At 60.5% G+C, this 43,758-nt stretch carries 39 protein-coding genes and 1 pseudogene; 15 read left to right on the forward strand and 25 right to left on the reverse strand.

Annotated features, from left to right (window positions below; all coding sequences use genetic code 11):
* Positions 1–510 precede the first annotated feature (510 nt).
* Entirely contained in the window at positions 511–2,445 is a 1,935-nt protein-coding gene (ftsH, locus tag NKH60_RS27560; protein ID WP_352874086.1) for an ATP-dependent zinc metalloprotease FtsH, read from the forward strand.
* Positions 2,446–2,536: 91 nt separating this feature from the next.
* Here the strand turns inward: ftsH and NKH60_RS27565 are convergent, their stop codons facing one another.
* The 7 genes from NKH60_RS27565 to NKH60_RS27595 form a co-directional block, all read right to left on the reverse strand.
* Positions 2,537–3,394 (reverse strand): protein-L-isoaspartate O-methyltransferase family protein, encoded by an 858-nt coding sequence (locus NKH60_RS27565; RefSeq protein WP_352503727.1) that lies wholly within the window; start codon positions 3,392–3,394, stop codon positions 2,537–2,539.
* A gap of 187 nt (positions 3,395–3,581) precedes the next feature.
* On the reverse strand, positions 3,582–5,213 hold the full coding sequence (locus NKH60_RS27570) for an ABC transporter ATP-binding protein (protein ID WP_352503726.1): 1,632 nt from the start codon (positions 5,211–5,213) through the stop codon (positions 3,582–3,584).
* The gene (locus NKH60_RS27575) at positions 5,203–6,087 is read right to left on the reverse strand and encodes an ABC transporter permease (RefSeq protein ID WP_352874089.1); all 885 of its coding nucleotides are present in this window, start codon (positions 6,085–6,087) and stop codon (positions 5,203–5,205) included. The genes NKH60_RS27570 and NKH60_RS27575 overlap by 11 nt, the downstream gene beginning before the upstream one ends.
* Positions 6,084–7,130: an ABC transporter permease gene (locus NKH60_RS27580; protein WP_352874091.1), complete on the reverse strand. Its 1,047-nt coding sequence runs from the start codon at positions 7,128–7,130 to the stop codon at positions 6,084–6,086. Before NKH60_RS27580 ends, NKH60_RS27575 begins: the two co-directional genes overlap by 4 nt.
* Positions 7,131–7,224: 94 nt before the next feature.
* On the reverse strand, positions 7,225–8,832 hold the full coding sequence (locus NKH60_RS27585) for an ABC transporter substrate-binding protein (protein ID WP_352874093.1): 1,608 nt from the start codon (positions 8,830–8,832) through the stop codon (positions 7,225–7,227).
* A gap of 112 nt (positions 8,833–8,944) precedes the next feature.
* Positions 8,945–9,298, reverse strand: a complete 354-nt coding sequence (locus NKH60_RS27590; protein WP_352503722.1) for a Rieske (2Fe-2S) protein — start codon at positions 9,296–9,298, stop codon at positions 8,945–8,947.
* Positions 9,299–9,309: 11 nt separating this feature from the next.
* A complete protein-coding gene (locus tag NKH60_RS27595; RefSeq protein ID WP_352874095.1) occupies positions 9,310–10,392 on the reverse strand; it encodes an amidohydrolase family protein in 1,083 nt (360 codons plus the stop codon).
* Between the two features lie 133 nt (positions 10,393–10,525).
* Between NKH60_RS27595 and NKH60_RS27600 the strand changes: the two genes are divergently transcribed.
* Positions 10,526–11,383 (forward strand): LysR family transcriptional regulator, encoded by an 858-nt coding sequence (locus NKH60_RS27600; RefSeq protein ID WP_352874097.1) that lies wholly within the window; start codon positions 10,526–10,528, stop codon positions 11,381–11,383.
* Positions 11,384–11,474: 91 nt separating this feature from the next.
* Positions 11,475–12,551 carry an FAD-binding oxidoreductase gene (locus tag NKH60_RS27605; protein WP_352874099.1) on the forward strand — a complete coding sequence of 359 codons (1,077 nt, stop codon included), beginning with the start codon at positions 11,475–11,477 and terminating at the stop codon, positions 12,549–12,551.
* A 233-nt stretch (positions 12,552–12,784) separates the two neighbouring features.
* Here NKH60_RS27605 and NKH60_RS27610 read toward each other — a convergent pair whose 3' ends face one another.
* The 4 genes from NKH60_RS27610 to NKH60_RS27625 all read right to left on the reverse strand — a co-directional run bounded on the left by NKH60_RS27610 (position 12,785) and on the right by NKH60_RS27625 (position 17,477).
* Positions 12,785–13,930, reverse strand: coding sequence for a LacI family DNA-binding transcriptional regulator (locus NKH60_RS27610; protein ID WP_352874101.1), 1,146 nt, complete (start codon positions 13,928–13,930; stop codon positions 12,785–12,787).
* 88 nt (positions 13,931–14,018) lie between these two features.
* Positions 14,019–15,548 (reverse strand): amino acid ABC transporter permease/ATP-binding protein, encoded by a 1,530-nt coding sequence (locus NKH60_RS27615; protein WP_352874138.1) that lies wholly within the window; start codon positions 15,546–15,548, stop codon positions 14,019–14,021.
* 76 nt (positions 15,549–15,624) lie between these two features.
* Entirely contained in the window at positions 15,625–16,461 is an 837-nt protein-coding gene (locus NKH60_RS27620) for an ABC transporter substrate-binding protein (protein ID WP_352874103.1), read from the reverse strand.
* A gap of 179 nt (positions 16,462–16,640) precedes the next feature.
* Positions 16,641–17,477, reverse strand: coding sequence for a PfkB family carbohydrate kinase (locus NKH60_RS27625; protein ID WP_352874105.1), 837 nt, complete (start codon positions 17,475–17,477; stop codon positions 16,641–16,643).
* Positions 17,478–17,580: 103 nt separating this feature from the next.
* Here NKH60_RS27625 and NKH60_RS27630 point away from each other — a divergent pair, with 103 nt between their 5' ends.
* The 4 genes from NKH60_RS27630 to NKH60_RS27645 all read left to right on the forward strand — a co-directional run bounded on the left by NKH60_RS27630 (position 17,581) and on the right by NKH60_RS27645 (position 20,910).
* Positions 17,581–18,582, forward strand: coding sequence for an SIS domain-containing protein (locus NKH60_RS27630; protein WP_352874107.1), 1,002 nt, complete (start codon positions 17,581–17,583; stop codon positions 18,580–18,582).
* Positions 18,583–18,646: 64 nt separating this feature from the next.
* Positions 18,647–19,774, forward strand: a complete 1,128-nt coding sequence (locus NKH60_RS27635; protein WP_352874109.1) for an NAD(P)/FAD-dependent oxidoreductase — start codon at positions 18,647–18,649, stop codon at positions 19,772–19,774.
* Positions 19,775–20,231: 457 nt separating this feature from the next.
* Positions 20,232–20,474 (forward strand): type II toxin-antitoxin system Phd/YefM family antitoxin, encoded by a 243-nt coding sequence (locus NKH60_RS27640; RefSeq protein ID WP_352467423.1) that lies wholly within the window; start codon positions 20,232–20,234, stop codon positions 20,472–20,474.
* Positions 20,455–20,910, forward strand: coding sequence for a type II toxin-antitoxin system VapC family toxin (locus NKH60_RS27645; protein WP_352874111.1), 456 nt, complete (start codon positions 20,455–20,457; stop codon positions 20,908–20,910). The genes NKH60_RS27640 and NKH60_RS27645 overlap by 20 nt, the downstream gene beginning before the upstream one ends.
* A gap of 141 nt (positions 20,911–21,051) precedes the next feature.
* On the opposite strand, the pseudogene NKH60_RS27650 reads toward NKH60_RS27645, so the two are convergent.
* The 6 genes and pseudogenes from NKH60_RS27650 to NKH60_RS27680 all read right to left on the reverse strand — a co-directional run bounded on the left by NKH60_RS27650 (position 21,052) and on the right by NKH60_RS27680 (position 26,008).
* A pseudogene (locus tag NKH60_RS27650) lies at positions 21,052–21,514 on the reverse strand (TA system VapC family ribonuclease toxin).
* Complete coding sequence (locus NKH60_RS27655; RefSeq protein WP_023679266.1) at positions 21,489–21,716, reverse strand: hypothetical protein; 228 nt, start codon at positions 21,714–21,716, stop codon at positions 21,489–21,491. The pseudogene NKH60_RS27650 and the gene NKH60_RS27655 overlap by 26 nt, the downstream one beginning before the upstream one ends.
* Positions 21,717–22,053: 337 nt before the next feature.
* Positions 22,054–23,079, reverse strand: a complete 1,026-nt coding sequence (locus NKH60_RS27665; RefSeq protein WP_352874140.1) for a zinc-binding alcohol dehydrogenase family protein — start codon at positions 23,077–23,079, stop codon at positions 22,054–22,056.
* A gap of 134 nt (positions 23,080–23,213) precedes the next feature.
* Positions 23,214–24,086, reverse strand: coding sequence for a sugar ABC transporter substrate-binding protein (locus NKH60_RS27670; RefSeq protein ID WP_352874114.1), 873 nt, complete (start codon positions 24,084–24,086; stop codon positions 23,214–23,216).
* Positions 24,087–24,173: 87 nt separating this feature from the next.
* Complete coding sequence (locus NKH60_RS27675; RefSeq protein ID WP_352874116.1) at positions 24,174–24,959, reverse strand: ATP-binding cassette domain-containing protein; 786 nt, start codon at positions 24,957–24,959, stop codon at positions 24,174–24,176.
* The gene (locus tag NKH60_RS27680; RefSeq protein WP_352874118.1) at positions 24,956–26,008 is read right to left on the reverse strand and encodes an ABC transporter permease; all 1,053 of its coding nucleotides are present in this window, start codon (positions 26,006–26,008) and stop codon (positions 24,956–24,958) included. Before NKH60_RS27680 ends, NKH60_RS27675 begins: the two co-directional genes overlap by 4 nt.
* 167 nt (positions 26,009–26,175) lie before the next feature.
* Here NKH60_RS27680 and NKH60_RS27685 point away from each other — a divergent pair, with 167 nt between their 5' ends.
* Positions 26,176–27,072 (forward strand): GntR family transcriptional regulator, encoded by an 897-nt coding sequence (locus NKH60_RS27685; RefSeq protein WP_352874120.1) that lies wholly within the window; start codon positions 26,176–26,178, stop codon positions 27,070–27,072.
* A gap of 62 nt (positions 27,073–27,134) precedes the next feature.
* Here the strand turns inward: NKH60_RS27685 and NKH60_RS27690 are convergent, their stop codons facing one another.
* Positions 27,135–27,728 carry a DJ-1/PfpI family protein gene (locus NKH60_RS27690; protein ID WP_352540695.1) on the reverse strand — a complete coding sequence of 198 codons (594 nt, stop codon included), beginning with the start codon at positions 27,726–27,728 and terminating at the stop codon, positions 27,135–27,137.
* Positions 27,729–27,879: 151 nt separating this feature from the next.
* Positions 27,880–28,572 (reverse strand): GntR family transcriptional regulator, encoded by a 693-nt coding sequence (locus NKH60_RS27695; protein WP_502901261.1) that lies wholly within the window; start codon positions 28,570–28,572, stop codon positions 27,880–27,882.
* Positions 28,573–28,769: 197 nt separating this feature from the next.
* Between NKH60_RS27695 and NKH60_RS27700 the strand changes: the two genes are divergently transcribed.
* Genes NKH60_RS27700 through NKH60_RS27710 form a run of 3 tightly spaced genes read left to right on the forward strand, consistent with a single transcriptional unit; the run spans position 28,770 to position 32,335 of the window.
* Positions 28,770–29,996, forward strand: a complete 1,227-nt coding sequence (locus tag NKH60_RS27700; RefSeq protein ID WP_352874123.1) for an iron-containing alcohol dehydrogenase — start codon at positions 28,770–28,772, stop codon at positions 29,994–29,996.
* Positions 29,997–30,014: 18 nt separating this feature from the next.
* A complete protein-coding gene (locus NKH60_RS27705) occupies positions 30,015–31,502 on the forward strand; it encodes an NAD-dependent succinate-semialdehyde dehydrogenase (protein ID WP_352874125.1) in 1,488 nt (495 codons plus the stop codon).
* Positions 31,503–31,513: 11 nt separating this feature from the next.
* Positions 31,514–32,335 (forward strand): alpha/beta hydrolase, encoded by an 822-nt coding sequence (locus NKH60_RS27710; RefSeq protein WP_502907783.1) that lies wholly within the window; start codon positions 31,514–31,516, stop codon positions 32,333–32,335.
* Here the strand turns inward: NKH60_RS27710 and NKH60_RS27715 are convergent, their stop codons facing one another.
* From NKH60_RS27715 to NKH60_RS27740, 6 genes are all read right to left on the reverse strand, one after another.
* On the reverse strand, positions 32,336–33,085 hold the full coding sequence (locus tag NKH60_RS27715) for a ribonuclease activity regulator RraA (RefSeq protein WP_352823232.1): 750 nt from the start codon (positions 33,083–33,085) through the stop codon (positions 32,336–32,338).
* Between the two features lie 22 nt (positions 33,086–33,107).
* Positions 33,108–34,271 (reverse strand): mandelate racemase/muconate lactonizing enzyme family protein, encoded by a 1,164-nt coding sequence (locus NKH60_RS27720; protein ID WP_352874129.1) that lies wholly within the window; start codon positions 34,269–34,271, stop codon positions 33,108–33,110.
* A 33-nt stretch (positions 34,272–34,304) separates the two neighbouring features.
* The gene (locus NKH60_RS27725; protein WP_352540692.1) at positions 34,305–35,402 is read right to left on the reverse strand and encodes an ABC transporter ATP-binding protein; all 1,098 of its coding nucleotides are present in this window, start codon (positions 35,400–35,402) and stop codon (positions 34,305–34,307) included.
* A 10-nt stretch (positions 35,403–35,412) separates the two neighbouring features.
* Positions 35,413–36,303, reverse strand: a complete 891-nt coding sequence (locus NKH60_RS27730) for a carbohydrate ABC transporter permease (protein WP_023679256.1) — start codon at positions 36,301–36,303, stop codon at positions 35,413–35,415.
* Positions 36,303–37,259, reverse strand: coding sequence for a carbohydrate ABC transporter permease (locus tag NKH60_RS27735; RefSeq protein ID WP_352874131.1), 957 nt, complete (start codon positions 37,257–37,259; stop codon positions 36,303–36,305). Before NKH60_RS27735 ends, NKH60_RS27730 begins: the two co-directional genes overlap by 1 nt.
* 79 nt (positions 37,260–37,338) lie before the next feature.
* Positions 37,339–38,817: an ABC transporter substrate-binding protein gene (locus NKH60_RS27740; RefSeq protein ID WP_352503623.1), complete on the reverse strand. Its 1,479-nt coding sequence runs from the start codon at positions 38,815–38,817 to the stop codon at positions 37,339–37,341.
* A 209-nt stretch (positions 38,818–39,026) separates the two neighbouring features.
* Between NKH60_RS27740 and NKH60_RS27745 the strand changes: the two genes are divergently transcribed.
* From NKH60_RS27745 to NKH60_RS27760, 4 genes are read left to right on the forward strand one after another with little or no spacing between them, the layout of a single operon-like run.
* A complete protein-coding gene (locus NKH60_RS27745; RefSeq protein ID WP_352503622.1) occupies positions 39,027–39,737 on the forward strand; it encodes a GntR family transcriptional regulator in 711 nt (236 codons plus the stop codon).
* A 54-nt stretch (positions 39,738–39,791) separates the two neighbouring features.
* A complete protein-coding gene (locus tag NKH60_RS27750; RefSeq protein ID WP_352874134.1) occupies positions 39,792–40,958 on the forward strand; it encodes a mandelate racemase/muconate lactonizing enzyme family protein in 1,167 nt (388 codons plus the stop codon).
* A gap of 56 nt (positions 40,959–41,014) precedes the next feature.
* Complete coding sequence (locus NKH60_RS27755) at positions 41,015–42,376, forward strand: mandelate racemase/muconate lactonizing enzyme family protein (protein WP_352614805.1); 1,362 nt, start codon at positions 41,015–41,017, stop codon at positions 42,374–42,376.
* A 17-nt stretch (positions 42,377–42,393) separates the two neighbouring features.
* A complete protein-coding gene (locus tag NKH60_RS27760) occupies positions 42,394–43,593 on the forward strand; it encodes a mandelate racemase/muconate lactonizing enzyme family protein (protein ID WP_352874136.1) in 1,200 nt (399 codons plus the stop codon).
* The last annotated feature ends 165 nt before the right edge of the window (positions 43,594–43,758 follow it).

Genomic DNA, 43,758 nt, shown 5'->3' on the forward strand with positions numbered 1-43,758 from the left:
ACAAAGTTCGGCGCGCCCCGTTTTAAACCCCCCCGGCCCTCCCATTTGGTTTACCCCCCCCCCCCGCTTTTTCCCGCCCCCCCCCCCCCCCGGCCTTTAACCGCGCGGGGGGGCGAGGACTGGCGCGTTCTCTCCGCGTCCATTCATGTAGGGTTCCATAGGTCCGGCTCTCGCCTGAGTGTTGAACCCTTGCGATGCGGAAAAGCGGCCGCATGCCGGCGCAGATGTTGTCTGGATGTTGGCATTGCTGCAGAGCAGCGACCGCCGCCGTGTCGCAGGTGCTTGCCTGCGAGTGCAATGCGGCCGTCAGCCATGATTTCAACGACGTTTTGAAGGGGGTCTATCCGGCGGAGGAAAACGGCATGCCGGGCATGCCGCGCAGGAAAGGACAATGCAGACCCAGTATCGTCGCCGGCTGGTCTGGGCTTCCCACTTTTTTGCGCCGTACCTGGCCTGCACCGATGCCGCGCGGGCTTGGCGACCTATATCCGGTTCCCTGTGGAGGCCGCCATGGACATGAGCAACAGAAAGACGCGGTTCAATATCTGGTACTGGGTCGCGGCGTTCGTGGGCGTGATGGTCGTCCAGTATATCTATGCCACGACGCAGCACGTCGCCGAGATACCATACAGCCAGTTCGAGACCTTGCTGAACGCCGGCAAAATCGCCGAGGTGCAGGTTTCGGACCGCTTCATCCAGGGCCGCTTCAAGGAGCCGCAAGATGGCAGGCCGCTATTCATCACCACACGCGTCGAGCCGAACCTCGCCCGTGACCTGCAGGAGCACGGTGTCACTGTGACCGGCCAGGTCGAAAGCACCTTCCTGAGCGACCTGCTTTCCTGGGTTGTGCCGGTGCTCGTCTTCTTTGGCCTGTGGATGCTGCTTCTAAGACGCATGGACGGCGGCGTCGGAGGTTTGATGCAAATTGGCAGGAGCAAGGCCAGGGTCTATGTCGAAGCCAATACCGGCGTGACGTTCGACGATGTGGCGGGGGTCGATGAAGCCAAGGCCGAGCTGCAGGAGATTGTGGATTTTCTCAAGAACCCGGGCGAATACGGCCGCCTCGGAGGCCGCATGCCCAAAGGCGTGCTGCTGGTCGGACCGCCGGGCACGGGCAAGACTCTGCTCGCCAAGGCCGTCGCCGGCGAAGCCAAGGTCCCGTTCTTCTCGATCTCCGGTTCGGAGTTCGTCGAGATGTTCGTGGGGGTCGGGGCCGCGCGCGTGCGCGATCTTTTCGAGCAGGCGCGGTCCAAGGCTCCCGCAATCATATTCATCGACGAGCTCGACGCTCTTGGCCGCGCCCGCGGGACCATGGTCGGCGGCCACGACGAAAAGGAGCAGACGCTCAACCAGCTTCTGGTCGAACTCGACGGTTTCGATCCACAGATCGGCGTCGTGCTGCTGGCCGCGACGAACCGTCCTGAGATCCTTGATCCGGCACTTCTGCGCGCCGGCCGTTTCGACCGCCAGGTATTGGTCGACCGGCCCGACAAGCAGGGTCGCATCAAGATCCTGCAGGTTCACATGAGCAAGGCCAAGCTGGCGACGGATGTCGACGCGGAAAAAGTGGCGGCGCTGACGCCCGGTTTCACCGGTGCTGACCTGGCCAATCTCGTGAACGAGGCGACGTTGCTCGCCACGCGCCGCAAGGCGGATGCGGTAATGATGGGAGATTTCAACAATGCGGTGGAGCGCATCGTCGCGGGACTGGAGAAACGCAACCGGCTCCTGAACCCGAAGGAGCGCGAGATCGTCGCCTACCATGAAATGGGTCATGCGCTGGTAGCCATGGCCCTGCCTGGCGTCGACCCGGTGCACAAGGTGTCGATCATACCACGCGGCGTCGGCGCGCTCGGCTACACTATCCAGCGTCCGACCGAGGATCGCTTCCTGATGACACGCGAGGAGCTGGACAACAAAATGGCAGTGCTGCTCGGCGGCAGGGCGGCCGAATGGATCGTATTCGGCCATCTGTCCACCGGAGCCGCCGATGATCTCGCCAAGGTAACCGACATAGCGCGCGCCATGGTGACGCGTTACGGCATGTCGGCAAAACTCGGGCACGTGGCGTTGGAAAAGGACCCACGCTCCTTCCTGAGCCCCAACCCGCTCGCCGGCGGACCGCGCGAGCACGATTACGGCGAAGCCGCCGCCGATGCCATCGACGCGGAAGTGCGCGACATTGTGGAGGCCGCGTTCGAACGAACCGTCAGCCTGCTCACCGAGCGGCGCGACGTGCTGGAAAGGGCGGCACGCAGGCTGCTCGAGACCGAGACGCTCGATGAGACTGACCTTGCGGCGCTGGTCGGAGACGCCTCGACGGCTGATCATGCTGCGCAGTATAGTTCCAGTCCGTCTTCGCATAAGAAGAAGGCTGCGCTGCAGCCGGCCAGGACCGCGGCTGCAATCCCCACGCGCGGATCGGGGAAATTTCGGACGCAATAATGATGTTTCGGACTGCTCCCGCCGGCATGGATCGCTCGTGGAAAGCCGTGCCGCACGCTACGACGGTGACACGCAAAAGCGACATCGATCTCTAGGCTTTCGAAATCCAGTATGTGTCGGTCACCAACCAAGCGTTCTCGATGCCATTTTTCGGTCGCCCTCGGTGATATTGCGCGAGACGGGTGACCTTGCCTCGCGCAGCCTTGAGGGCGACCATCAAGGCCTTTTCTTCGTCACTGCGCCTGGCTCCGCTGCAGGGGTAAAATCCGCATGGCACAAGTGATCGTACGGGAAACGTATCGCCAGCCCTTTCCAGAAGCATCATGAAACCTCGTCGGTCTTCACCCGTGAACGGCAATGCCATCCGGCCAGCGTCGGACAAATTTGAAAGCCACCGTTCCGGCACGTGCGTCACTCCGGCAAAGGCGATCACGACATCGAGGTCTGGCAGATCAATTGCCTGCGTTGCATCACCGCACGTCACTTCGACGTGCGCATAATGAGCAAGATTGCCTTGCGCGCGACGAGCTAGTTCTTCGTCGATCTCATATGCAATCACGCGTCCTTCAGAACCCGTCAGTTCAGCGAGGATGGCGGTGAAATAGCCGACACCGGCGCCCACCTGAAGGACGGTCTGGCCGGGAGTGATGTTCAGATGGTCGAAAACCAATGCCCAAAGCGACGGCAAGCCGCTGTTCAGTCCGCGTTTTTCGTCAAGCAAGACCAGAACGTCGTGGTAGATCTCATGAAGCGCGGCTGAAGGGCTGGTATGGACCGCCCCGATTTGCAGTCTCGAATGGATACGCCATGGCCCGTCGCCAAGGTAGTGTTCGCGCGGAACCCTTGCAAAGGCCTCGATGACCGCAGGATTGTGCAAGACAGGTGATGCGACACGCAGGTCTTCGGCAAACCACCGGCGCGCTACACTAGCATCGATTTCTGTTGGCATAGAGTATCGGCTCCCGGATTGCGCGTACTCCATCATGCTCTCAGAAAACCGAGTGACGGCAAAGGGCGCCTATCCTCGTATGGACGGGGCGACGCGCGCTGTCCGTTTGCGACCGAGCGCGGTCTCGCCGAGCGCCTTCCGCGAGACCGTAAACCGTGGCGATATGGAAGAACACTCTGCCCGACGATCATATCGTCCGGCTGGCGAGCAGCCTTGTGAGCCAATCCGGATCCATTTCCGGCACGGAGGACAGAAGCCGTTCGGTATAGGGGGCATGCGGCGGCGTGAGAATTTCGCTCTTTAATCCCTGCTCAACGACTTTACCCTGGTGCATGACCACAATTTCGTCGGCGATCGCCCGCACGGTGGCAATGTCATGGGTGATGAAAATGTAGGTCATGCCGAGCTCGCGCTGAAGCCGGATCAAGAGCTTCAGGATTTCCTCTTGCACAATCTGGTCGAGCGCGGACGTGATTTCGTCGCAGATTATCAGCTCCGGATCGGCGGCCAACGCCCGGGCGATGCAAACGCGCTGCTTCTGGCCTCCCGACAGTTCGGCCGGCAGACGATCCAGGTAAGTTTCGCTCATCTCGACCATGTGCATGAGTTCGCCGATCCGCCGATCCCGTTGTGCACCCTTGAGGCCAAGGTAGAATTCAAGCGGACGAGCTATAACTTCTTCGACTGTCTGGCGCGGATTTAGGGCGTTGTCGGGCATTTGATAAATCATCTGTATGCGTCGCAGGATCTCTTTTGGGCGCAACTTCACGGTCTTGGAAAGGGCCTGGCCGGCAAAGGAAATCGACCCCGAAAGCGGGGGCAGCAGGCCGGTAACGACGCGAGCGAGCGTCGATTTCCCGGAACCGGACTCGCCGACCACAGCCACTGTTCTTCCGCGTGGAACTTTGATCGAGACATCCTGGAGCACCTTAACCGCCCGGCCGTAGGCCGCGGTGACGTTGTCTATCGTAAGCAAATATTCATCGGCCGGAACTTCGGGCTTGGCGAGCTTGCGCACGGCCCAGAGCGTCTTGGTATATTCCTGGGTGGGCGAGGCGAGCATCTGGCGCGTTTCTGCCTCCTCCACGGTTAGTCCATGGCGCAAAACCATGATGCGGTCCGCCATTTGCGCCACCACCGCCAGATCATGCGTCACATAGATTGCAGCGGTGTTGAACTCCTCCACGATGTTGCGAATGGAGGCGAGAACTTCGACCTGCGTTGTCACATCGAGCGCCGTCGTTGGCTCGTCGAAGACGATGAGGTCCGGACGGCAAGCCATCGCCATCGCGGTCATCGCCCGTTGCAATTGTCCGCCGGAAACCTGGTGAGGATAGCGAAAGCCAATGGTCTCCGGATCTGGAAGCTGAAGACGCCGATAAAGATCGACCGCACTCCGGTTCGCTTTCTCTCGGCTGGCAATCCCATGCGCCACCACGGTTTCGACAGTCTGATCGAGGAGTCGATGGGCCGGATTGAAAGAGGCCGCCGCGCTTTGCGCGACATAGGCGATACGGGAGCCTCTGAGGCGACGCCGCCCTGTTTCGCTTAGTGCCAGAAGATTGATCCCGTCGAACAGGATCGAGCCCTGTGTAATACGGCAGCCCGGCTTGGCGTAACCCATCGCCGCGAGGCCAATGGTGGATTTGCCGGCGCCTGACTCGCCGATCAGGCCAAGAACGTCCCCCCGCTTCAGCGCCAGATCGACCCCGCGGACAATGGGATACCACCGCTCGTCCGAGAAGCCCTCCACATGCAGATTGCGGATCTGAAGCAGATCCTTGCCTTTTTCGCGCAATCCGGGAGCGCTATTTTTCATCCCGCAACCCGCTTGTTGCATTCAGGAACCAGTCCACGACGAAATTCACAGAGACCGTGAGGAGGGCAATCGCGCCGGCCGGCAGCAGCGGCGTGACGTCGCCGTAGGTGATCAGGGTCGCATTCTCGCGCACCATCGATCCCCAATCGGCGGTCGGTGGCTGAATACCGACCCCCAGGAAGGACAGTGCCGCGATCGTGAGGAATACGAAGCAAAATCGCAAGCCGAACTCCGCGACCAGCGGCGGCATCACGTTGGGAAGGATTTCCTTGGCGATGATCCATTTCGGGCCTTCGCCGCGCAATCGCGCCACTTCGACATAGTCCATTACCGCCACGTTAAGCCCGACGGCGCGTGCGAGCCGAAAGACACGGGTAGAATCGAGCAGCGCAATGATGATTATCAGGCTTGTGATCGACGAGCCGAAGATCGAAAGCAGCACCAGGGCGAAGATAAGGCTTGGGATCGACATCAAGACGTCCACCGCACGCGACAGTATCTGGTCGAGCCATCCTCTATACAACGCGGCAAGAAGGCCTAGCGAGACGCCGACTGCGAAGGACAGCAATGTAGTCGCGACGGCTATACCGATGGTGTTGCGCGCACCGTAAATCAAGCGTGTGAGCATATCGCGGCCGAGCTGGTCGGTTCCCAATTTGAACTGCTTGCTCCACGGTGCGAAGGCCTCGCTGAAGACCTGTGTTTCGCCGTATGGGGCGATCCAGTGCGCGAAGACCGCAACGACGACATAGCCAATGATCACGAGGATGCCGAACCAGGCACTGAAGGGTGCCTTCCTCAGCGCCGTTTTGGCCCGGGTGGCGCGCGAGCGCCTCAGCCTGTGAACCTGCGCGATGGGTTCGTAGCTGGTCATCGTGGATGCAAGAGCCTGGGATTGGTGGCGATGGAAATGATGTCGGCGGTCAGATTAAGGAGGATATAGGTCGCCGCGAAAATCAAGGCGCAAGCCTGGACAACCGGAACATCCCTTGATTTGACCGCGTCGACCATCAGCTGACCGATGCCGGGATAGACGAACACCACTTCGACGACGACCACTCCGACGACGAGATAAGCAAGATTGAAGGCCACCACCGTGACGATCGGAGCCCATGCGTTGGGCAAGGCATGCCTGAGTACGATGGCCATCGGCGAGACTCCCTTGAGACGCGCCATGTCGATATAGGGGCTTGCAAGCATGTTGATGATCGCCGCTCGTGTCATGCGCATCATGTGTGCGACGATGACGAGCGTAAGCGTGGTCGCCGGCAAGGCTACTCTCCAGACCTGATCCCAGAACGGCGTCTGGTCGTTCACGTTCGACAATGTCGGGAACTTGGGAACTGCGTTAAGTATCCAGTTCAGTGACACTGCAAGCCAGTGCGGCAGGGATTGTGCGAACTCGGAGCCGATGAATGTGTCGCGCGAGATGACCAGGTAGGCAAGCATATAGGCGACGAAGAACTCCGGGAACGAAATGGTTGTCAGCGTCACTGCGTTGACCACCCGGTCGAACCAGCCATTGCGGTGGAGCGCAGCGAGGATGCCCAGTCCCAAGGCGAGCGGAACTGCGATCAGCGCGGTCATCGATGCGAGGAACATCGTATTGTAAAGGCGCGGCGCGATGATCTCGGCGACGGTGCGCCGATATCCGGTGCGGCTTGCGAACGAAGAGCCGAAATCCCCGTGGAGCATCTGCCCGACCCAGACGAAATAACGCTCGACAGGCGGACGGTCGATGCCAATTTCTCGCTGGAAGGCGGCGACCGTTTCGGGTGTCGCGGATTGTCCGAGCATCGCCTTGGCGAAGTCGCCCGGCAGCATTGCAATCGCAGAGAAGATAATGATGGAGACGATGAACAGCGTGACCATGCCGAGGCCAAGGCGCTGCAGAACCGTTCTTGCGACCGGGTTCATTTGCTCGCGTTTCCCGTTGCCGTCGCTGCCCTGCCGGCAGGGCACGCGGCTGCAAGCCGAAGCCCAGTAGCCATCGCGGGTCCGGCCCGCTCTCTCACGCAGTGGCGATCCACCAGCGTTCGGCCATCTTCAGTCCGTCGTTCTCCCAGTTCGGCGCCACTTCGCCATGTGCGAGCTTATTGGATTTGGCGCTGACGAAGTTGTTGAAGACCAGCACGATGCTGCCGCCATCATCATGCGTCAGTTGCTGCATCTCGGCATACATTGCCGCCCGCTTGGCCTCATCCGTCTCGGCGCGCGCCTGGACAAGCAACTCGTTGAAGCGGGGATTTTTCCAGAACGACTCGTTCCAGCTGGAATCGGCGGCGAAGGCTTGCGTGAACATCCAGTCGGCCGTCGCGCGACCGCTCCAATAGGAAGCGCACCAAGGTTTCTTGAGCCAGACATTGTCCCAATAGGCGTCCTCGGCCTCGCGCACGACGTTTACGTCGATGCTGCACTGGGCGGCCGTCTCGCGGATGAGCGCAGCCGCGTCCACAGCGCCTGCAAAAGCGGCATCCGCAACCGAGAGGTCCACTTTCAGTTTTTCCATCCCGGCCTTTTTCAGATAATGCTTGGCTTTCGCCGGATCGAAACTGTGCTGCGGCTGCGGATTGGTGGCGAATTTAATCGCCGGCGCGATCGGGTTGTCATTGGCCACGGTGGCGTGACCGAGAAAGATCTTGTCGACGATCTCCTGACGGTTGATCGCCCATTTCAAGGCCATTCGGACGTCCGCATTGTCGAACGGCGCCATCGTGACATTCATCGGCAACGTATAATGGCCATAGCCGGTGACCTCGACGATCTCCACCTTGGGGTTGCGTTTCAACATGCCGAGGGTCTTGAGGTCGGCGCGGCCGATATAGTCTACCTCCCCTGTCGATAACGCGGCCATGCGAGCGGCGAGATCGGTAATGGCGATGAACTCCACCTCGTCGAGATAGGGCTTGCCGTTTTTGAAGTAGTTCGGATTGCGCTTGAGCTTGGCCGAAACGCCGGGCTGGAAATTCTCGAGCACGAAAGCACCGGTGCGAACGCCTGATCCCCAATCCGCCTTGCCGTCCTTGGCCGGCATGATGACCAGATGGTAGTCACTCATGATGTAGGGGAAGTCGGCGTTGCCGCTTTTCAGCGTGAAGACAACCGTTTCAGGGCCATCCGCCTTAATGCTTGCGACGGGCTCAAGCAGCGGCTTCGCCGCCGACTTAGTTTCGTCGCCCATATGATAGCGAAGCGAAGTCACGACATCGTCCGCCGTCACATTCTTGCCGTTGTGGAAGGTTGCGCCCTTGCGAAGCTTGAAGACCCAGGTTTTGGCGCCATCGGACGATTCAAAGCTCTCGGCAAGGTCCGGTTGGACGTTGCCTTTGGCGTCGACCTCGGTGAGGCTGTTGGACATCGAGCCCGAGAACGCTGTCTGTGTGAAGGTGTCCGGGTAGCCGGCCGGATCGATCGAATCCGTCGTCGCGCCATGTGCCATTCCGAGCTTGGCGAAGCCGCCCTGCAGCGGTTCGGCGCGGGCCGTGCTGACGAAGAGCTTATCCGCAGCGGTGACCGTCAGCCCAGCGGCCAGCCCAAGATGAATGAAATCGCGACGGGAAATCTTGCCGCGACCGATCAGGCTTTGAGCGATAGCAAGCTTGTATCCAGATTCTGACATTTGACTCTCCCATTGCGGATTTTCCGCGTTATTGTTCGTCACGCACCCTGTTAAGAAATCTGCCCGTTAGCCGCGATCATCATTTCTGCTACTCTTCGAATCCGTACCTCAATCAGGCCGTCACATAGATGCTGCCCGCCTCGACCGTTACTGGAAATGTGCGCGCGCGAACGGACGGATCGACCAGGGCCGCGCCTGATTTGATGTCAAATTCCCAGCCATGCCAGGCGCAGCGCACGATCTCGTTTTGGCGGTGATAGATGAACTGCGCCTCTTCGACCGGTGCAGTTGTTCCACATTGCGGCCCCTCGCAAAGGGGAGCGCCGCGGTGCGGACAAACATTCAGCAGCGCGTGGAATGAATCTCCGATGCGAAAAACGCCGACCGAAAGGCTGCGGATCTTGGCGATGAAGGGAGATCCGGTTTCGATCTCGTCGACTCTACAGATGTATGTCTTCTCGGGCATCGTCTGCTTCCTCAGGCAGCATTCGCCGCTTGCGCGCGCGGGATGCGCTTGTAAACCTCCAGCGCATTCAGCCCCATGATCTTGCTCTTCCAGGCAGGAGGGATTTGCAGCGTGTTGGCATCGTCATAGTCCCAATGCGGATAGTCGGAGGCAAACATCAGCGTATTTTCGCCGTCCATCGCCTCGAGAGTGGACCAGAGATGCTGAATATTTGCGGGCTGCTCCAGCGGCTGCGTGGAAAAGCGGATATTTCGCCGGCAATATTCGGACGGCAGCATTTTCAGCCATGGCGTCTCTTTGCGTAGGGCTTTGTAGTCGGCGTCCAGGCGCCACAATACCGATGGCACCCAGGCGACGCCGCATTCGATGACCACGAAGTAGAGGTCCGGCCATTTTTCGAAGACGCCATGCGCAATCATGCTTGCGACATGCGAAAGGGCCGACATGTGCAGGATGGCATGGGTCTCCCAGAAAAATGTCGTCGGGGCCGGAGCAATCGCGGTCGAATTCACGCCACCATGGCCGCCCAGATGAATGGCAAAGGGCAGCCCCACCTCGGCGCAAGCCTCATAAATTGGATGGTAAAACGGATCGCCATAGGGCTTGACGGAGCCTTGCGAAGCGAGAACCTGAACCATGCGCGGGTGATTGCCCAGACGGCGTATCTCGGCGGCCGCGAGCTTCGGATCCTGTGGCGCGACGATGATCGAGCCCATGAAGCGATCGTCCTTCGGCAGCCATTGGTCGATCTGATAGTCATTGTAGGCGCTGACGAGGGCGCTGGCATAATAGGGATTGGCGAGGGTGGAAGCCTCGATCGGCTCATCGCCGGTCAGGATCGCTACATCGACCTTGTACTTGTCGAGGTGTTTTTCCTTCATGATGAGATAGTTGTCGGCTTCTGTTTTCGGACGGACGTCCTTGCGTGAGAAGTCCTGCGGATGAAACCAGGGACGATGGCCATGCGGGAAGGCGCCAACGGGACCTGTCTTCTCGCCTTCAACGAACATGTCCTTCCATAGGCCGGAAAGGTAAGGCTCCAATACAGTCGCGCTCGACCAGTAATTGTGACAATCGCAGTCGACTATGAACACGTTGCTCAGCTCCGTAGCTTCAGCCTGGACGATCTGCCGGCCGATTTCACCGCGTGCAGCTTCCGCCTTGAGTATTGTTTGATCAAGCTTATGATCCTGCGCAATATGATCGACTTTTTCGATCGGAGGTCATGTGCAGCTAGATCACATCGAAACCTTTCTCGACATCATCGAGTCGCGAAATTTCAATCGTACCGCCGACCGGCTGGGGTTGACCCAGTCGACGATCAGCACCCGCATCAAGAATCTGGAGAGCGCGATCGGGTCCGAGCTCTTTCTGCGCGGGCGCGCCGGCGCTGAGCCGACAGCCGCCGGGCGGCGGTTCGAAGCCTATGCCAGATCCTTGCTGTCGACGTGGTCGCAAGCTCGACACGATGTGCGAGCGTTCAACCGTTTCGAGGGCACGTTGCGCATCGCCGCACAGGTGGGGATGACCCGTTCGGTCCTGCCGGGATGGGTCGAGACACTGTGCCAGGCGCTTCCAAAATCCTCGATCCATGTCGAGTCGGACTATTCGAACCAGATGGTCAGCGACCTAAGCATGGGAAATCTCGATATTGCCGTGCTTTATGCGCCTCGCTACCTGCCTGAGATCGCCTACGAGCATCTGATGGTCGAGGAATATGTGATGGTTTCGACGGCTGCCAGAACGCTGTCTGATGTCGACCCTGAAACCTACATTCGCCCAGGCTACACCGCGGTGCTGGAAAAGACGCACGCAGAGCTGCTGGCCGAGCTTGCGATCTGTCGGCTTTCGACGGGATCGGAAACTCTGGCGGAGATCATGCTGCGACGAACGGGCGGCACCTGCTACATGCGCAGCGACGATGCGCGCCGGTTCACGGCCGAGCTCCCATCGTTCCTCGTCGAGGGAGCGCCGACGCTGCACCAGACAGTCCACACCGCGATCCTTGCGCGCCGCAAACACGAACCCATTATTCGCAAGGGCATCCGAGCTCTCCAGGTGGCTGTAATGTCCCTGGAAGTTTAATCGAAATTACCGATCATAAAGGTAGGATTGCGCGGCTGTTCAGCGGGTTTTGAAGTGGCATCTTGGCTCGACTTCAAACCCGAGTTGAATAATGAACGCACACGCGGCCTTAGGAGCCCCCGGCTTCGCCCCAACAAAGCTTCACCGGCAGTGGGCACAGCCCACGCCGCAGCTTGTGCTCTGCCGGCGCGTGATCGACGAGACGCACGATGTGAAAACATTCGTTCTCACACCCGCTTCAGATCGGATGTTCTGCTTCAGCGCTGGCCAATATGTTGTGGTGCACCTGAGGATCGAGGGGGCCGCAGTGACGCGCTCCTACTCTGTTTCATCACCGCCGACGCGACCGCTCGACCTGCAGATCACTGTGAAACGGACGCCGGGCGGGCTCGTTTCGAATTGGCTCCATGACAATTTGAAGCCGGGCGATGGGATCGAGATCGAAGGGCCGCTCGGCTCGTTCAATCTCGACGATCTGCCGCATGCAAAGTCCCTCTTCCTTTCAGGTGGCAGCGGGATAACTCCCGTCATGTCAATGCTGCGGGCATTTACCGACCGCGCAGCAAACCAGGATATCCACTTCATTCATAGTGCGAGAACGCCGGACGACATCATTTTTCGGCTCGAACTGGACGCACTTGCCGCTCGCTTTCCCAATGTTCATGTGACTTGCATTTGCAGTCATGGAGACCCGGCCTGGACGGGTCCAACCGGGCGAATTAACAGTGAGATGCTCCTGACCTTGGTTCCCGATCTCCATAGCCGCACGATTTTTGCCTGTGGGCCGGAATCCTACATGAAGGCTGCACGCAGCTGCCTCGATGCAATCGGGCTCGCCCCTTCACAGTATCATGAGGAGAGCTTCGGGGGCGGCAACATTTCGCGTTCGCTATCGGATTCAAAGGTTTCGTCTTCGGTCCGCTTCGCCCGCTCCGGCCTTGCATATCATTGCGCGCCCGGAGAGACCCTGCTGGAAGCGGCGCGCCAATGTGGCGTCTATGTCCCAACCGCTTGCCAGCAGGGAGTTTGCGGTACGTGCCGGATCGCCAAGCTGTCTGGCGAAGTCGTCATGGATGACCTAGGCGGACTGACCTTGGAGGATAAATCGGCAGGCTACATCCTGGCGTGCTGCAGCCGCCCACAAGGCGACATTTTGCTTGATCTATAATTGTACCCATCGCGGAACGAAATCGGGCAGCCTTTGCGTTCAACGACCAAGCCATACTACTGCGACCGCAAGTGATTAGGTTTCGGGACCCGGATGGGCTCGCCCGATTTCTGGCGCAGCTCACGCTGGGCATCGCAAGCGACGAAAGTCCTACCCAGCAATACGCTTGAGCTATCATTCAGCCGTTGCATGGGACGACCTCGACACAAAGAGGCGCGGCAATTCGGCTCCAGCTACACCGTCGCAGCCGGATCAGGGGCGTTGCGGTTGAGATGAACCGCAATCGAATTACGGTTCACCAGGCGAGCCGCGAGGACACGGTGTTCAAACGGTGCGGTGTCGCCAGCCAGCCTCTTCAAGAGAAGCTCGGCTGCCGTCGCCCCGATCAGATGCGCCGGCTGCGCGATGGCTGTGATACCTTGGGCCACGAACTGCATCCAGTCGAGATCGTCGAAGCAAAGCAGCGAAACCTCTCCCGGAATCGCAAGCTTCAGTGCGGATGTCGCCTCCAGAACGCCTGTCGACATCACACCGTCGGCGGTAAACAGGGCGGACGGCGCATTGCGCATTGTCAGCAGATCGAGTGCCTCCTTTCGGGCTGCCTCGCTGGAATAGACCGCCACGCGGCGGATCAACTGTGGATCCGGCGAAATGCCCGCAGCGCGATGGGCTTCGAGATAACCCAACAACCGTTGCCAGCTTGGATGATGGTAGCGAACGTCGGAGCTGGAGAGATCAGCGTTTGTCACAAAGGAACCAACATCATCGCGTTGGTCCGGCCCCAGTTCCGCCAATATTCCGATGCGGCTGTGTCCGGCGGCGATGATCGCCGCTATGCTGCTACGCGTTACAGAAACGTTATCGACCACGACCGAATCGGTTTCCATGCCCGCCACGATGCGGTCGAACTGCACGACGGGACAGCCGGCCGCGACTGCGTCACGAAGATGATCCGGCTTGTCCAAGAAGGTCGATGAGACGACTAAACCATCGACCTGCTTTTCCAACAGCAGCTGCACCGCCTCTCGCTCGAGTTCGGCATTTTCGTCACTATTCGTAACGATAACCCCGAAGCCGCCACGGCGCGCGACGTCCCCTATTCCGCGCAGCACGCTTGCATAAAATGGGCTTTCGATGTCGCCTACGACAACGCCGATAGTCTGGGTCTTACCGGTGATCAGACCTTTGGCCAGGCGATTGGGCCGATAACCCAGCGCAGATGCCGCGGCGCGCACCTTCTCCTGGACCTCAGGGCTGCTGTACCCGTAGTCACCAAGCACACGCCCAGCCGTGGCAGAGCTCACTCCAGCCCGGCGAGCGACTTCGATGATAGTTGCGTTTTTGGCTCTTTGAGTCACCCAGCAAGTCCCGCCGACCATGCAACGTCGTGGCGACGAACTAGCGGCAGTTAGGCACGCCCCGCAAGGCCGAACACCGCAGAACCCGCCGCTGCGCACACCATTTGAATCACAGCACCTCCGACAGAAAGCGTCGAAGACGCGGGCTCTGCGGATTGTCGAATAGGTCTTCTGGCCGGCCTGCCTCGACGATCCGCCCCTCGTCCATGAACACGACCCGGTTCGCGACCTTGCGAGCGAAATTCATCTCGTGTGTAACGACCACCATCGTCATCCCGCCCCGCCCGAGGTCGGCCATCAAGTTCAGGACACCTTTGACCAATTCTGGATCGAGGGCGCTGGTGACTTCGTCGAACAGCATAATTTCGGGTTCGAGGGCGAGCGCACGCGCGATGGCCACCCGCTGCTGTTGCCCGCCCGAGAGATTGGCCGGCCGATGGTCCTTGCGCTCCAGCAGTCCGACTTCATTTAGCCTCGCCAAGGCCGCGTCATTAGCCTCCTCGCGCGACATGCGTTTAACTTTGCGCAGCGCCAAGGTGATGTTGGCGAGCGCGCTACGGTCGGGGAACAGATTGAACTGCTGGAAAACCATGCCCACGCGCCGCCGGAGTTGGTCAGGGGTCTGCTTGTAGATGCTTTCGCCGTCGAGCAGAATGTCACCGGCTCGGCATTCTACGAGACGGTTGAGGCAGCGCAGCAAGGTCGACTTGCCCGATCCGGACGGACCGATGAGGCAGGTGACGGTCCCGGGCTCCACTTTCAGACCGACGTCATGCAGCACCTGGACGGCGCCGTAGGCCATGTCGATATTCTTGACCTCGATGCCGCCACCCTTGAAACGTGTGGGCGCTGCTGCAGGCAACGTCGCTGCTCCCGGCACGACGGCTTCGGCAAGCTCGGCGACCTCTTGGAGGCCACTCTGCACGGCGGTTATTCGTTTGCCGACGCGCATGCGCGCGTCGATGTAGTTGACGAGATGGGTCAGCGGCACCGTGATCACGAGATAGAACACTCCGGCCAGCAATAGCGGCGACAAGTTGCCGGTCAGCACAGCCTGGTCCTGGCCGACGCGGAACAGTTCGCGTTCGGAGGCGAGCAGACCAAGGAAATAGACCAGGCTGGAGTCTTTGACATTGCCGATGAACTGGTTGACCAGTGCAGGCAGGACGCGACGGATGCCTTGCGGGATCACCACCAGGCGCATGCCTTGGCCATACGTCATACCGAGAGTGCGCGTGGCGTCGATCTGACCCCGCTCGACGCTCTGAATGCCGGCGCGGAAAATCTCCCCGATGTAGGCTCCGGCGATCAGGCTGAGCGCCAGAATGCCCAGCGGATAAGGCGATGGACCGAACAGATCTCGGCCCAACCGCGCGAAGCCTTGGCCAATGATCAGGATTGTGACAATGGCAGGAAGCCCACGGAAGATATCGGTGTAGACTCGGGCAAGGAGTTTCAGCGGCCGGTTCTCTGAAATTCCCATGACTGCGAGGACGATACCGATCAGCGTCCCGAAAAACGTCGAGGCAAGGGCCAGGATCAAAGTGTTCTTGAGGCCGACCATCACCATGTTTGGCAGAACTTCTGCCATCGCCTGGAAATCAAGGAAGCTGCGGGCGAAGGTATCGAACCAGCTCATATCAAGTCCATCTATAACTCGGCCGGGCACCGTTGCTGACGGGCCCGGCCGGAAACGAAAATGAATACGCGCGAATTCACTTCTTGGGCAGATATTGATCCGGCATCGGAGTGCCCGGGAACCATTTCTCATGCAGCCGTTTCCAGGTGCCATCGTCCATGGCCTCGCGCAACGCCTTGTTGAGCGCCACGCGGAAGGCATCGTTGCCTTTCTTGACCACGAACCCGGCCGGCGCATCGAAGGACGGCACGTTCATTGTTATCTTCAGGTTCTTGTAGCGCTCCACATACTGCTTGGCGGACTCATAGTCAGTGAAATGGCCATCAATCGTCCCGTTATTCAGCGCCGCCACCGCAGTGTTGTTGTCGGGAAATTTGACAATGTCGCCCTTGAGGTTCTTCTCGGCATAGATTTCCTGCAGCGTTCCCTGGATCACGCCGATGCGCTTTCCGGCGGTGCTCTCATTGCTCGTCAGTGCCGGATCCGCCGAAATGATCGACAGGTAGCCGGCGAGATAGCCGTCGCCAAAATCCACGGTCTTCTTGCGCTGCGCCGTTGTGCCGATGGCCGCGACAGCGACATCGAAGCGGCCGTTGGCAACGGAGGGCAGCAGCGCCGAGAATTCCTGGCCGGTGAAAACGACCTGCGCCTCCTTGAACCCGAGCCGGCGCGCCACATCACGGAAGAGTTCGGCGTCGAAGCCGGTGAAGTTACCGTTGGTATCGGTGAAGACATAGGGTTTCGCATCGCCCATGGTTCCGACGCTGATCACCGTCGGGTCGATGAGGTTATAGGGGTTGTCCGCCGCGTTTGCCTGAGTTGACGAGGCCAACGTGCCAAGTCCTGTCAACAGCGCGATCGTCAGCGCCAGACCGGATTTCAAAAGTAGGCGCCTGCTCGAATTCGTCTGCATGTCTTCTCCTCTTACGATTGGCCGAACTCGGCCTTGCGATCCCACTCGACGTCTCATCTATCAAAACGCTCTTGGACGGCGTTCGGCCAGGAAGGTGAGAACGTTATCATTTTCTCTAGCATTGTCCATTTCTCGCGTCAATTGTTTCGGAGAATTTCGCAGCTAGATGGTTTCCAGTGTTAAGCGTGGGGGATCTTCGGCGTCATCTTTCCTAAGTCGATTGCTGTCGCATGGCCGATTGCCCCGTAGTACCGGCAGGTAGCAGCCGCCGCGTCCGCGGCATGGCCGAGGATGTCTTGAGGCGCCTCCTTCTTAAGCAGGCCGAACAGCGTTCTTGCGATGAAGGTGTCGCCCGCGCCCAGGGTGTCGACGGGTTTGACCAACCGCGCCGGGGTGCGGTAAGAGACGGTGTCGCCGTGAAGCACCGCGCCGGCTCGACCACGAGTCACAAGAACCCACTTTGAACCACATGCAAGCAATTCGGCCGCGATTGCGGCCAATTCCTTGTCGTCGAGACCGTCACCCGAGACACAAGCCAGATAGCAATAGGGTCCAATCTCGCGTCGATGTCCCGGTTCCCGTCGCGTGGAAAAATCATAAGACAACAGTGACTTACTTGATACAGCGGCAACCCACGGGTCCAAATCGCTGGACTGGCCGATGTGGACGGCCTGAAAGCCCGAGAGAAAATCCAGATCTTCTTGCGTCGGCGTAAACACCGAAACTCCGAGATCGAAGTCCAGGAAAATCCGATCGGCGTTGCGGTGACCTATGAGGCAGTAAGCGGTCGGTCCCTCGAGACGCCGCAATCGGGTGATGTCCACGCGCTCCGACGCCAGTGCAGTGCAGATAAGGTCCCCTGCCCGGTCTTTGCCGATCGCTCCGACATAGGCCGATCGCCCGCCGAAGCGGCTGACATAAACCGAGACATTGAGGCAATTTCCACCAGGATACATCTCGCCGCGAGCAAGATAACAATCGACCACGTTATCGCCCATCGCGGCAATCTTGACCATTGCAGGACTTTCAGTTTAAAGGGTGTGATAACGTTCGCACAATGGCTGCCCACCTGTCAATTGTGGGCCGGCCCCTAGCTCTGTCAACGAGACGAGGAAGCTCATGATTTCCGCCCTGCCCTCCGACGTGGAACGCGCCCTGACCGCTACGGCGGGCACGCAGTTTTCGCACCTATTCCTCGTGGCGTGCGGCGGTTCGCTCTCGATCATGATGGCAGGCAAATACTTCGTCGACCGTCACAGCGGCACATTTGCCTGCGACATCTACAACGCGGATGAGTTCGTCTGCCGAGACCCGCGACGGCTGGGACCTGACGCGCTCGTTGTCCTTTGCTCGCAGACCGGCACCACCCGCGAAACTGTGCGAGCGGCCAATCATGCAAAGGATCGAGGCGCAACGACAATCGGCATGACGCTCGACCAGATATCGCCCCTCGCGCTGGCGGTCGACCACGCAGTCGCCTACCAGGCCTCCTACACGACGGGCAAAGCAATCGATTCAGCCTGCAGCAACTACGGCGTGCTCTATATGTTGCTCGCCGGCCTGATCGATGCTCGGGAGGGTGCCGGGCTAACTGCCGATCTGCTGAGGAGCCTGAGCCATCTTCAGCCGGCGATCGAGCGTGCGCACCGGACCTATGCCGACCGGTTTCAGGCCTTCGCCCCCCGTTTCGCGCCGCGCAATGCGATCTACACACTGGCCAGCGGTGCCAGCTATGGTGCGGCCTATTCGTACGCCATCTGCGTGTTGATGGAGATGCAGTGGTACGATTCGCAGGCCATACACGCCAACGAGTTCTTTCACGGCCCATTTGAGGTGGTCGACCGGGATACTTGCTTCGTGGTCTTGCTGGGTTTGGACGAAACGCGGAGCCTTCCCGAACGCGCCCGAGACTTCCTTTTCAAGTACGGCAGCCGGGAAAACGTCCTGGTGCTCGATGGAGCGGAACTCGACCTCAGCGGTATGTCCGAACACATCAAACCCTATCTCGTGCCCTTGGTCTTCTTCGACACGCTTTGGCGTTTTGCCTACGAGCTGGCCGCCCTGCGCGGCCGTCCAATGCTTGAGGGCCGGCGCTACATGAAGAAGCTCACCGACTATTAGTTCCGCCGCGCTCTGCAGCCATCCAACAACTCCCAGCCCGGCTTCTGCGAAGAAGGATTTCTCCATGACTGCATCACCAAAGCCGCGCCATGTCGTTGTTATCGGCGCGGGCATCTTCGGCATCTCTTCCGCATTGCACCTTGCTCGTCTTGGCCTTGATGTAACGGTTGTCAACGACGGCGCGCCAGCCAACGGTGCATCCGGCCGTTCACTTTCCTGGCTGAACTCAGCGCGACGTGCGGACACTGCCTACCACCGCTTGAGGCTTGCAGGCATCGACCGTTATCGGACCCTGGCCGCCACAAGGCCGGAAACGGGATCGTGGCTTCGCTTTGACGGCGGCCTCACCTGGGATGCGAATGACGAGACGAACCAGATCGCGTCCGTCTGCCAGCTGGAGCAGGATATTGGTTATGACGCGCTTCTGCTCGGCCCTGCCGCAGTCGGTGCAGTGGTGCCCGGCGTCAACGCGAGCGCAATTACCCCCCAGGGTGCCATCTTCAATCCCGGCGAAGGATGGGTTGACCTGCCGTCTTTGATCAGTCTGCTGCTCAATGAGTTCCGCTCCAGCGGCGGCAAGTTTGTTCGGGACGCTGGACGCGTCCGGATAGATGCCACAGGTGGTCGCGCGCGTGGCGTCGTCACTGCCGACGGTGTGCCGGTAAAGGCGGATGCAGTGGTCCTTGCGGTCGGGCCAGCGACGCCTATCATGCTCGCAGAGATAGGAGTTCGTGTCCCCGACGCCACGCCAATTTCACTTCTCTTGAAGACCAAGCCGATCAAGACCGAGCTCCGTGCCGCGCTGAATACGCCCCGCGTGGCGGTTCGCCCGACGCCGGACGGCGCACTTGTTTTGGATTCGGCGTGGTCGGAGGAAGAAGTCGTGGTCAACTCTGACGAAACCTACACCGTGCACGACAAGACCGTCAAAGGACTGCTCGAGGAGGCTAGTGCGGTGCTCGAGGGCAATCCGCGGCTCCAACTCGCTGCCTATGCAGTTGGCCCGAAGCCCATCCCCGGCGACGGCGAGCCAGTGCTTGGCTGCGTCGAGACCGTTGCCGAACTTCACGTCGCCTTCAGCCACAGCGGCGCCACGCTTGGATTGATCGTCGGCGAATTGCTTGCCAAAGAAATCGCCTCTGGCAATCCGCATCCCATGCTTGCAACGTTCCGCCCTAATCGTTTCAGCTGAAAGGGCAATTTGGGGCAAGGCCGAACTGTCCAGATGGGTCGCGGGCCTGGGGAAGAGCCGCGTGATCGGGTTGTCGTGCTACGGCAACAGAGACGGCGAGAGGTCGGCGCTGCGCGTCCAAGCGCGAACGCCCGAAGAAGAATGCCCCGCAGACTATGGTCAGATAGCCACTCGCGATCCACTGGAGTGCGATAACCGCGACAAGTTGCGCAAGATTCCGCCCGCAAAATCAGACACTGCGCATGATCAGAAGCCGTTGCTCCAGAACGATTTCACCTTGTCAAGAGACGGCCCGCCTTGCGGCGTGCGAGGGGTCGGCAGTGACTTGACCAAGCCTTGACCAAGGGGCAGGATTGCGCCTATCGTCGCGTGCAAGCGCGATTGTCGAGCAATCTACACTCAGCTCGGTAATGAACACGGCTCGCCACGTTGACCCGACGCGCGCAAGGACAGGAAAATGACCATCACGGTGAAAGTTGGCGAGGCCAAAACGCATCTCTCGGAACTGCTTTCAAGGGTAGAAGCCGGCGAGGAGGTGATTATTTCGCGCGGCAATGATCCCATCGCTAAACTGTCGCGGATTCAACGCCGCAACGATGTCGAAGCCGTGATCGAAGAGATCAGCGCTGCCCGCGCTCGCGCCAAGCCCGTGACGCAGGACGAAATTCGGGCCTGGCGCGATGAAGGGCGTCGCGCTTGATGGCGATCATCGTCTGATGCCTTTCGTTGTCGACTTTTCCATGGCGGCTGCCTGGATTCTTCCTGATGAAGACAGCGAGGCGGCGGCCGCCCTGATGCGACGATTGCCGGGAGCAACGGCGCCTGTCCCTTCCCTGTTCTGGCACGAGGCGCGTAACGTCGTATTGATGGCCGAGCGGCGTGGCCGCATCGCGGCGGGCGAAGCTGCCACCACCATGGCACGGCTGCGCCGATTGCCGCTGGAGGACGCCGGCGGCGGGTCGGACGGCGCAGTGCTGAAATTAGCGGCTTCGCACGGGCTCAGCGCCTATGACGCCGCCTATCTGGCGCTGGCAATCGAAACCGAGTTGCCGCTGGCCACCCTCGATCGGAAGCTCGCACTTGCCGCACGCCGCCAGGGAGTCCAAATTCTCGGGCCGCTCGCGAATGGCAATTGACCTCTTCGCTCGGCCACCTGCCTATGTTATTCGACGTGCAGAAGTCTTTGACGCTCTCAATTCCGTGCTGCCTCTGGACCACCGCGACTTTCTCGCCGAAGAAACCCGAGAAGATCGAAGGTAGACCGCACCGAAGAGTCTCTACCTTGTTGGAATCAAATGCAGTGCAGACTTCCCGCCCTTCACGGCCGCCGCTGACAGCTTGTGACAGCTTGCGGTCAAAGCTGGCAAGGTGGCCGCCGCGCGCCTTGGCAAGCGCGAGAAGGTAGGTAGCCGTCACCTGCGCCGAGGTCAGGATTTTGGCTGCATCAATGTCGCCGGAGCCAACCAGGCTCACATCGTCGGGCCAGAAGCTGTGCCCGTGCAGGGTCCGCAACTTGGTAACGATTCGCGCAACAACAGCTGGTGAGCCGGGAGAATTGGGATATCTTTGGTTGCCGACGATGCGCAGGACGCCGTTTTCGGTGATGGGACACGTAGCCATGCCGAGTTACCGGTCTCTTCGAACTCCATGCGCGTCGTCATGGGCGACGTGGCCAGGATCTATCAGTGCGATCAGCACATTGACATCGAGCACGTCACGGCAGTTCGTCTCGCAAGGCATTGACCGTCTCAAGCGTGACGGGAGGTGCATCCGGCCGAGGCGACAGAAGAGGGATCCCGTTGCGCTCGCCGCCGGCTTGAGGCCGGCGCAGCGAGCGCCGGGCGAGATCGGTGATGACCTCGCCGAGGCTGCGATCCTGCTGCCGGGCGATGGCCTTGGCTGCAACCAGGACATCGTCATCGATCGCCAGTGTGGTTCTCATGTTGCCCTGCTTGGTGCGCATCAAACATCACGCATCATATAAAATAGCGACGTCGGATACTCAACCGGTGCGAATACCCGGCGGACTTGGCGTGGAACGCGTTTTGTGCCGGAAGGATTGTCGCTTCACGGCTTCAACCTTTGTATGCGACGAGAACTGCGCCCGCTGCTGCAATCAGTGAAACGCCAAGCCAGTTCGGCAGGGACAATTGTTCACTGAGGAGACCCACTCCGAATACTGTGTCAAGCGCGCCGCTTAGCCTTGGCGTCACCGAGCAACTCCCCCCATAATGCAGCATCAGGGCTGCGGTCACATATCTTGATTGTGTTTGCTGACGTCAGCCAGATCCAGCCACGTCGACAACAGCCTTGATTAGACCGGACTTCTGCTGCGCCCAGATCGCAATATCGCGTGGGCTGTCTCGCAGGGTAGTGCGATGGGTAACGAGTCGGTCGATTGGTATTTTTCCAGCGCGGATCGAGGCAATGACGTGCTGGAAATCGCTACGCGTCGCGTTGCGACTGCCGATCAGCATCATTTCCCGCTTGTGGAACTCTGGATCTGAGAAGGTTATGTCGTCCGGCACGACGCTGACCATCACCATGACGCCGCCATGGGCAACATAGGCAAAGGCAGCCTGCATCGAACGGCTGTTTCCCGTTGCGTCGAAGACGACGTCGAAACCTGCTCCCGCAGTTCGCTCCGCTATCGTTTCGACGATCGGTCTCTTCGACGCGTCGATCACCAGGAAGCCCAATTGCCTTGCGGCAAAGGCCAGCCGCTCGGCATCGACGTCCATGACGGTCACGTTGAGGTGCGCTATGCACGCAAAAAGCGCGGTGCCGAGGCCGATCGGCCCGGCGCCGATAACCAAGGCGCGAATGCCCGGCCCCGCCATGGATCTGCGCACCGCGTGAGCACCGATGGCCAGAAACTCGACCGTGGCAGCCTCGACCGGTGACAGGCCGGCCGCTGGTATCAAGTTCTGCGCCGGCACGAGAATCTGCTCGCTCATGGCACCGTCACGGTGCACGCCAAGCACCTCGATCGACATGCAGCAGTTCGGCTTTCCCTGGCGGCAGGCGGCACAATTTCCGCAGGCAAGATAGGGGTTGACGAGGATTTGCTCTCCGACCGACAGGTCCACGGGCGCGTTGATTGCCGCGATTGTTCCCGAAACCTCATGGCCCATGACGCGCGGATAGGCGAGATAAGGATGCCTGCCCTCGAAGATGTGGTAGTCGGTTCCACATATCCCGACATAGGCGACATTGATCAGTGCCCAGCCTTCGGGCGGAGTGCCTGATGCCTGCTGCTCCTCAAACACCAGCCTGCCCGGCTCAGCGCATCGCACGACTTTGATGGTGGGGCCCATGACTAGAATTCACCCCCTTGCTAAGCTGGAGTCCGAAGTGGTCCGGCGGGGGAAACCCCCGGACCGCGGGGGGGTCACACGAAGTGCGTTTCGTTATGCCGCCTCACCAGTCCGGCGCCGGGTTACCCAATGGCCTCGACGGGTTCCCCGCGGATGGCCTTGACGACGGTGTCGATGCCAAGCTCACCCATTTTCGCTGGAAATTGAGCTACGCTGGCGTCCTCCGCTCCCGACTTGATCGCTTCGATCTCACCGCAGCACGCGTCGAAGCCGACCACTATGAGGTTGTCGTTGGCAATGCCGGAATTGCTGATCGACTTGACGGCGCCAGGGATCGGCGGACCGCAGGCCGAGTAGATCGCCTTGAGATCGGGATTGGCGGTGAGGATGTCTTCGGTCACTGACGTGCCAAGTTCCAGCGTGCAGTTGGTTGCGCCCTTGCCGACGACATCGACCTTGACGTCGCCCAATCCCTCCATCATGCCCGTGACCCGGTCATCCAGAGCCGGCACCCCGGGAACGCCTTGCAGGATACCGATCTTGTCACCGCTCTTGAGCACCGTTTTAAGATACTCTCCGGCGATCTTGCCGCCGTTGAGGTTGTTGGTCGAGACCAATGCCGTCTGGCCTTTCCAGTTGGGAATGCTGTTGTCGACGAGAACCACCTTGATGCCGGCGGCGACCGCCTTGTCCAGCGCCGGCGCGACCGTCGGGTCGACCGGAGTGATTGCCAGCCCGTTGACGCCCTGCGTGATCATGGACTCAATCAGTGCGATCTGGCCTTCGATGTCGGTAGCTGCCTGGCCCTGGCCGGTGACCAGTTCGATCTCCGGATGAGCGGCCGCGTATTTCTTGGCGGCGTCCTCCATGGTCGAGTAGAACGGCACCGGGAATTTCGTAATCAGGCCAACCTTGATCTTGTCTGCGGCCGAAGCCGGCACGGAAAACGCAACAGCGATCACCAGCCCTGCGAACAGTTTTCGGTCTATTGGCATTGTATTCCTCCCTTGGATTGAGACGCCTCCCGGCGGGAGACGCTTCAGGCATTTGCGGACCTGAAAGGTCCCCAAATTTCGAACGGGTCAGGCTCCAACGATCATGGAAACCAGTTCCTGTTTGTTGCCCTTGGTCGGCACAAGTTCGCCGACCCTGCGGCCCTGGCGAAGCACCACCGCGCGATCGGCGAGCTCGACGACGTATTCCATGTTGTGAGTGATCAGGATGACGGCATTGCCCTGGTCGCGCAGCGCAGCGATCAGATTGAGCACCTGGCGTGATTCACGCAGGCCGAGTGCGGCGGTCGGCTCATCCAGAATGACAACCTTGCGGGCGAACACGGTCGAGCGAGCCACGGCGATCGCTTGCCTTTGACCGCCAGACATCATGGCGACGACGGCATCCAGCCGCGGCAGCGTAACTTTCAGGTTTGCCAGCAGAGCGCGGGTCTCGGCGTCCATCCGGCGCTGCTGCAGAAACCGCAGGCCGCGCGGAAGCCATTGCGGGCCAGCCAGCTCGCGACCGGCAAAGAAGTTCTGTCCCGGCGTCAGATTGTCGAACAGCGCCAGATCCTGATAGACGGTCTCGATGCCGGCGAAGCGCGCATCCGCAGGGGAGCGTATCTGCGTTGGCGCACCGTCCAAAAGGATCGCGCCGGCATCGAGTTGGTGCACCCCGCTGATGCATTTGGTCAGCGTCGATTTACCCGCGCCATTGTCGCCGAGCAGGCCGACGATCTCGCCGCGCCGCACCTCGATGCTGACATCGTCGAGGGCCAGAACCGAACCGAAACGCTTGGTAGCACCGCGTACCGCCAGCACGGGATTGTCCGCCGTGACCGCGTGATCGGCGTTATCCGCAGCGGCGCTCATGACTGCCTTCCGGCTTGCAGGACACGCACACGCCCTTCGAGGTAATTGCGCAGCACGTCGGACTCGACCGCGATCACGATGACCACGCCGATGACGATGAGCTGGAAAAAGACATTGACGTTGAGCAGGTTGAGCGCGTTGCGGATAACGCCGATCATGATGGCGCCGATCAAGGCATGGCCGAGGTGGCCGCGACCGCCAAGAAAGCTCGCGCCGCCAATGATCACCGCCGCGATCGTGTCCAGTTCCAGCAGATTGCCGAACAGCGGCGAACCGGCGTCGGTGCGGCCGGCAAGGATGACGGAACCGATGCCGGCGCACAGCCCTGAGATGACATAGACCGAAACCAGCACCCAGGACACGGGAATGCCCATGCGCAGCGCGGCGTCGGGCCGGCCGCCGACGGCATAAATCCAGCGCCCCCAGACCATGGTTTTAGCCATGACGGAAAGAACCGCGGCAACGCCCGCAACGACGAAAATCGATCCAGGCAGGCCCCAGACCGCCTCGCGGCCAAGCGCATCGATCGAATCCGGCATGCCAGGAATGGCGCGGCCATCGGCCAGTTGCAGGGCCAGCCCCTTGGCGATGCTCAATGTCGCCAGCGTGATGATGAAAGGATGCGGCAGCCGGCCGAAGACGTAGAAGAACCCGTTGATGGCGCCGACCGCGGCACCGCAGGCAACCATCACGGCGATCACGATGATGGCGGGAGCGCCGGCATGAAAGCTCAGCGCGCCGACGACGGAAGCCAGTGCAAGGTTCGAGCCGACGGAGAGATCGATGCCGCGTGTCAGGATGACCAGATGCTGGCCCATCGCGACAACCGAGATGACGGCCGTCTGGGCGAGGATGTTGCTGAGATTGCGTCCCGTCAGGAAATAGGGCGACAGAAAGCTGAGGACGGCGATCAGCAGCACCAGGATGACCACCGGACCAGCGCTCAGCAGCATCAGGCCGAGCGCAAGGCCGGGAACGGCTTCTGACTTCCTCGATGCCGGCAACGCTGCCTCGCCGACAGTCGTGCCGGTGTTTCCCGTTTCAGGCAAATTTCCCCTCCCCGCCGCGGCTTGTACGAGCCGCGTCGTCAAAAACTCAATTCGTGTTCAGGTCCTCTTCTTATCGATAAAAAACAACCGGCCAGGCCGGGTCAAGTTGTTTTTTATGGATAAAGTTCATGCTAAAAGGACAAGCTATAGTTCCCAAGGAAAATCCGATGAGAACCGACACCGTCTACAAGAAGGCCTTCAATCGAGCTGCGAATATGCTGCGCGACGGGCAACTGGCCGGTGAACTTCCTTCCGAAAATGAGCTTAGACGGCGAATTTGCGTCAGCCGCACAACCGTCAGAAAGGTTTTGCGGGAACTGGTTCACCGCGAACTTATCACCGAACGCCACGGCCTCAGGTCGACGGGCCGCCCGGTCAGCGACAACGATTACTATCCGGACGCCGAAACCACACCTCGCGCCAAGCATGTCGAACAGCAATTCATGGAGTGGATGCTGCGGGGTGACACCAGGCCCGGCACCAGCATCAATGAGCTCGAGCTTGCGCGCCAATTCGGCGTTGCGACCAACGGAATTCGCGAATTCCTGATCCGCTTCAGCCGGTTTGGACTGATCGAGAAACGGCCGAATTCAGGCTGGCTTTTCAAGGGTTTCACCGAAGACTTTGCACTTGAGCTCTTCGAGATCCGGGTGATGTTCGAACTGCGTTCGGCACAACTATTTTCACTACAGCCGCACAGTTCTCCCCTATGGTCGAAACTCGCTGCGCTCAAGATGGCGCATGCCGACCTGCTGGAGCGAATTGAAGGCCGTTTTCACGACTTCTCCGGCCTGGACAACCGGTTTCACCGGCTCATAAACGAGGCATCACCGAACCGCTTCATCGATGATTTCTACGACATCATCACGTTCATTTTTCACTACCACTATCAGTGGAACAAGCAGGACGAAAAGCAGCGCAACCAGGCGGCAATCCTCGAGCATCTCGCCTATATCGATGCGCTCGAAAGCCGCGAATCTGACCGGATTGAGCGGGCCTGCCGTGCGCACCTGTCGTCGGCAAGAGCAACGTTGACGCGTTCGCTTATCGGACTTGTTGAATGATGTAGTCGACCCGCCCTTGAAGGGAACCGACGCATCATCTGGAACGCGTCGGAAGCAAACGCTTACGCGTGACGGATTTCCGTTCCCAGCACCTTCAAACATTCGCGGATGAACGCTGCAAGGGCCGTCCAGCCCTTTGCCGAAACCATCGTGCCATCCACATATGCCTCCGTTGGAGACAGGTCGATATAGGTGCCGCCCGCAAGCGTCACTTCGGGCTCGCAAGCCGCCAGTGCGCCGACCTTCTTGCCACGCACGACGCCGTCCACCGCAATCAGGATCTGCACGCCGTGGCAGATCGTGAAGATCGGCTTCTTGGTTTCGTGGAAGTGGCGCACCATCGCCTGCACGCGCTTGTCGGTGCGGATGTATTCGGGCCCGCGACCGCCGGCGCAGTAAACAGCGTGGTATTGCTCCATCTGCTTCTCAGCGTCGGAAAAGGTCTTGTTGATCAGCGCATAGTGGCCGAGCTTTTCGGTGTAGGTCTGATCGCCCTCGAAATCGTGCAGCGATGTTTTGATCAGGTCTCCGGCGCTTTTGTCTGGGCACACGACGTGCACGGTGTGGCCCACCGCTTCCATCGCCTGCTGGTAGACGAAGATTTCGTATTCCTCGGTGAATTCACCGGTCAGCATCAGGATCTTTTTGCCTGGCATGGTACTTCCTTTCCTGTGACAACGGCCGGGCGAGACCTGTACTCGCCTGGTAGGTTTGAGTTTCTAGAAGGGTGAATCGGGGAAGTAGTCTTCGTTGGCACTGGCCTGCGTGATGACCGTCAACGGCGGGTACGGGGACATCGGGACAGTCTCAGTCGAACGCCAACAACAAACGGTCGCGGGAATGCTCGATATGGCGACGCATCGCCTGCTCGGCAGCGGCAGGATCGGCCGCAGCGAAAGCGGCCAGGATGGCCTCATGCTCGTCAAGCGCCTCCTCGGTGACGCGCGAATGGAACATCAGGCGGAATATGTGGAAGTGGGTGTGCTGGTGCGCCAATGTCTCGCGCACGAGTTCGTTGTTGGCGAATTCCATGACCTTGTCATGGAAAATGGCATCCTGGCGGGCGAAGTTGGAATACCGCAGGCGCTCGTCCTTGCCCTCACGGCGCGCCATGACGCCGGCCGACTTCTGAAGCTGCGCGAGCTTTACCTCGTCCATGAGCGCGGCTGCCTTGGCTGCGCCATGAGGTTCGAGCAGCAGGCGAAGCTCATAAAGTTCGTCAAACCGCCGTTTCGTGATCTGCGGCGCAGCGCGGTAACCGATCAGATGCGTCTTCAGCACCAGGCCTTCGCCTTCGAGCCGGCCGAGCGCCTCGCGGATCGGCGTGTGGGATACGTTGAATTCCTTGACCAGACTGTCGACGGTGATGCGCGAGCCCGGCGCAATCTTCAGCGACATGAGTTGCGCAAAAATCGCTTCGTAGACGTCCTCAACCAGGCTGCTGGAGCGCTGGATACGCCCGCCGCCGAGGTTCGTATCGTCCGCATTGAGTAAGTTCATGGCCTGCATGTTTTGCCTCTTGACACATTGAGTTGCTAACACGATGCTCTGGCTAATGCAATCCTATATCCTATACGATTTTATAGAGGATATCATTTGCGGCGGTTACGAGACAAAGCAATGGCGCTAGCGGTAGCCCTGCGGGAGCAGCGTGCCGCCCCAGCGGCCTTTCCAGACATCATCACAGGATGCAGGTCATGAGCCTTTTCGCTGCGATAAGGCTGCCACGCGAAATCCTCTTCGGGAGGGGCCAACGCCACGTCATTCCGGTTGTCGCGGCCAGGCTCGGGCGTCGCGCGCTCGTCTGCACCGATGAACGTTTTGCCGCAACGGGCCAGTTCGCTGAGATTATCGCGGCACTGCGAGCCGCCTCGCTAGACGTACTGGTGCATGACCGTGTGCTGCCCGACGTCCCCCGGGACACCGTTGCCGTCTGCGTCGAGGAAGCACGGAAGTTCGCGCCCGACATGGTGATCGGCATTGGCGGCGGCAGCTGTCTCGACCTGGCCAAATGCGCCGCGCTGCTCATCAGTCACGGCGGTCAGCTCCAGGATTACTACGGCGAGTTCAAGGTGCCCGGCCCGATGCTGCCGCTGATTGCGGTGCCGACGACAGCCGGCACGGGCTCTGAAGTGACCCCGGTCGCCGTGATCTCGGATCCGGATCGCACACTGAAGGTCGGCATCTCAAGCCCGTATCTGATCGCGGCCGCGGCCATCTGCGACCCTGAGTTGACGATGACATGCCCGCCGGGATTGACGGCGATGGCAGGCGCCGATGCGCTGACGCATGCAATCGAGGCCTTCACCGCCGCCAGGCGTGGGACCGATCCCGGCCTTCCGCAGAACCATGTCTTTATCGGCAAAACCGCCTTGACCGATCACTTCGCCCTGCTGGCGATCAAGCTGCTTGGCCGAAGCCTTGAAACGGCATGCCGCCGGCCCTCTGACGAGGACGCCCGGGCCGACGTCATGATGGGTGCACTTGCAGCCGGCTGCGCGTTCGGAACGGCCGGCACAGCGGCAGCGCATGCCGTGCAATATCCGGTTGGCGCGATAACCCACACCGCTCACGGATTGGGCGTCGCCACCATGTTGCCGTACGTCATGAAGTACAACAAAACAGCCGCAGCGACCGAGATGGCCGAGATCGCCAACGCGCTCTGCCTCGATGGAAAAGGCCGGACCCCCGAAGAGTTGGCCGACGCGACCATTGGCGAGGTCAGCCGGCTGTTTGGGGCAATCGGGATCACCCCCACGTTGGCCGAGCTGGGGCTGCCCGCCGATAAGCTCGATTGGACGGCGGAACAGGCGATCGGTATCGAGCGCCTCATCAAGAACAATCCGCGGCCATTCGATTTGAGGTCCATGCGACGTCTGGTCCAGGCCGCCTTTGATGGCGACCAAGCCAGCTGCGTCATGTAAACAATCGGGAATATCGAGATGAACACGTTTTCACAGGTTCTGTCGGATGATCAGGGCGTCAGCGACTTCCACACAATTTCGCACCGGCTGTATATTGGCGGCCAATGGCGCCAGTCCGCGGATGGCAGGGTGATTCCGGTCATTGATCCGTCGACGGAAGCCATCATCGCGGCCGTACCCGATGCGACCTTGGACGACGCCGCCACTGCCGTTGAAGCCGCTGCCAAGGCAGCCGATGACTGGCGGACAACGCCGCCGCGAAAGCGTTCCGAGATCCTCCGACGCTGCTTCGAACTGATGACGGACCGATCGGAGGCACTGGCTACTCTCATCGCACTGGAAAACGGCAAGGCCCTGCGGGATGCCCGAGGCGAGATCGCTTACGCGGCGGAATTTTTCCGTTGGAATGCCGAGGAGGCCGTTCGCATTACCGGTGAATTCGGTACTGCGCCTTCCGGCACCAATCGCATTGTGGTCGACTACGAACCCGTCGGCATCTGCATCCTGATCACGCCCTGGAATTTTCCTGCCGCGATGGCGACGCGCAAGATCGCGCCGGCACTTGCCGCGGGATGCACGGTGATCCTGAAGCCAGCCAGTGAGACACCCCTCACCGCCTATGCGCTCGCCGCGCTCTACCAGGACGCGGGCGTTCCACCAGGGGTGGTCAACGTCCTGACAACCTCCAGTCCCGGGCCTTTGACAGCCGCCATGCTGGCCGATCCGCGGGTGCGCAAACTCTCCTTCACCGGTTCGACGGGTGTGGGTCGCGCTCTGCTGGCAGAGGCTGCCAGGCATGTGGTTTCGTGTTCCATGGAGCTGGGCGGCAACGCACCGTTCATTGTGTTCGACGACGCCGATCTCGAAGCGGCGCTCGATGGTGCAATGGTGGCCAAGATGCGCAACGCCGGCGAGGCCTGCACGGCCGCAAACCGCCTCTATGTGCAATCTGGCATCTACGAAGCCTTCTGCGATGGCCTCGAGAAGCGGATGTCGTCGCTCAAGGTCGGCCCTGGCACTGATCCGGACACGGAATGCGGGCCCATGATCACGAAAAAGGCGGTCGAGAAGATAGACCGCCTTGTCGTCGACGCGGTCACACGCGGCGCGCGGGTCATGTGCGGCGGCTCAGTCCTGTCCGGGCGCGGTTTCTTCTATCCTCCGACGGTGCTTCGCGACGTGCCGGGCGACGCAAAGATGGCGCATGAGGAGATATTCGGGCCGGTGGCGCCAATCTCGAGCTTCGAAACGGAGGCCGAGGTCATCGCACGCGCCAATGACACCGAATATGGGCTTGCTGCCTACATTTACACGCGCGATCTGGCGCGCGGCATGCGGGTGGCTTCCCGCATCGAGGCCGGGATGATTGCTCTCAACCGCGGGCTGATGTCTGATCCGGCAGCTCCCTTCGGCGGCGTCAAGCAAAGTGGGCTCGGCCGCGAGGGAGGGCAGCATCACGGCATTGCCGAGTTCATGGAGGCGAAATACCTCGCCGTCAGCATGTGAGCTGAAGAAGAATGCAAGGCGATCCCTTTCGCATCCGCGACCACGTTGCTGATTTTGACCAAATCGTGCAGGACATTATTGACCGCAGCGAGGTCGCCCGCGCCGCCATTCCGATGGCCGCCGACGTGGCCTACGGACTGGATCCGACCGAGACCATGGACCTGTTCTTTCCCGCGGGCAAAAGAACGGCGCTACCGGTGCACATCTTTGTCCATGGCGGCTACTGGAGAATGTTCTCCAAGCGCGACTATTCATATATGGCGACGACGATTACCCAAGCCGGGGCCATCGCCGTCATCCTCGATTATGCTCTGATGCCCAAGGTCCGAATGGCGAGGATCGTCGACCAGGTGCGCCGCGCCAAGCAGTGGGTCCTGGCCAACATCGCCGATCATGGCGGAAGCCCGGCGGCCCTGACTGTCAGTGGTCATTCGGCAGGAGCCCATCTTGCAACGTTTCTGTTCGAGGGCGAGCATACCCCCTCGAATGTGAGGGCAGCCCTTCTCCTGAGCGGACTCTATGATTTGAAGCCGCTCCAGGATTCCTTTCTCGCCAACGAGATTGGAATAACCGACGAGGAAGTCGCCATGTTCACACCTCTCGCCTGTCGGCATGATGCTCAAACCAATGCGGCGGTTCTGGTCGGAGCCAACGAGACGCCACCCTTCCATCAGCAAGCCGATCGATTCAAAGCAAGCTTGCTGAGGCAGGGATCGTTGGTAACGTCGCATGTGCTCCCGAACCGCAACCACATGGACAGTGTCAGAGATCTTGGCGTGCCGGGGACCGAGGCTGGCGATTGCCTGGCAAAACTGATCGCCAAGGCCTGCTGACTAACTCGGGTTCTCCAGGCGATTTGTTTTGCGCCACTCCTCGTACTCTCCGCGGGCATCGTCATGCAGCGGATAGTAGCGTTGCAACGGCCCGCCCTCCATGAGCTTCGCTCGCGAAAACTCCTCCCAATCATGATGCTTCTGTGATTCTTCGATCACCTTCGGGGCCATCACGACGGGAAGCACCACCACCCCGTCGTCGTCGGCGACGATGATGTCGCCCGGGATCACCGTGACACCGCCGCAGGCAATCGGAACGTTGACGGCATTGGGATAGATGCTGGTCTGCACATGATAGTTTGGCGTCCAGCCGCGCAGCCATAGGGGCAGGTCGAGCTTTTCGACATTGGGCCGGTCGCGCATGCACCCATCGATGACGATACCGGCCCCGCCCCTGCCCTTGAAATACGTCGACATCATATCGCCGAAGACGCCCGAGCTCATGTCGCCGCGCGCGTCGACCACGACCACATCGCCCTCCTGCGCGTGATAGAGCACGTGCCGGTGCAGCTGTGTCTCCGGATCGGCATATTCTCCTTCGGTGAAGAGGTCCGGCCGCTGCGGCAGGAACTGCAGCGTCAGCGCCGGCCCGACGATCGACTTCCCGTGGTTTTGCGCCACCGGACCGACCATGTGCGGATTGCGGAAACCCATATGGCCAAGCGTGCCGGCTACCGTCGCGGCGCCGATCTGCCTTAGCGCGTCGATCAGGTCTTTAGGCGGCCGCATGATGTCGGAAGTATGCGTCATTGTGGACTCCGATTGAATGGAACTACCAGTTCGTTACAGAACCATCGCGGCGCTTAAGGTGAGGCGCTTCCCAGAAACGCAAACTCTGCGCCTGGACCGCAACTTCGTTGACCTCGACGCCGAGCCCCGGCAGATCGCTGACCGGGTAATCGGTCCCGTCGAGCCGTGGTTGCACGGGGAAGAAGTCGGAATTGTCGAAGCCCAGCTTTGTTTCGGGTGCCCTGGTCTCGAGCCACGCGAAGTTGGATACCGCGGCAGCGAGATGCACGGTCGCGGCCGTGCACACTGGACCAAGCGGATTGTGCGGCATCAGGTCCACATAATGCGCCTCACTCCAGCCAGCGATTTTCATCGCCTCGGTGAGCCCGCCGACATTGCAAACATCGAGCCGGTTGAACTGATGGATGCCGCGCTCGATGTAGGGCAGGAACTGCCACTTGCTGGCAAATTCCTCGCCTATGGCAAAGGGGATTTCGGTCATCGTGCGCAGCGATTCATAGGCCTCCGGCGTTTCGGCCCGGATCGGCTCCTCGAGGAAATCAAGCACGCCGCGACCGAGCTTGTTGCAGAAGCTCGCGGCCTCTGCCACCGACAGCCGATGATGATAGTCGAGGCCGAGGACCACGTCGCTGCCCAGCGCCTCGCGCGCCTTGTTCAGCATACCCGCGGTAGCGCCGATGGACTCGCGCGGCTCGAAGATGTCCTTGCTGTTTTGCCCGAAGGGGAAGAAGCGGATCGCCTGCCACCCCTGCGCGCGAAGTTCGCGGGCCCGTTCGATGGCAACGTCGCCCTCGGCCTCGTCGCCGGTCGAGGCAAAAGTGGGAATGCGGTCGCGCTGCTTGCCGCCCAGCAGCTCGTAGACCGGCACGCCCAGCGCCTTGCCCTTGATGTCGTGAAGGGCGATGTCGATGGCGGAAATCGCCGCCTGAAGGACTCGTCCGCCTTCGAAGTACTGGCTGCGGTAAATCTCCTGCCAGATCCGCCCGATCTGCATCGGGTCGCGGCCGATGAGAAACTCGCGATAGTGCTCGACCGCGCCGGCCACGGCCCTCTCGCGACCGCTCAAGCCGCTCTCGCCCCAGCCGAAGATGCCCTGGTCGGTCTCGACCTTGACGAGCATCTGGTTGCGCGTTCCTACCCACACCGGATAGGGCTTGATCGCGGTGATCTTAAGCTTCTCAGTCATCCACGCCCACGTTTCACGCGCATTCGCCCTATCTCAGTTTGCCTTGAGGGCCATTTCAGTTTCGCCATCGAACAGATGCATCCGCTCCTGGTCGAACTCGAGCCAGATCTGCTCGTCGGGCGCGACGGCAATGTTCGGCGGCACGCTGACGTTGACGATGGCGCCGGACAGGAACGCCTGGACGAAGGTGACGTCGCCGGTCGGTTCCACCGTGTAGGCCTTGGCCGGAATGGAACCAGGGACCGCACTCTTGTGGAGCTTGATCGTCGAGTGACGTGCGCCGAGCACGACTTTCGTGGTCGTCGCTTTCGCCACCTTCTGGGCATTGCGCGGTGAGAGCTCAAGGCGCCAGCCCTCGGCGCCGGTCAACACCGTGTTGCCGTTTGCCATCGAGGCCTCTAACGGAATAAGGCTCATCGCCGGGCTGCCGATGAAGCTGGCCACGAACATGTTCACCGGATGGGCAAAGACCTGCGCCGGTGAATCGTATTGCTGCAGGTAGCCGCCATTCATCACCGCCATCTTGTCAGCCATGGTCACGGCTTCGAGCTGGTCGTGCGTCACATAGATGATCGTCGCCTTGAGGTCCTGGTGGAAACGCTTGATCTCCGACCGCATCTGCACGCGCAGTTTGGCATCGAGGTTAGACAGTGGCTCGTCCATGAGGAACACGGCGGGGTCGCGAACGAGGGCACGGCCAAGGGCCACACGCTGCTGCTGCCCGCCCGACAGTTCGCGCGGCTTGCGCTCGAGCAGGTGCGTCATGTCGAGCACTCGCGCCGCTTCCTTGACCTTCTTGTCGATCTCGTCCCTGGGGAGTTTGCGCATCTGAAGCGGGAACGCCAGGTTCTTGTAGACCGATTTCTGCGGGTAGAGCGCGTAGTTCTGGAACACCATTGCGATGTCCCGGTCCTTGGGGTCGAGGTCGTTGACCACGCGCTCGCCGATGATGATGTCGCCCGCTGTGATCGGGGTCAGCCCAGCGACGAGATTGAGCGTGGTTGTCTTGCCGCAGCCTGAAGGCCCGACGAGCGCAACGAACTCCCCGTCATTGACCGTCAGCGAGACGTGGTTGACAGCTTTGAAGCTGCCATAGCTCTTGACGAGATCTTGGAGGACCACGTGGGCCATCGGCAACTCCCTAGTGCTTGACCGCGCCTTCTGTAAGGGCGCGTACGAAGTATCGTTGCAGGACCAGGAACAGCACCACGACGGGCACGCTCATCATGAAGCTGGCCGCCATCAGGCCCGGAAAGTCCGTCGTATTTTCCGAGAAGAAGCGTTGGATGCCGACCGGCAGGGTCAACTGCTCGTTCTTGGAGAGGAAGGTGTAGGCGTAGATGTACTCGTTCCACGCACCGATGAAGGAATAGATTGCGGTGGCGATGATCCCCGGCGTCGAGAGCGGCATCACGATCATGATGAAGGCCTGGAACCGTGTTGCGCCATCGATGCGCGCCGCCTGCTCAAGCTGCACCGGGATATTGTCGTAAAAGCCCTTGAGCAGCCAGATCGCCAGCGGCAGGCCAAAGGTGAGATAGGTGAGTATCAGTGAGCCATGCGTGTTTATCAGACCGATGGCGCGCATCAGGATGAAGAGTGGCACGAGAAAGATCACCGCCGGGAACATGTTGCGCAGCAGCACGGCAAAGAACAGGAAATTCCGGCCGGGGAAACTGAAGCGCGAAAACGCGTAGGCCGCTGGGACAGCCACGATCACCGAAAGGATTGTCGTGACGGTCGACACGAAAAGGCTGTTCCAGAAGAACCGGAGGAAGTCCTGGCCGACGCTGTTCTGCGGATCGAGCAGTTTCTGGTAGCTGGCGAGGGTAGGTTCGTCCGGCCACCATTGCGGCGGGAATTGCGTCGCCGCGAATCCGGACTTGATCGAGGTGATCAGCATCCAGATCATCGGCAACGCGGTATAAAGCAGCATGAACACGAGGAATATGCGCCCGGCCCACCGCCATCCGTCGACGCGCATACGGCGACGGGTCTGGGCTCGAGGTGCTGTCTCGGCAATCGTGCTCATCAGCTCCCCTCTTTCCGCTCGTTGCCGCTTAACGCACGGACGTAGAAGTAGCCCAGCGTCATCAGGGTGAAGAACAGGAGCACCGAATAGGCCGATGCCACGCCCCAGCGCTGCCGTCCGAAGGCGAGCTCATAAATGTGGGTTATCCAGATATGCGATGCGTTCGACGGCCCGCCGCCGGTCATGATCCAGGGGATGATGAAGGAATTGAAGTTGGCCACCGCGAGCAGCAGCATCGTCACCACCGAGACGTTGCGCAAGTGCGGGAAGGTGACGTGCCAAAAGCGCTGCCATGCATTGGCACCGTCGACTTTTGCGGCACGGAGCAATTGATCGGGGACTGTCTGCAGGCCGGCCATCATCATGATCATGGCAAACGGAAACTCGCGCCAGATATTGACGACGATCAGGGAGGGCAGCACCGTGCTGACATTGTCGATGAAATTCGGCGGCTGGTCGGCCAATCCGAGGCCGACCAGCACCGCGCCGATGATCCCGAAGTCCGAATGGTACATCCACTTCCAGATGTAGGAGGCGGCGACGGCGCTGATGACCCAAGGGATGATCAGGACGGCGCGCAGGACACCACGGCCGATGAAGTCGCGGTGGAGCGCCAGCGCTGTGGCAAACCCCAGGACAAAGGAGATGAAAGTTGACCCCAGAGTCCAGATCAGCGTGTTCCAGGTGACTTTCCAGAACACCTGACTGGTGAGGATGGTCGCGTAGTTGTCGAAGCCGATGAAGGTCTTGTCGCGGAGTTGCAGGCCAGGCGGTGTCTTAAAGAACGACAGCTCGACCGTGTAGTAGATCGGATAGGCGATGACGATGAGCATCACGGCGATCGCCGGGAGCACGTACGCGTAGTCCGCACGATGCTCCCAGACCTTCCGCAGCGCGCCGGACCAACCGGGTTGCAATCTTCGGCGAGCCTCGGCCTTGCCGGTCACGATCGTCACTTGTGGCGTGCCCTTTTTCTTCGGAACGCTGCGGCTGCGCCAGCGGCGCAGCCGGTCCAGGTCGTAGGTGTGGCTTGGACTAGAGTCCGCCCATCAGGTCTTTTACCTTCTTGGCCGCGTCGTCCGCTGCCTCGTCGACGGTCATCGCTCCGGTCAGGGCATTCTGCAGCATGTCCGGGATGATGATGTTCATGATCTCGGGGGCCTGCGGCAGAGCTGGGAACGGGATGCCGTATGGCAGCATCGAGGTGGTGACGTCGAGGAACTTGATGTTGTCCAGACGTTCCTTCATCCACTTGGTCTTGAAGCCGTTGAGGTTGCCAGGGTTTGATCCGGCGTAGGCCATCTTCAGCGACCATTCAGGGCTCGTCCACATGCAGATGATAGCTTTCGCGGCCGGCTCGTCTACCTTGCCGCCCTCGACATATTCGGGTTTCAGGATGTGAATGTTCGAGCCGCCGAACACGACGGCGCGCTTGCCGTCGGGACCGGTCGGGATCAGGCCGTAGCGCATGTTGTCGATGACCGTCTGCGCCTTGTCCTTGTCGGTGCCCGTCGCCTTTTTCTGCAGGTCGAGCATGACGTTGTAATCGGACGGGTGCGAGATCATCATGCCGAGCTGGCCAGCGACGAACAGGGGCTGATTATCGGCCTGCTGATTGGTGAGTGCCGAAACCGGAACCGACTTGTCGCGAACATACATGTCGTAGGAGGCTTGCAGCGCTGCCTTGCTTTGCGGGCTATCGAGCTGGACCTGCTCATAGGTCGGGTTCGGCGTCGCTTCGTCGAAGACACCTCCGCCATAGGCCCACAGCTGTGGCATGAAGCGGTACGGCGTATTGCCGGCATTCTTGCGAGCCACGAGGCCATATCCGGCAATGCCGAGCTTGTCGTGGATCTGCTTGGAATACTTGACCACGTCGTCCCACGTTGCCGGCGGTTTGTCCGGATCGAGGCCGGCACGCTTGAAGATGTCGGCGTTCCAGATGAACGCCATCGTCTCGTTGTTGGTCGGAATGCCGTAGGTCACGCCCTCCCAGGTCACTGCCTTCATGGCGCCGGGCCAGAAATCCTCGGTCGAATACCCCACGTCCTCTGGCTTGAGCGGCTGCAGATAGCCCTTTGAGGCGAACTCGGTACCACCCAGGATTTGCAGGCGGACCGCCATCGGCGCGGCATTGCCCAGGAGCGCGGTGCGGAACTTGTCGAGAAGGTCGTTATAGGTGAGGGCTTGTTCCTCGAGCTGGATGTTCGGATAGGTTTTGCGGAAGGTCTCGAAGAAATCCTTGTAGTACTGGCGCAGGAGGTCGGGGTCGCCCTCGAACACGCCCTGATACCAGAATGTCAGTCGCCCCTTGTAGTCGAGCGGTGTGACCTTGGCGCAATCGGCCGCCGTGTCAAAATCCTGTGTGCCCGCAATCGAGCGCACATACTCCGGCGACCACTTGCTCAGGTCGACCGGCGGTGCACCCAGCGCCGATGTAGACGTCAGGGATGCCATCAAAGCAGTGGCGACAGTGCCGCGCAGGACGGCGCTGCCGAGCGCAATTCTCGTCATAGGTATCCTCCCTGGTTCTCCCATGCCGCCCTAAAGCGGTCCTTGCTCGTTTCGATCGCGAGGATGCTTCTTTCAGCTCAGTGTATCCTCTCGATCACTTGGTACGTTTTCAGATCATGGATTGCCTGTCAACGCGCAGAATCGTACATTGTTTGCGAAAGCCGTGTGTGATATCGGGCAAGGTATGTATTAAATTGGGGAGCCCGGCCTTGGCCGAAATAAGCGATTTCAAAGCGATGCCACCGGTGGGGACCGATCCCATCGGGGCCTCCAGCGAGGGCGCCTCGCTTTATGAATTGATCAGGGAAGATATCATCGAGGGACGGCTCGCCGCCAACGAACGGCTTGTCGTCACCGATCTCGCCCGGCGTCACGGCACTTCGACCAATCCTGTGCGCGAGGCCCTGCAGTTGTTGCGCGGCGAAGGGTTTGTCACCTTTATCGCCAACCGCGGGGCGCGCGTGCGACCCATTGATCAGGATTTTGTCCGGGATATCTACGAGATCGGTGTTCTGATCGAGCCAGCCCTGACACGATGGTTTGTGAATATGGCTACCGGCGAGGACATCGCCGAACTCGAACGTCTCCAAGGCCTGATCGAAGAGAACAACTTCGCCGACACATTCAGGCACAGTGAGCTGGATACCGCTTTCCACACCGTGATGTACCAGCGGCACTACAACCGCCACGCCGCCGAGCTTTGGTGGAAGCACCGCGAAGTGCTGCGAGCCGTGAGCCGTCGTTTCAATTTCACGCTGGCGCGACGTGCCGCGATCATGCGCGAGCACCGCGAACTCATCGCGCTTGTGAAGGCGGGAGAGGCCGACAAGGCGGCCGAACTCGTTTCCCGCCATGTCGAGGGTTCGGGCCGGCATATTCTCGAACAGATGCGAGCGCGCAACGCCGCTCGGGCCGGATAGAATGTCCAGTCCAGAACATCGTTAGCTGACCATTTCCAGGCAAAGGTAGTTGAGATGAAAATCACGAGCATTCGGCCGTGGCTGATCAAGTCCGATGCTTCCTACTGGGGAGAGTTCCTGTTCGTCGAAGTGACGACCGACGAGGGAGTGAGTGGCTGGGGAGAGATCACCACCACGACAAGGCTCGCCAACCGCGCTCTGTGCACGATCCTGCGGCAGATCGGCGTCGCCGTGACAGGCGAGGATCCGGCGCGTATCGAGCATCTCTGGCACAAGATCTTCCGCAGCTTCACCTACATGGGAAGCCGCGGCGCCGCCGTCGAATGCGTGAGCGCCATCGACATAGCCCTCTGGGACATCCGGGGCAAAGTCCTTGGCAAGCCGATTTACGAGCTGCTTGGCGGGCCGGTACGCGATGAAATCGCGCTCTACACCCATCCCAACCAGGCCAAATTCACCAGCAAGGAGGCTGTGGTCCGCGAAATTCTAGACATTGTCGAGTCCGGACACACTGCGCTCAAGTTCGATCCCTACCCCCACCAGGGCCGCAGCGCCGATGGCCTGCCCCGCGAACAGCGAGACGGCTACCTCGATGGCGGCATGACCCGCAAGGACGAGCGCGAGGCCGCCGAACTCACGGCTCTGATCCGCGAAACGGCAGGACCCGATGTCGACATTCTCATCGATGCGCACGGCCGCTTCGATGTCCCCACCGCCATTCGCCTCTGTCGGAGCCTCGAGGAGTCCGGCCAGATCGACTGGTTTGAGGAGCCCTGCCCGCCCGAGAGCCTTAACGCCCTCAAGCAGGTACGTGAGAAGGTCAATACCGCCATCTCGTGGGGCGAGCGCGGCCACACGAAGTGGGATTTCGTGCCGGTACTCGAGAACAGGCTCGCCGACTACATCATGCCCGACGTTACCTGGACCGGCGGCATTACCGAACTCAAGAAGATTTCTGCGCTGTGCGAAGCCTACTACGTGCCGGTCTCGCCACATGACGCCGCGGGACCGATCAACGTGGTTGCGGGAGCGCAGGTGATGATGACCGTCCCCAATTTCTACAAACTCGAAACATCGGAGTGGAACCTGGGCAAATACGATCACCTGATCGACAGACCACTCGACATTTCGAACGGCAGCCTCAAGCTGTCGTCGAAGCCTGGTCTCGGTATTGAGATGGACCGCGACTACCTGCAGGCCTACGAGATTGAGTTGGGCTAGCAAGACCAAATGCCGGCCCAGGGTGCGGGACGACAAGCCGAAAACGAGGATAAGTCATGGCAAAGAGAGGTGGCGCCGACGAAGCGCTCAATCGGGTAAACGCGAACTCCAAGCCATCCCAGCTTCGCATCACCGACATGCGGGTAGCCGAAATCGTCGGCGCGCCGTTCACCTCGACCCTGCTCAAGATTTACACCAACCAGGGCATCGTCGGGCTTGGCGAGGTCCGCGACGGCGCCAGTGCCACCTACGCGCTGATGCTGAAGAGCCGGCTGCTTGGCGAGAACCCTTGCGACATCGACCGCCTGTTTCGCCGGATCAAGCAGTTCGGTGGCCACGGCCGGCAAGGCGGCGGCGTCTCGGCGGTCGAGATCGCGTTGTGGGATCTCGCCGGCAAGGCCTATGGCGTTCCCATCTACCAGATGCTCGGCGGCCGGTTTCGGGAGAAGGTGCGCGTCTATTGCGACACCGACGCTACCGTGCCGAGCGGCACCGAGACCGGCAAGCGCCTCAAGCAGCGCATGGCGCTCGGCTTCACCTTCCTCAAGATGGATCTGGGGCTGATGCAGATCGCGGATGTACCCGGTGCGGTCGTCTCCCCTGCTGGTTCACTTGAAGGGTACCGCATCCATCCCGGCCGCGGCCCGGTCAAGACCATGGAGGAGCGGCGCGCCCGCAATGCCGCTTACGATTTGCATAACGTCCCCCATCCGTTTACCGGCCTCCACTTTTCCGACAAGGGCCTCGACCTGCTTGAACAGTACATTGCCGAGGTTCGCGATGTTATCGGCATGGATATTCCGCTCGCCATTGACCATGTCGGCCACATCTCGCTGCAGAACGGCATTCGGCTCGCCAGGCGGATTGAAAAATACGTGCCGGCCTGGCTCGAGGATGTGATCCCATGGCAGTACACCGAGCAGTTCCGGCAACTGCAGGCCGCCACTACGGTGCCGATCTGCACCGGCGAGGACATCTACCTTAAGGAAGGCTTCGAGCCTCTGCTCAAGAGCGGCGGCCTTTCCATTATCCACCCGGACCTGCTCACCAGCGGGGGCATCCTCGAGAGCAAGAAGATCGGCGACATGGCCCAGGACCACGGCATCGCAATGGCCATCCATATGGCCGAAAGTCCAATCGCCGCAATGGCCGCGGCACATGTCGCGACCGCGACCGAAAACTTCATGGCGCTCGAATACCACTCTGCCGATGTCGACTGGTGGGACGATATCGTCACCGGCCTTCCCAAGCCGCTCGTGAAGGACGGCTTTATCACTGTTCCGGACAAACCTGGCCTGGGGATTGACGACGTCGTCGACGAGGTGATCTCGCAGCATCTGCAGCCGGGTGTCACCGGCATCTGGCAGCCCACGGATCATTGGGACGACGAGTATTCCTGGGACCGTATCTGGAGCTGAGGCGAAAAGAACCGAAGATGAAGATCACCGATCTCCGCTGCGCCGTCATCGGCAAACACCCAATAGTCCGCATCGTTACCGACGAGGGCCTCTATGGCCTTGGCGAAGTCGAGTTCACCAAGACCTATCTCAAGCCTTGGGTGCTGCATTTCCGTGAGGCGCTGATCGGCGAGGACCCTACCGATGTCGAGCGGGTGATGCTGAAGATCCGCCAACGCGGCTCTTTCAAGCCCTATGGCGCGGCGGTAAGCGCTATCGAGCATGCGCTGTGGGACATAGCCGGCAAGGCCGCAGGCGTGCCGGCCTACAAACTGCTCGGCGGCAAGGTGCGCGACAAGGTGCGCGTCTATAACGGCTCGATCCGCCAGAAGCGAACGGGGGACCGGCCGGAGGATTACGCCGCTGACGTGAAATGGATGATGGAGCAGCCGCAGAATTTCTTCATGATCAAGCAGGGAATCTCGTTCCATTCCAACATGAAGGACACCATCGAGGGCTTTCACTACGGCGTGACGCAGAAGAAGGCCGGCTATCACGGTGCCATGGACCAGGGCGTGATCAGCGAGCGCGGTTTCAACCATATGCTCGACTGCGTGATGGCGATGAAGGAAGTGCTGGGCGACAAGGTCAGCCTGGCGCTCGACTGCGGCCCGGGCTGGATGCTGCCCGATGCGATCAAGTTCGCTCGCGCGGTCGAGAAGTACAATTTGATGTGGCTCGAGGACATGCTGACCGGCGACTATGTGCCGTGGGTCAATCCGCAGGCCTATCGGGAGTTGACCACCTCCACCTCGACGCCAATCCATACCGGCGAGCAGATATACCTGCGGCACAATTTCAAGGAGCTGATCGAAACGCAGGCGGTGCGCGTCATCGGCCCGGATCCGGCCGATATTGGCGGCATTGCCGAGCTCAAATGGGTCGCCGAGCACGCCTGTATGCACTCGATCCTGATGGCACCGCACGGCACCGCGAACGGCCTTCTGGGCCTCGGCGCGCTGATCAATGTCTGCGCCACCCTGCCCGCCAACTACATCGCGTTCGAATGCCCGAGCGCCTCCGACCCCTGGTGGGAGGACCTCGTAATCGGCCTGCCGTCGCAGATCGTGAAGGACAGCATGGTGGACCTGCTGGAAGCGCCGGGGCTGGGCCTCGATATCGACGCCGAAGCAGCCAGGAAGTATCTCCGGGACGAGGATGCAGGCTTCTTCGACTGAACCATCCTTCTTGCGCCACCCTGCACTGCGCGGACTGCTTCACGCAACCTCTCATCCAGAATGACCGTTTCGGGGCCGAGGAACGAACATGAAGTAATCGCGGAAGCGGTGGCCACCTGAGATGTGGCGGCGATGTTCGAACATCTGGCCGGCTGGCTGTCCTCC

It is taken from the genome of Mesorhizobium sp. M1006 (genome assembly GCF_040318825.1).
GTDB lineage: Bacteria > Pseudomonadota > Alphaproteobacteria > Rhizobiales > Rhizobiaceae > Mesorhizobium.

What these genes read in the sequence shown, in the direction of transcription:
- NKH60_RS27675 (WP_352874116.1), bottom strand. Translation starts at nt 24,959, where the DNA reads ATGAGCGCCGCTGCGGATAACGCCGATCACGCGGTCACGGCGGACAAT.
- NKH60_RS27670 (WP_352874114.1), bottom strand. Translation starts at nt 24,086, where the DNA reads ATGCCAATAGACCGAAAACTGTTCGCAGGGCTGGTGATCGCTGTTGCG.
- NKH60_RS27700 (WP_352874123.1), top strand. Translation starts at nt 28,770, where the DNA reads ATGAGCCTTTTCGCTGCGATAAGGCTGCCACGCGAAATCCTCTTCGGG.
- ftsH (WP_352874086.1), top strand. Translation starts at nt 511, where the DNA reads ATGGACATGAGCAACAGAAAGACGCGGTTCAATATCTGGTACTGGGTC.
- NKH60_RS27715 (WP_352823232.1), bottom strand. Translation starts at nt 33,085, where the DNA reads ATGACGCATACTTCCGACATCATGCGGCCGCCTAAAGACCTGATCGAC.
- NKH60_RS27640 (WP_352467423.1), top strand. Translation starts at nt 20,232, where the DNA reads ATGACCATCACGGTGAAAGTTGGCGAGGCCAAAACGCATCTCTCGGAA.
- NKH60_RS27710 (WP_502907783.1), top strand. Translation starts at nt 31,514, where the DNA reads ATGCAAGGCGATCCCTTTCGCATCCGCGACCACGTTGCTGATTTTGAC.
- NKH60_RS27610 (WP_352874101.1), bottom strand. Translation starts at nt 13,930, where the DNA reads ATGGTCGGCGGGACTTGCTGGGTGACTCAAAGAGCCAAAAACGCAACT.
- NKH60_RS27655 (WP_023679266.1), bottom strand. Translation starts at nt 21,716, where the DNA reads ATGAGAACCACACTGGCGATCGATGACGATGTCCTGGTTGCAGCCAAG.
- NKH60_RS27645 (WP_352874111.1), top strand. Translation starts at nt 20,455, where the DNA reads ATGAAGGGCGTCGCGCTTGATGGCGATCATCGTCTGATGCCTTTCGTT.
- NKH60_RS27690 (WP_352540695.1), bottom strand. Translation starts at nt 27,728, where the DNA reads ATGCCAGGCAAAAAGATCCTGATGCTGACCGGTGAATTCACCGAGGAA.
- NKH60_RS27605 (WP_352874099.1), top strand. Translation starts at nt 11,475, where the DNA reads ATGAACGCACACGCGGCCTTAGGAGCCCCCGGCTTCGCCCCAACAAAG.
- NKH60_RS27575 (WP_352874089.1), bottom strand. Translation starts at nt 6,087, where the DNA reads ATGACCAGCTACGAACCCATCGCGCAGGTTCACAGGCTGAGGCGCTCG.
- NKH60_RS27580 (WP_352874091.1), bottom strand. Translation starts at nt 7,130, where the DNA reads ATGAACCCGGTCGCAAGAACGGTTCTGCAGCGCCTTGGCCTCGGCATG.
- NKH60_RS27585 (WP_352874093.1), bottom strand. Translation starts at nt 8,832, where the DNA reads ATGTCAGAATCTGGATACAAGCTTGCTATCGCTCAAAGCCTGATCGGT.
- NKH60_RS27635 (WP_352874109.1), top strand. Translation starts at nt 18,647, where the DNA reads ATGACTGCATCACCAAAGCCGCGCCATGTCGTTGTTATCGGCGCGGGC.
- NKH60_RS27760 (WP_352874136.1), top strand. Translation starts at nt 42,394, where the DNA reads ATGAAGATCACCGATCTCCGCTGCGCCGTCATCGGCAAACACCCAATA.
- NKH60_RS27720 (WP_352874129.1), bottom strand. Translation starts at nt 34,271, where the DNA reads ATGACTGAGAAGCTTAAGATCACCGCGATCAAGCCCTATCCGGTGTGG.
- NKH60_RS27755 (WP_352614805.1), top strand. Translation starts at nt 41,015, where the DNA reads ATGGCAAAGAGAGGTGGCGCCGACGAAGCGCTCAATCGGGTAAACGCG.
- NKH60_RS27630 (WP_352874107.1), top strand. Translation starts at nt 17,581, where the DNA reads ATGATTTCCGCCCTGCCCTCCGACGTGGAACGCGCCCTGACCGCTACG.
- NKH60_RS27685 (WP_352874120.1), top strand. Translation starts at nt 26,176, where the DNA reads ATGAGAACCGACACCGTCTACAAGAAGGCCTTCAATCGAGCTGCGAAT.
- NKH60_RS27750 (WP_352874134.1), top strand. Translation starts at nt 39,792, where the DNA reads ATGAAAATCACGAGCATTCGGCCGTGGCTGATCAAGTCCGATGCTTCC.
- NKH60_RS27730 (WP_023679256.1), bottom strand. Translation starts at nt 36,303, where the DNA reads ATGAGCACGATTGCCGAGACAGCACCTCGAGCCCAGACCCGTCGCCGT.
- NKH60_RS27725 (WP_352540692.1), bottom strand. Translation starts at nt 35,402, where the DNA reads ATGGCCCACGTGGTCCTCCAAGATCTCGTCAAGAGCTATGGCAGCTTC.
- NKH60_RS27620 (WP_352874103.1), bottom strand. Translation starts at nt 16,461, where the DNA reads ATGCAGACGAATTCGAGCAGGCGCCTACTTTTGAAATCCGGTCTGGCG.
- NKH60_RS27570 (WP_352503726.1), bottom strand. Translation starts at nt 5,213, where the DNA reads ATGAAAAATAGCGCTCCCGGATTGCGCGAAAAAGGCAAGGATCTGCTT.
- NKH60_RS27695 (WP_502901261.1), bottom strand. Translation starts at nt 28,572, where the DNA reads ATGAACTTACTCAATGCGGACGATACGAACCTCGGCGGCGGGCGTATC.
- NKH60_RS27565 (WP_352503727.1), bottom strand. Translation starts at nt 3,394, where the DNA reads ATGCCAACAGAAATCGATGCTAGTGTAGCGCGCCGGTGGTTTGCCGAA.
- NKH60_RS27615 (WP_352874138.1), bottom strand. Translation starts at nt 15,548, where the DNA reads ATGAGCTGGTTCGATACCTTCGCCCGCAGCTTCCTTGATTTCCAGGCG.
- NKH60_RS27740 (WP_352503623.1), bottom strand. Translation starts at nt 38,817, where the DNA reads ATGACGAGAATTGCGCTCGGCAGCGCCGTCCTGCGCGGCACTGTCGCC.
- NKH60_RS27590 (WP_352503722.1), bottom strand. Translation starts at nt 9,298, where the DNA reads ATGCCCGAGAAGACATACATCTGTAGAGTCGACGAGATCGAAACCGGA.
- NKH60_RS27625 (WP_352874105.1), bottom strand. Translation starts at nt 17,477, where the DNA reads ATGGTCAAGATTGCCGCGATGGGCGATAACGTGGTCGATTGTTATCTT.
- NKH60_RS27705 (WP_352874125.1), top strand. Translation starts at nt 30,015, where the DNA reads ATGAACACGTTTTCACAGGTTCTGTCGGATGATCAGGGCGTCAGCGAC.